General features: G+C 72.3%; 40 protein-coding genes and 1 pseudogene. 7 read left to right on the top strand and 34 right to left on the bottom strand.

The genetic code is table 11. The features are described 5' to 3' along the window. Nucleotides 1-62 precede the first annotated feature (62 nt). From der to aroH, 12 genes are all read right to left on the bottom strand, one after another. Nucleotides 63-1,532 (bottom strand): ribosome biogenesis GTPase Der, encoded by a 1,470-nt coding sequence (der, locus tag ACFWGJ_RS11070; protein WP_387322591.1) that lies wholly within the window; start codon nt 1,530-1,532, stop codon nt 63-65. Between the two features lie 73 nt (nt 1,533-1,605). Then, nucleotides 1,606-2,313 (bottom strand): lysophospholipid acyltransferase family protein, encoded by a 708-nt coding sequence (locus tag ACFWGJ_RS11065; protein WP_387322590.1) that lies wholly within the window; start codon nt 2,311-2,313, stop codon nt 1,606-1,608. Further along, nucleotides 2,271-2,966, bottom strand: coding sequence for a (d)CMP kinase (cmk, locus tag ACFWGJ_RS11060; RefSeq protein ID WP_387322589.1), 696 nt, complete (start codon nt 2,964-2,966; stop codon nt 2,271-2,273). The genes ACFWGJ_RS11065 and cmk overlap by 43 nt, the downstream gene beginning before the upstream one ends. A gap of 65 nt (nt 2,967-3,031) precedes the next feature. Next, nucleotides 3,032-3,166: a hypothetical protein gene (locus ACFWGJ_RS11055; RefSeq protein WP_387322588.1), complete on the bottom strand. Its 135-nt coding sequence runs from the start codon at nt 3,164-3,166 to the stop codon at nt 3,032-3,034. 20 nt (nt 3,167-3,186) lie between these two features. Next, on the bottom strand, nt 3,187-4,458 hold the full coding sequence (locus tag ACFWGJ_RS11050; RefSeq protein ID WP_387322586.1) for a hypothetical protein: 1,272 nt from the start codon (nt 4,456-4,458) through the stop codon (nt 3,187-3,189). A 169-nt stretch (nt 4,459-4,627) separates the two neighbouring features. After that, nucleotides 4,628-5,458, bottom strand: a complete 831-nt coding sequence (locus tag ACFWGJ_RS11045) for a PP2C family serine/threonine-protein phosphatase (RefSeq protein ID WP_387322584.1) — start codon at nt 5,456-5,458, stop codon at nt 4,628-4,630. Nucleotides 5,459-5,525: 67 nt separating this feature from the next. Then, nucleotides 5,526-6,290: a VWA domain-containing protein gene (locus ACFWGJ_RS11040; RefSeq protein WP_387322582.1), complete on the bottom strand. Its 765-nt coding sequence runs from the start codon at nt 6,288-6,290 to the stop codon at nt 5,526-5,528. A gap of 39 nt (nt 6,291-6,329) precedes the next feature. Next, on the bottom strand, nt 6,330-6,818 hold the full coding sequence (locus tag ACFWGJ_RS11035) for a hypothetical protein (protein ID WP_387322581.1): 489 nt from the start codon (nt 6,816-6,818) through the stop codon (nt 6,330-6,332). Nucleotides 6,819-6,972: 154 nt separating this feature from the next. Continuing rightward, entirely contained in the window at nt 6,973-7,431 is a 459-nt protein-coding gene (locus ACFWGJ_RS11030) for a hypothetical protein (protein WP_387322580.1), read from the bottom strand. After that, nucleotides 7,418-8,425, bottom strand: coding sequence for a serine/threonine-protein kinase (locus ACFWGJ_RS11025; protein WP_387322578.1), 1,008 nt, complete (start codon nt 8,423-8,425; stop codon nt 7,418-7,420). Before ACFWGJ_RS11025 ends, ACFWGJ_RS11030 begins: the two co-directional genes overlap by 14 nt. A gap of 152 nt (nt 8,426-8,577) precedes the next feature. After that, entirely contained in the window at nt 8,578-9,663 is a 1,086-nt protein-coding gene (locus ACFWGJ_RS11020) for a prephenate dehydrogenase (protein WP_387322577.1), read from the bottom strand. Continuing rightward, a complete protein-coding gene (gene aroH / locus ACFWGJ_RS11015) occupies nt 9,660-10,022 on the bottom strand; it encodes a chorismate mutase (protein ID WP_387322576.1) in 363 nt (120 codons plus the stop codon). The genes ACFWGJ_RS11020 and aroH overlap by 4 nt, the downstream gene beginning before the upstream one ends. Before the next feature lie 218 nt (nt 10,023-10,240). Here aroH and ACFWGJ_RS11010 point away from each other — a divergent pair, with 218 nt between their 5' ends. The 3 genes from ACFWGJ_RS11010 (at nt 10,241) to ACFWGJ_RS11000 (ending at nt 12,134) form a co-directional block, all read left to right on the top strand. Continuing rightward, the gene (locus tag ACFWGJ_RS11010; RefSeq protein ID WP_387322575.1) at nt 10,241-10,933 is read left to right on the top strand and encodes a hypothetical protein; all 693 of its coding nucleotides are present in this window, start codon (nt 10,241-10,243) and stop codon (nt 10,931-10,933) included. A 158-nt stretch (nt 10,934-11,091) separates the two neighbouring features. Further along, nucleotides 11,092-11,676 (top strand): DUF6529 family protein, encoded by a 585-nt coding sequence (locus ACFWGJ_RS11005; protein ID WP_387322594.1) that lies wholly within the window; start codon nt 11,092-11,094, stop codon nt 11,674-11,676. Beyond that, the gene (locus tag ACFWGJ_RS11000; RefSeq protein ID WP_387322573.1) at nt 11,673-12,134 is read left to right on the top strand and encodes a Rieske (2Fe-2S) protein; all 462 of its coding nucleotides are present in this window, start codon (nt 11,673-11,675) and stop codon (nt 12,132-12,134) included. Before ACFWGJ_RS11005 ends, ACFWGJ_RS11000 begins: the two co-directional genes overlap by 4 nt. 73 nt (nt 12,135-12,207) lie before the next feature. On the opposite strand, the gene ACFWGJ_RS10995 is transcribed toward ACFWGJ_RS11000, so the two are convergent. From ACFWGJ_RS10995 to ACFWGJ_RS10945, 11 genes are all read right to left on the bottom strand, one after another. Then, nucleotides 12,208-13,227 carry an ADP-ribosylglycohydrolase family protein gene (locus tag ACFWGJ_RS10995; protein ID WP_387322572.1) on the bottom strand — a complete coding sequence of 340 codons (1,020 nt, stop codon included), beginning with the start codon at nt 13,225-13,227 and terminating at the stop codon, nt 12,208-12,210. After that, nucleotides 13,224-14,057, bottom strand: a complete 834-nt coding sequence (locus tag ACFWGJ_RS10990) for an NUDIX domain-containing protein (protein WP_387322570.1) — start codon at nt 14,055-14,057, stop codon at nt 13,224-13,226. The genes ACFWGJ_RS10995 and ACFWGJ_RS10990 overlap by 4 nt, the downstream gene beginning before the upstream one ends. A 264-nt stretch (nt 14,058-14,321) precedes the next feature. Continuing rightward, nucleotides 14,322-15,548, bottom strand: a complete 1,227-nt coding sequence (locus tag ACFWGJ_RS10985) for a pseudouridine synthase (RefSeq protein ID WP_387322569.1) — start codon at nt 15,546-15,548, stop codon at nt 14,322-14,324. Then, nucleotides 15,548-16,204, bottom strand: coding sequence for an SMC-Scp complex subunit ScpB (scpB, locus tag ACFWGJ_RS10980; RefSeq protein ID WP_387322567.1), 657 nt, complete (start codon nt 16,202-16,204; stop codon nt 15,548-15,550). The genes ACFWGJ_RS10985 and scpB overlap by 1 nt, the downstream gene beginning before the upstream one ends. A gap of 4 nt (nt 16,205-16,208) precedes the next feature. Then, nucleotides 16,209-17,180 (bottom strand): segregation and condensation protein A, encoded by a 972-nt coding sequence (locus ACFWGJ_RS10975; RefSeq protein ID WP_387322566.1) that lies wholly within the window; start codon nt 17,178-17,180, stop codon nt 16,209-16,211. A gap of 18 nt (nt 17,181-17,198) precedes the next feature. Then, on the bottom strand, nt 17,199-17,774 hold the full coding sequence (locus ACFWGJ_RS10970) for a hypothetical protein (protein WP_387322564.1): 576 nt from the start codon (nt 17,772-17,774) through the stop codon (nt 17,199-17,201). Continuing rightward, the gene (locus ACFWGJ_RS10965; protein ID WP_210883983.1) at nt 17,759-18,886 is read right to left on the bottom strand and encodes a ParA family protein; all 1,128 of its coding nucleotides are present in this window, start codon (nt 18,884-18,886) and stop codon (nt 17,759-17,761) included. The genes ACFWGJ_RS10970 and ACFWGJ_RS10965 overlap by 16 nt, the downstream gene beginning before the upstream one ends. Before the next feature lie 446 nt (nt 18,887-19,332). Continuing rightward, nucleotides 19,333-20,457, bottom strand: a complete 1,125-nt coding sequence (gene ald, locus ACFWGJ_RS10960) for an alanine dehydrogenase (RefSeq protein WP_387322562.1) — start codon at nt 20,455-20,457, stop codon at nt 19,333-19,335. A gap of 166 nt (nt 20,458-20,623) precedes the next feature. Then, entirely contained in the window at nt 20,624-22,705 is a 2,082-nt protein-coding gene (locus ACFWGJ_RS10955) for a tetratricopeptide repeat protein (RefSeq protein WP_387322561.1), read from the bottom strand. A gap of 172 nt (nt 22,706-22,877) precedes the next feature. Continuing rightward, complete coding sequence (locus ACFWGJ_RS10950; protein WP_387322559.1) at nt 22,878-23,504, bottom strand: NUDIX domain-containing protein; 627 nt, start codon at nt 23,502-23,504, stop codon at nt 22,878-22,880. 118 nt (nt 23,505-23,622) lie between these two features. Next, nucleotides 23,623-25,290 (bottom strand): CTP synthase, encoded by a 1,668-nt coding sequence (locus tag ACFWGJ_RS10945; protein WP_387322557.1) that lies wholly within the window; start codon nt 25,288-25,290, stop codon nt 23,623-23,625. A 493-nt stretch (nt 25,291-25,783) separates the two neighbouring features. Here ACFWGJ_RS10945 and ACFWGJ_RS10940 point away from each other — a divergent pair, with 493 nt between their 5' ends. Together ACFWGJ_RS10940 and ACFWGJ_RS10935 are read left to right on the top strand one after the other, a co-directional pair. Continuing rightward, nucleotides 25,784-27,586 (top strand): glycoside hydrolase family 15 protein, encoded by a 1,803-nt coding sequence (locus ACFWGJ_RS10940; protein ID WP_387322555.1) that lies wholly within the window; start codon nt 25,784-25,786, stop codon nt 27,584-27,586. A 62-nt stretch (nt 27,587-27,648) separates the two neighbouring features. Beyond that, nucleotides 27,649-29,325 carry a PucR family transcriptional regulator gene (locus ACFWGJ_RS10935; RefSeq protein ID WP_387322553.1) on the top strand — a complete coding sequence of 559 codons (1,677 nt, stop codon included), beginning with the start codon at nt 27,649-27,651 and terminating at the stop codon, nt 29,323-29,325. Nucleotides 29,326-29,364: 39 nt separating this feature from the next. Here ACFWGJ_RS10935 and ACFWGJ_RS10930 read toward each other — a convergent pair whose 3' ends face one another. The 5 genes and pseudogenes from ACFWGJ_RS10930 to ACFWGJ_RS10910 all read right to left on the bottom strand — a co-directional run. Continuing rightward, on the bottom strand, nt 29,365-30,510 hold the full coding sequence (locus ACFWGJ_RS10930; RefSeq protein WP_387322551.1) for a glycosyltransferase family 4 protein: 1,146 nt from the start codon (nt 30,508-30,510) through the stop codon (nt 29,365-29,367). A gap of 274 nt (nt 30,511-30,784) precedes the next feature. Then, nucleotides 30,785-32,527 carry a DNA repair protein RecN gene (recN, locus tag ACFWGJ_RS10925; RefSeq protein WP_387322550.1) on the bottom strand — a complete coding sequence of 581 codons (1,743 nt, stop codon included), beginning with the start codon at nt 32,525-32,527 and terminating at the stop codon, nt 30,785-30,787. Between the two features lie 167 nt (nt 32,528-32,694). Further along, complete coding sequence (locus tag ACFWGJ_RS10920) at nt 32,695-33,600, bottom strand: NAD kinase (RefSeq protein WP_210883968.1); 906 nt, start codon at nt 33,598-33,600, stop codon at nt 32,695-32,697. Further along, complete coding sequence (locus tag ACFWGJ_RS10915; RefSeq protein ID WP_107021204.1) at nt 33,597-34,412, bottom strand: TlyA family RNA methyltransferase; 816 nt, start codon at nt 34,410-34,412, stop codon at nt 33,597-33,599. The genes ACFWGJ_RS10920 and ACFWGJ_RS10915 overlap by 4 nt, the downstream gene beginning before the upstream one ends. Nucleotides 34,413-34,419: 7 nt before the next feature. Beyond that, a pseudogene (locus ACFWGJ_RS10910) lies at nt 34,420-34,713 on the bottom strand (hypothetical protein); the annotation flags it as partial. A gap of 189 nt (nt 34,714-34,902) precedes the next feature. Between ACFWGJ_RS10910 and ACFWGJ_RS10905 the strand changes: the two are divergent. Beyond that, nucleotides 34,903-35,250 carry a sterol-binding protein gene (locus ACFWGJ_RS10905; RefSeq protein ID WP_387322548.1) on the top strand — a complete coding sequence of 116 codons (348 nt, stop codon included), beginning with the start codon at nt 34,903-34,905 and terminating at the stop codon, nt 35,248-35,250. A 22-nt stretch (nt 35,251-35,272) separates the two neighbouring features. Here ACFWGJ_RS10905 and ACFWGJ_RS10900 read toward each other — a convergent pair whose 3' ends face one another. The 4 genes from ACFWGJ_RS10900 to ACFWGJ_RS10885 form a co-directional block, all read right to left on the bottom strand. After that, the gene (locus ACFWGJ_RS10900) at nt 35,273-36,127 is read right to left on the bottom strand and encodes an ABC transporter ATP-binding protein (RefSeq protein ID WP_387322546.1); all 855 of its coding nucleotides are present in this window, start codon (nt 36,125-36,127) and stop codon (nt 35,273-35,275) included. Further along, on the bottom strand, nt 36,124-37,125 hold the full coding sequence (locus ACFWGJ_RS10895; RefSeq protein ID WP_387322592.1) for a FecCD family ABC transporter permease: 1,002 nt from the start codon (nt 37,123-37,125) through the stop codon (nt 36,124-36,126). The genes ACFWGJ_RS10900 and ACFWGJ_RS10895 overlap by 4 nt, the downstream gene beginning before the upstream one ends. An 83-nt stretch (nt 37,126-37,208) precedes the next feature. Beyond that, nucleotides 37,209-38,252 (bottom strand): FecCD family ABC transporter permease, encoded by a 1,044-nt coding sequence (locus tag ACFWGJ_RS10890; RefSeq protein WP_387322544.1) that lies wholly within the window; start codon nt 38,250-38,252, stop codon nt 37,209-37,211. Nucleotides 38,253-38,333: 81 nt separating this feature from the next. Then, the gene (locus ACFWGJ_RS10885; RefSeq protein ID WP_387322542.1) at nt 38,334-39,362 is read right to left on the bottom strand and encodes an HAD hydrolase-like protein; all 1,029 of its coding nucleotides are present in this window, start codon (nt 39,360-39,362) and stop codon (nt 38,334-38,336) included. Nucleotides 39,363-39,434: 72 nt separating this feature from the next. On the opposite strand from ACFWGJ_RS10885, the gene ACFWGJ_RS10880 reads away from it, so the two are divergent. After that, on the top strand, nt 39,435-40,718 hold the full coding sequence (locus ACFWGJ_RS10880) for a DUF1015 domain-containing protein (RefSeq protein ID WP_387322540.1): 1,284 nt from the start codon (nt 39,435-39,437) through the stop codon (nt 40,716-40,718). 79 nt (nt 40,719-40,797) lie between these two features. Here the strand turns inward: ACFWGJ_RS10880 and ACFWGJ_RS10875 are convergent, their stop codons facing one another. After that, the gene (locus tag ACFWGJ_RS10875; RefSeq protein WP_387322538.1) at nt 40,798-41,628 is read right to left on the bottom strand and encodes a hypothetical protein; all 831 of its coding nucleotides are present in this window, start codon (nt 41,626-41,628) and stop codon (nt 40,798-40,800) included. Then, nucleotides 41,610-42,971: a hypothetical protein gene (locus ACFWGJ_RS10870; protein WP_387322536.1), complete on the bottom strand. Its 1,362-nt coding sequence runs from the start codon at nt 42,969-42,971 to the stop codon at nt 41,610-41,612. Before ACFWGJ_RS10870 ends, ACFWGJ_RS10875 begins: the two co-directional genes overlap by 19 nt. Nucleotides 42,972-43,170 lie beyond the last annotated feature (199 nt).

Raw genomic sequence — 43,170 nt, 5'->3', positions numbered from 1 at the left:
GGCCCCTGCTGCGCGCAGGGGCCCTCTCCCGTGTCCGCACACCGCTCGTACGGCGGCGGCTGCTACTTCTTCTTGCCGCGCTTCTCGCGCACCCGCACCGAGATGTGGATCGGCGTGCCTTCGAAGCCGAACTCCTCGCGCAGACGGCGCTCCACGAACCGGCGGTAGCCGTGCTCGATGAAGCCCGAGGAGAAGAGCACGAACCGCGGCGGCTTGGTGCCCGCCTGCGTGCCGAAGAGGATGCGCGGCTGCTTGCCGCCCCGGATCGGGTGCGGGTGGGCGGCGACCAGCTCGCCCAGGAAGGCGTTCAGACGGCCCGTCGGGACCCGCGCCTCCCAGCCCGCCAGCGCGGCCTCGATCGCCGGGACCAGCTTCTCCATGTGGCGGCCCGTACGCGCCGAGACGTTGACCCGCGGCGCCCAGGCCACCTGGAGCAGCTCGGTCTCGATCTCCCGCTCCAGGTAGTAGCGGCGCTCCTCGTCGAGGGTGTCCCACTTGTTGAAGGCCAGCACGATCGCGCGGCCCGCCTCGACGGCCATCGTCACGATGCGCTGGTCCTGGACGCTGATGTTCTCGCTGGCGTCCAGCAGGATGACCGCGACCTCCGCCTTCTCGACGGCGGCGGCGGTGCGCAGCGAGGCGTAGTAGTCCGCGCCCTGCTGGAGGTGGACCCGCTTGCGGATACCGGCCGTGTCGACGAACTTCCAGGTGACACCGCCCAGCTCGATCAGCTCGTCGACCGGGTCGCGGGTGGTGCCCGCGATCTCGTTGACGACCACGCGGTCCTCGCCGGCCACCTTGTTCAGGAGCGACGACTTGCCGACGTTCGGGCGGCCGATGAGCGCGATGCGGCGGGGGCCGCCCACCGCGACGCCGAAGGTCTGCGCGGGCGCCTCGGGCAGCGCCTCCAGGACGGCGTCCAGCATGTCGCCGGTGCCGCGGCCGTGCAGCGCCGAGACCGGGTGCGGCTCGCCGAGACCGAGCGACCAGAGGTACGAGGCGTCGGCCTCGCCGCTCAGGCCGTCGACCTTGTTGGCGCACAGGACGACGGGCTTGCCGGCCTTGCGCAGCAGCCGGACGACCGCCTCGTCGGTGTCGGTGGCGCCGACCTTGGCGTCGACGACGAAGACGACCGCGTCGGCCGCCTCGATGGCGAACTCGGCCTGCGCGGCGACGGACGCGTCGATGCCGAGGACGTCCTGCTCCCAGCCGCCGGTGTCGACGAGCTTGAAGCGGCGGCCCGCCCACTCGGCGTCGTAGGTGACGCGGTCGCGGGTGACGCCCGGCTTGTCCTCGACGACGGCCTCGCGGCGGCCGATGATGCGGTTCACCAGGGTCGACTTGCCGACGTTCGGCCGGCCGACGACGGCGAGGACCGGGAGCGGGCCGTGGCCCGCAGCCTCGATCGCGCCCTCGATGTCCTCTGCGTCGAAGCCCTCTTCCGCGGCGAGCTCCATGAACTCCGCGTACTCGGCATCGCCAAGCGCCCCGTGCTCGTGCTCCGAGCCGTCGGGCTGGATCTGGTCGTTCATGAAGTCCGTACCTCGTTCATCGTGGTGATCGGTGGAACCGCCCGTATCGGGAGATCCACTACTCAAGTGTCGCTCAGCGTCCCGTGAGACGCCTGGCGTTTTCCAGGTGCGCGGAGAGCTGCTTCTGGATGCGCACGGTCGCCTCGTCGAGCGCCTTGCGCGTACGCCGTCCGCTGCCGTCGCCCGCCTCGAAGGGGTCGCCGAAGACGACGTCGACCCGGCTGCGCAGCGGGGGCAGCTGCTTTATCAGCCGTCCGCGGCGATCGGTGCTGCCGAGGACGGCGACCGGCACGATCGGCGCCCCGCTGCGGACCGCGAAGTAGGAGAGCCCGGCGCGCAGCGAGGCGAAGTCCCCCTCGCCGCGGGTGCCCTCGGGGAAGATCCCGAGGACGCCGCCGTCGTCCAGGACGCCCAGCGCCCGGGTGATCGCGGTGCGGTCGGCGATCGCACGGTCCACCTTCACCTGCCCGATGGCGAGCAGGAAGGGGTCCAGCGGGCCGACGAACGCCTCTTTCTTGATCAGGAAGTGCGTGGGCCGGGGTGCCACGCCCATGACCATCGGGCCGTCGATCATGTGGGAGTGGTTGACGGCGAGGATCGCCGGACCGGTCGCCGGAACCCGCCAGGCTCCCAGGACGCGCGGCTTCCACAGCCCGTACATCAGGCCGACGCCGATACGGCGGCCGACGTCGGCCCGCCGGGCCGTCGGCGCTGTGTCAGCCGTGCTCCGGGCTTCGCTCACTTCGCGGCCCGCTTCTCCTCGACGAGGGTGACGACGCACTCGATGACCTGCTGGAGCGTGAGGTCGGAGGTGTCGACCTCGACCGCGTCGTCCGCCTTCGCGAGCGGGGAGGTCTTGCGGGTGGAGTCGGCGGTGTCCCGCTTGATGAGCGCCTCGCGGGTGGCGGTGACGTCGGCGCCCTTCAGCTCACCGCTGCGGCGGGCGGCGCGGGCCTCCGGCGAGGCGGTGAGGAAGATCTTGAGGTCGGCGTCGGGCAGCACGGTCGTGCCGATGTCCCGGCCCTCGACGACGATGCCCCGGCCGGCCGCCGAGGCGATCGAGCGCTGGAGCTCGGTGATCCGGGCGCGGACCTCGGGGACGGCGCTGACCGCGCTGACCTTCGAGGTGACCTCCTGGGTGCGGATGGGGCCCGCGACGTCCGTGCCGTCGACCGTGATGGCGGGCGCCGCCGGGTCCGTACCGGACACGATGTCGGGCTTGCCGGCCGCGTCCGCGACGGAGGAGGGGTCGGCGATGTCGATGCCGTTGTTCACCATCCACCAGGTGATCGCCCGGTACTGGGCGCCCGTGTCCAGGTAGCTCAGGCCGAGCTGTGCCGCGACGGCCTTCGAGGTGCTCGACTTGCCGGTGCCGGAGGGACCGTCGATGGCGACAATCACGGCCGGGGCGGTCCGGGCGTCGGTGGATTCCACGGGTGCGGACACCTTCCTGGTACGGGGTACTGGCTGGTTCGGGCACGAGCGCGCCCCGAACAAGGTTACTGGCTCCCCGGGCCCCGGCTTACGGGCCCCGCGGCGCCCCGGCCCGCGCCCCCACCGCGGTCCTCCGCCATCGTCTCCGCCATCGACTCCGTCACCGCCTCCATCAGCTTCTCCGTCGCGGCCGTCGTCACCGCCCCTGTCACCGTCCCCGTCATCGTCCCTGCGCCAGGTTCACGACGATCACCAGGACCAGGACCGCCACCAGGATCGTCAGACCCACGGCGAGCGGCCGTGCGGTGTCCGGCAGCCAGGTCGGCGCCTGCTGCGACGGCGGCCCGGTCCGGCCCTTTCGCCGCTTCTGCCGCGCGGGCTGCATCAGCTGCGTCTGTTGCGTCCGCCCCGCCGCGGCGGACGCGGCCGACGGGTCCGCCGCGGGCGGCGGGGTGTCGTTGAACACGTCGTGCCCCGTGACCGCGGCCCGCGCGCACCACGGGCAGGCGGGCAGATGGGAGCCGTGGCTGTGCCGCGGCCGGTCCGGGCAGACCCGGGCCAGACGGCGTTCCGCGTCGAGGGCGCGCAGCCAGTCCTGTGCCGGGGGCCTGGCGGCCGGGTCGGTGACACCGGGGCCGAAGGCGCGGCGGGCGAGGGCGAGCAGTGCGGGCGGCAGGACCGTCGGGTCGACGACACCGCGCGGGACGATCACACAGCCGGGTGCGGCGACGTAGGAGCGGCTGGCCGCGATGTTGTCCTTGACCGTCGTCTCGGACTCGCTGTCCCGCGGCACGCCTCCGAAGGGGTGGTTCCCGGCGGTCAGGAGCTGGTAGATCAGCACGGCGAGGGCGAAGTCGTCGCTCTGCCGGGTCGCGGGGCCGCCCGCCAGCCGTTCCGGGGCGGCGTAGTCGGCGGTCTGCATCAGGCAGGGGAACTCCTCGTGCGTCGCCGGGTCGGTGAAGGCGATGGAGTCGCAGTCGAGGAAGGTGACGAAGCCGTTGGCGTCGACCACCACGTTGTTGCTGGAGAAGTCGCCGACGACCAGACCCTCGTAGTGCATCCGGGCGGTCATGAAGGCGAGGTTCCAGCCGACGCCGAGCATGAACCGCCAGTCGGTGCGCTCCGGGAACAGCCGCAGCCGCTGGGCGCGGGTGAAGAGGCCGACGAGCTGGACGTGTCCCGGCTCGCCGAACCGGCGCATCGCGTAGCCGAGGAACTCCCCCTCGGTGCCCCGGGCCACCGCCGTGGGCCAGGCCAGTTCCGGCGGCTGGCCGGGGCCGATGGGGCGTCCGCCGAGCGGGGTCAGGGTCAGCATGCGTTCCAGGCGGCGTTCCTGCTCCGCGCCGGGCGGTTCGCGGTAGAGCTTGACCACGATCTGCTGGTGGTCGGCGACGGGGTAGACGGCCGCCTGCCCGCCTCCCTTGAGGGGCTGCGGGCCGAGCGTCACCCGCCGTCCGTCGAGGAGGACGCGCTGTCCGGTCGGGGCCGTCATCGGCCGGGTCCCGTCGCACACCGGCCGAGGTCCCGACGGCCGGGTTCCAACAGGCTGACGTCCCGACGATCGACGTCCGGACGGCCGGAGTCCCAACGGCCGGAGTCCGGACGGCCGGAGTCCCGACGGCCGGAGTAAAGACGGCTGGCGTCCCGACCGCCGCCCCGGCTCATGAGCCGCCCGCCCTGCCGGTGCCGCCCGTCCTGCCGGTCCCACCCGTCCTGGCGGTGCCGCCCGTCCTGACCGCCCGGAGCAGGGTCTTGTCGTCGGCGTTGAGGGCGGTCAGCCGGTCGGAGCGCAACAGCGCCGCCAGGTCGTCCTCGTCCCCCTCCGGGTCGTCGCCCGGTGTGTCCAGGGACCGCAGGACGGCCGAGGTGAAGGAGGCGTTCGGCACCGGCGGCCGGCCCCCGAGCGCGGCCTGGGCGAGCCCGTCGGTGGACAGGAGCACCCCGTCGACGCCCTCGTCGAGTACGCAGGCGGTGCTCAGCCGGTCGGCGGCCCCGGGCGAGGTGAGGAAGACGGTCTCGTTGCTGTACTCGCTGACGGCGGCGGGCCGCGGCAGCAGATGGAACTGCCGCTCCCCGTCACCGGTGCGTCCCGCCCGCAGGACGACGAAACCGTCGCCGACGGAGAGGTGGCCGAGCCAGGCGGGGGTGAGGACCACGACCGTGAGCGTGGTGGCGAAGTCGTACGCCGCCTCCCCCGCGCGGTGCAGGAACTCCTCGCAGACCTCGCGGAAGGCCTCCGTCAGCAGGCTGTGGACGGCCTCCCCGGGCGGGCAGCGCCGGGCGGCCCGGCGGGCGAAGTGCCCGGCGGCCAGCTCGACCGCCAGCCGGGCCCCCTCGTCGGACCGGCTGCGGCTGCCCGCCCCGTCCGCGACCGCCAGCACCGTGGCGTCACCCGCGTCGGCATGCCCCCAGGCGTCCTGGCACGGCGCCCCGCTCTGCCGGTGCCGGTACCCCTCGACGCTCAGCCCGTGCACCCGCCACCGCCCGCTCACGCCGCCACCCCGCTCGCGTCGCCCGTCCCCCGCGCGTCTCCCCGGCCGCTCATGCCCCCCATCCCGTTCATGCCTCCCAGGCCGGGCGCTGTGTCCTGAACTGGGCGAAGATCTTCTCGAAGACCTCGTCCCCGGCGCCGCGCTGCTCGGCGTTGGCGCTGGCCGACATCATCTGGAGCAGCTCGCGGAACGGGAAGCCGTGCAGCCGGGCGTTGAAGGCGGGCGCGAGGGCCTTGAGCACCTGCTCGCCCATGTCGGAGATGTCGCCGACCCCGATCGCGTACAAGCGGTACTTCCGGGCCTGCTGGTCGTCCGTGAGCATCGGTACGAGGCGCTGCCAGGCGGTGGTCCAGCGGCCGGTGCCGTCGGTGGGCAGGCCATCCGTGACCAGGCAGATCTGCGGGCGGTAGTACTGCAGTCCGCCCGCGCGCAGCTCGGCCTTGCGGTCGGCGACGATCCGTACGGCCAGTTCGAGGGCCTCGGTGAGCAGGGTGACCCCGGCGGCGGCCAGGACCGGCGCCTGGAACGCGTGCGCCGGCACGAAGGGGCTCACGGGGGCCTGCGGGGGCAGCGGCTGCGCCCCTCTCCAGGCGCACACGCCCTTTCCGCCGAAGGTGACGACGGCGACCTCGACGCTGTAGCTGAGGCTCACGTCGTCGTGGAGTTCACGGGTCCAGGAGTGCAGCGCGTCGTTGAGGGTCCGGATGGGCGGGCCCGTCATGGAGCTGGAGGTGTCGAGGCAGAGCACCAGCGGAAGGCGCTGTGCGTTGTTCTCGAACTCGATGTCCGCGTACGACGCCGGGAGCGTCCGGGGCTGCCGTTCGTTGCGCATGGTCTCTCCGCGGGGCAGTGGGTCGGGCGGTTCGGGCGGTCAGTCGTGCTCGTCCGTGGCCGGCGGCCGGTGGTGGCACGGGAGGGCGAGCAGGACGTCCGCGGGTCCGCAGGCCTCGGGGTCGGCCCGCGCGGGGTCCGTCACGTCGACCGGGGCGCCGGGGGCGGGCGGTGGCGTACCGGAGTCGGTCCACTCGGCGCGGCGCAGGCAGTGGTCCAGCTCGACGTACCCCTGCGGGTGCAGTCCGGTGCGTACGGTGGCCGTCCGGCGCGGCGGGTCGGCCTCGCGGTGCCGGTCCCGGTGCCGGCGCAGGAGCGGCAGGGGGCGGGGCGCGCCGCGGTGGCGGGGGCCCCGGGCGGGGTCGGGTCCGTCCGCGGCGGGGCTCACGCGGGTGCGGTGCACGGCGAGGACGAGCAGGGCGAGCAGCAGGGCGAGGGCGGTGGCCGCGCCGACGGCGAGCCACACCAGTGTGCGTTTCTCCCCGGCCGCGGCGGTCACGGAATGCACGGCGGCCACGTCGGAAGACATCGACAGCATGATTCCGCGACGCATGGCACCCCCGTCCGCCATCCCGTTCTGCACCCGGCTCGGGATCGGGAAAGCACATCGCATATTAGAGGCGAATACCGGCCCGCCGGATAGCCGTCGGGACTTTTCATGTCCGTCCTGGTAACCCCTTTTCCTAGAGGCGGAACACCTCCTGGCACCTGGTGAACATCTGCCGCGCGTGTTCCGCCCAGTCACCGGCCAGCTGCTCGAAGTCGTGCGCGGTCATCCGGCTGGTGAGCGGCAGGACGCAGACTCCGGCGAGGCAGGGGCGGGGGCCGCGGACGTCCCAGACGGAGAGCATGGGGATCAGCTGTTCGGTATTCCACGCATTCGCCGCGGCGGCGGCCGGAGCCAACTGGTCCTCCCGTAGGACATGACCGTCCGTCATGAAGGCGACGAGCAGTTTTCTGGTGGTCATGAAACGAATGGTGACCACGCCGCCCGTTTCGGGGACGGCGAATTCCAGAGTGACGGAAGTGGAATCCGAGACGGCCGGTCCGGCGTTGCTGCGGCCGGCCCAGTTCTCGACCAGCCGCCGCCAGTGGGTGCCCACTTCGGGGAGGGGTCCGAAGGCGCCGTCAGCGGGCGCCACGGCGGGCCGCCTCCCGGACCATGGCGCCGGTCAGCCCGGCGTCGAGCAGTGCCTGCGCGTGCAGCAGCAGGCAGGACGGGACGCTCGGGGTGAGGCCGCGGTCCCGGCCCGGTCCTCCCGGCCCGACACGGGCGGCGAGGTCCTTGACGCGGTCCCGGACGGCCTCGGCGACGGCGGGCGGTGGCCAGTCGGCGGCGTCGCCCACCCCGGTGAGGAACTCGTCCAGCAGCGCGTCCAGGCCGGGCCGCTCCCCGGGCTGCCGGGCGAAGCAGCGGGTGAGGGTGGCGTGCAGTGCGCCGGGTACGCCGTCCAGTTCGGGTGAGCCGTCGACGACCCGGTAGATCACGTCGGCGGCGTCCCCGAAGGGCGGGTGGCCGGTCGCCGCGTAGACGAGCACGCCCGCCAGCGAGAAGACGTCGCTCGGCGGGCCGACCGGCCGGGCCATCAGCTGCTCGGGCGACATGTAGTGCGGGGTGCCCATGGCGATGCCGGGCCGGGTGAGCTTGGGCGCGCCGGACAGCAGGGAGATCCCGAAGTCGATGACGCGGGGTCCGTCGGCGGCCAGCAGGACGTTGGCGGGCTTGAGGTCCCGGTGCACGAGCCGGCCCGCGTGGACGGCCTTCAGCGCCTCGACCAGGCCCGCGCCCAGGACCCGTACCTGGGTCTCGGTGAAGGGGCCCGCGGCGCGGACGGCCTCGGAGAGGGCAGGACCGGGTACGTAGACGGTGGCCAGCCAGGGCGGGTCACCCTCGGGGTCCGCGTCGACGACGGCCGCGGTGAAGGCGCCGCCGACGGCCCGCGCGGCCGTCACCTCCCGCGCGAACCGCTGCCGGAACTCCGGGTCGGCCGCGTACTCCGGCCGCACCACCTTGACGGCGACGGCCCGCCCGCCGGGTGACCGGGCGAGATACACCCACCCCATGCCACCCGATCCGAGCCGCCCCACGATGCGATAGGCCCCCACCCGCAGGGGATCGCTGACCGGCGTCCGCACACGGCCCACCTCATTCGCGCGGAGTTACGCGGAGACTCGCGGAAATTCGCGGAGACCCGCAGAGATACCGAGTCTGCCCCGAACCTCCCCACCGCGAAGCCCCACCGCCCCACATCTACGGCCGAACCACGCACCCGCCCCGGCACGCTCTCCTACTGCCGGACCGTCCAGCCCCGCTCCCGCAGCGCCGCGGTCAGCACCGCCGCCGCCGACGGCTGCACCGACAGCTCGATCAGGCCCACCTGCTGACCGGTGGCGTGCTCGATGCGGACGTCCTCGATGTTGACGCCCGCGCGGTCCGCGTCGGCGAAGATGCGGGCCAGCTGGCCCGGCTGGTCGTCGATGAGGACGACGACGCTCTCGTACGTGGCGGGAGCCGTGCCGTGCTTGCCGGGGACACGGACCTGGCCGGCGTTGCCGCGGCGCAGGACGTCCTGGATGCCGTCGGTGCCGGCGCGGCGCTTGGCCTCGTCGGAGGACTGGAGGGCACGCAGGGCCTGCACGGTCTCGTCCAGGTCGGCGGAGACGTCCGCGAGGAGGTCGGCGACCGGACCCGGGTTCGCGGACAGGATGTCGATCCACATCCGCGGGTCGGACGCGGCGATCCGGGTCACGTCACGGATGCCCTGACCGCACAGGCGTACGGCGGCCTCCTCGGCGTTCTCCAGCCGCGCGGCGACCATGCTGGACACCAGGTGGGGCATGTGGGAGACGAGCGCGACCGCACGGTCGTGGGCGTCCGCGTCCATCACCACCGGGACGGCCCGGCAGAACGAGACGAGCTCCAGCGCGAGGTTGAGCACCTCGGTGTCGGTCTCCCGGGTAGGCGTCAGCACCCAGGGCCGCCCCTCGAAGAGGTCGGCCGTGGCGGCCAGCGGGCCCGACTTCTCCCGGCCCGCCATGGGGTGCGAGCCGATGTACGCGGACAGGTCGAGCCCCAGCGCCTCCAGTTCCCGGCGCGGCCCGCCCTTGACGCTGGCCACGTCGAGGTAGGCGCGCGCGACCCCGCCCCGCATCGCGTCGGCGAGCGCCCCGGCCACATGGGCCGGCGGCGCCGCGATGATCGCGAGGTCGACGGGGCCCGCGGGCTCCTCGTCCGTGCCGGCGCCGAGCGCCGCCGCGGTCCGGGCCTGCCCCGGGTCGTGGTCGGCGAGGTGGACGACGACGCCCCGCCCGGTCAGGGCCAGCGCGGCCGACGTCCCGATGAGGCCGGTGCCGATGACGAGTGCGGTTCTCACTGGGCGATGTCCTTGCGCAGCGCGCCCGCGGAGCCCAGGTAGACATGCGCGATCTCGGCACGCGGCAGGTCGGACTCGATGTGCGCGAGAACCCGTACGACCCGGGGCATCGCGCCTTCGATGTCCAGCTCCTGCGCGCAGATCAGCGGCACGTCGACGATGCCGAGCTTGCGCGCCGCGGCCGCCGGGAAGTCGCAGTGCAGGTCGGGGGTCGCCGTGAACCAGATACTGATCAGCTCGTCGGCGGTCAGCCCGTTCCGCTCCAGGATGGCGGTGAGCAGCTCGCTGACCTGCTCATCCATGTGACCGGCTTCGTCCCGCTCCAGCTGGACGGCGCCCCGGACCGCTCGTACCGCCACGGTGACACTCCTCGTTGATGTACGGATCGGCTCTGCTGCCTGCAGCCTAGTCAGCCCTCGGCGGGCCGACGCGAGGCGCCCGGCTGCCGAGACGGCCGCCCCTGTTTCGCTTCTCGCTCTCCAATCTCCGCCAAGTGGCTCCTGTACGCCTCTGGACGCGGGAGCCACGGTCCGCTTGCATGGTGAGGCTGTCCGCGCCACGCCTCGGGGGAGGCACGATGAAGCGTTCCGGACCACTTTTCACGCTCCTCGCGGGACTGCTGCTCGCCCTGTTCATGCTGTCGCTCAACGCGACGACGGGGACGCGCAGCAAGACGACCGGGAGCGACTCGGCCGCCGACGCCGTGTCGGCGAGCCCGGCACCCGCGGTGACGGCCACGGTCACGCCGGGCAAGCGGTCGCCGTCGCCCGGCCCGTCGAAGCCGAAGCCCAGGTCCACCGCGCCGGACGCCGACTACGCGGGCCGCACGGACGACGACTCCTCCGCGGTCGCGGTGACACTGCGCGACGGCAGGGCGGTCGCGTACTTCTGCGACGGCCGGGACCAGGAGTCGTGGCTGAAGGGTGACGTCGAGGCGGACGGCAGCATGCGCCTCACGAACGAGAAGAACAAGGCCCAGGTCCTCACCGGCAAGCTGGCGGGCAAGCGGATCACCGGCACGGTCGACATGGGCCGGCGGGAGTACGGCTTCACGGCCGACAAGTCCCTGAAGCCCAACGCGCTGTACCGCGCCACCGACACCGTGGCCGACACCGAGATCGACGGCGGCTGGGTCCTGCTGCAGGACGACAGCCAGGTCGGCATCCTGAAGCGGGACGGCAAGGCGAGCCCCGCGCCCCGTATCGACCCGGAGACCGGCACGGTGACGGTCGACGGAGAGCAGCTCACCGCCCGCCCCGTGACCCCTTGAGCCCGTGCCCCTTTGATCCCGTGACTCCCTGAGCCCGTGATCCCTTGACCTCTTGATCCCCGGGCTCCGCCCCTCGCTCTTCGCCCGCCCTCCACTCCTCGTTCCACCCTCCGCTCCGCCCCATGACCGCGAGATCGCGTGACCGCTGGGAGCCGACCATGACAGTGGACCCGAACGCCCCGACCCAGGGTTTCCCCGCACCCGAACCGGCCCGCCGGGGCCCGGGAGCCGCCCGCTATCTCGTACCCGCCCTGGTCGCGGGTGCCGTCGCGGTCGGCCTCGGCGCCTACGGAAACGTGCACGACCCGGAGGGCACCGCCTTCAACCTCGCGGGCTTCAGCAGCACGAGCGCGGTGAAGTCCTGGCTGGCCACGGTCGCGGTGGGCTTCGCGCTCGTCCAGCTCGTCTCGGCACTCATGCTGTACGGGCGGCTGCCGGGCCCGAGCTGGTCGGGAGTACTGCACCGCTGGTCGGGCCGGATCGCTTTCCTGGTCGCGGTGCCGGTGGCGGTGCACTGTCTGTACGCGCTGGGCTATCAGACGTACGAGCCGCGCGTCCTGTGGCACTCGCTCCTGGGCTGCTTCTTCTTCGGTGCCTTCAGCGCCAAGATGCTGCTGCTGCGCACCGAGCGACTGCCCGGCTGGCTGCTGCCCTTCGTCGGCGGGCTCGTCTTCTCCGCCCTCACCGTGATCTGGCTGACCTCCGCCCTCTGGTTCTTCCGCACCTTCGGAGTGACGACATGACCCGTCCCTCGACACGGCGCACGGTCCTCGCGACCGGCGCGGCAAGCACGGCGAGCGCGCTGCTCGTGGGCTGCAGCAAGTACGGCGACGAGAACGGCGGGGGCGACACGGAGGAAGCACCCTCCGCGGCCCCCTCGGGCACCGCCGGCGGCGCGGCGCCCGGCGGTGGCGGCAAGGAACTCACCAAGACCGCCGACGTGCCGGTCGGCGGCGGAAAGATCCTCAAGGACGAGAAGGTGGTCGTCACCCAGCCGGAGAAGGGCGGCTTCAAGGCCTTCTCGGCGGTCTGCACCCACCAGGGCTGCGTCGTCGCCAACGTCTCGGACGGCACGATCAACTGCACCTGCCACGGCAGCAAGTTCCGGATCGCCGACGGCTCGGTGGCCGGCGGCCCGGCTCCGAAGCCGCTTCCCGCGAGGCGGATCACGGTAGAGGGGGACTCGATCAGCCTCGCCTGATCCGCAGCCCGATCCGCAGCCCGATCCACAGGCCCGATCCGCAGCGGCGATCCGCAGGGGCGAGGGAGGCGGCTCAGGCGTCCCAGAGCGCGCCCAGCGCCACCAGGTCACCCTGGTGCTCGATCCTGTCGGCCCACTCCGTGGGCCACGCGTCGGCGCCGAGGTACGCCCCCGCGAAGGCCCCGGCCAGACACGCGATCGAGTCCGAGTCCCCCGAGGTGCAGGCGGCCCGGCGCAGGGCCGTCACCGGCTCGTCCACGAAGAGCAGAAAACTCAGCAGGCCGGTCGCCAGGGCCTCCTCGGCGACCCACCCGGCGCCGGTGGCCAGGCAGGGGTCCGTCTCGGGCGACGGCGACCGCAGGGCCTCCCGAACCCGCTCCAGAGCCTCCAGGCACTCGTCCCAGCCCCGCGCGATGAAGTGGGTGGGCGTCGGATCCTGGGCACGGGTCCACAGGTCACCGAGCCAGCGCTCGTGATAGCGCGTCCGGTTCTCGTACGCGTACGAGCGGAGCAGTCCGACCAGGCCGGTCGGTTCGGCGCCCTGCGCGAGCAGCCGTATCGCGTGCGCGGTGAGGTCGGCGGCGGCCAGCGCCGTCGGATGGCCGTGGGTGAGGGCGGCCTGCAACTGGGCGGCGCCCGCGCGCTGTTCGTCACTGAGGCCGGGGGCGAGGCCGACGGGGGCCACCCGCATGTTGGCACCGCACCCCTTGGACCCCACCTGGCTGGCGTCCTGCCAGGGCCGGCCTTCGCGCTCCAGCAGTTCACAGGCCGTGAGGCAGGTGTTGCCCGGCGCTCGGTTGTTCTCCGGTGACCGGTTCCAGGCGATGAACTCCTTGCGCACCGACTCCGCCAGCTCCCGTGGACCGAGCAGCCCTCTGTCCATCGCGGCACGCAGCGCCCGCGCCACCGCCAGCGTCATCTGCGTGTCATCGGTGATCCACGCGGGATCCGGCAGCTCCAGCTCCCGCCAGGGCCCGTACGCGGCGAGGATCGACGGCACGTCCTTGAACTCGGTCGGGTAGCCGAGCGCGTCCCCGAGGGCGAGCCCCACCAACGCCCCGGTGGCGGCCTGCTTCCTGACGGTCGTGGTCATGAGGACGGTCCTTTCGAAGACGCAGACGAAGACGAGGGGGAGGCCGGAGGAGAAGGCGAAGGGGAGGCCGGAGGAGAGGGCGAAGGGGAGGCCGGCGGAGAGGGGGAAGTGGCCGGCGGGGGCGCCCCGGCCGCAGCCCGCAGCAGCGGCGGATGCAGCGCCGTCGCACCCCCCGCCCGATACAGCGCGGCAGGCTTCCCCCGCCCCCCGGTCAGCCGCGCCGCCCCCGGCACCGGTTCGACGAACCCGGGCGTGGCAAGGACCTTGCGCCGGAAGTTCGGGCGGTCGAGCACAGCCCCCCACACCGTCTCGTAGACCTGCTGCAGCTCCCCCAGCGTGAACTCCGGCGGGCAGAACGCGGTGGCGAGGCAGGTGTACTCCAGCTTCGCGCCGATCCGTTCCCTGGCGTCGGCGAGGATCCTTTCGTGGTCGAAGGCGAGCGGCCCGAGTCCGTCGTACGGCAGCCAGTGCGCGCCGGCCGCGTCGCCGCCGCCGCGTGGCTCGGGAGCGTCCGGCAGCAGCGCTGCGTACGCCACGGAGACCACCCGCATCCGGGGGTCGCGGTCCGGCTCGCTGTACGTGCGCAGTTGTTCCAGGTGCAGCCCGGAGACGTCCGCCAGACCGGTCTCCTCGGCGAGTTCGCGCCGGGCGGCCGTCCCGGCGGACTCCTTCGGCAGCACGAACCCGCCGGGCAGCGCCCGGCATCCCGCGTACGGCTCCTGGCCGCGCTCGATCAGCAGCACCTGGAGCGCGCCCGCCCGGACCGTGAACACCGCGAGATCGACGGTGACGGCGAAGGGCTCGAAGGCGTGCTTGTCGTAGCCCTCCATGCCCCCTCCTCGTGTGGCCTCGGCGGCCGTCTGAGCACCGTGCCGGGCGAGGGCCGGCGGACCGGGACCACCCCCGTGGGCCCTGCTCCACCGGTCGCGCCCGGCACGGGCGTTTCCTTAATGGTCAGCACGACTATAAATTGCGGACCGCGTGCCCACAAGCCCCCGAACGTGGACCGGCCGGCCCCGGGAGGACCCGGAACCGGCCGATGCCGTACGACGAGAGCAGCGAGGAGCTGCGCGGGCGGAGAGGAGCGCAGGTGCCTAGAGGCCGACTTCCTGCATCAGCATCCCGACCTCGGTGTTGGACAGCCGTCGCAGCCAGCCCGACTTCTGGTCGCCGAGGGCGATCGGTCCGAAGGACACCCGTACGAGCTTGTCGACCGGGAAGCCGGCCTCGGCGAGCATGCGCCGCACGATGTGCTTGCGGCCCTCGTGCAGCGTCACCTCGACCATGTAGTTCTTGCCGGTCTGCTCGACGACCCTGAAGTGGTCCGCCTTCGCGTACCCGTCCTCCAGCTGGATGCCGTCCTTGAGCTGCTTGCCCAGGTCGCGCGGGATCGGGCCCACGATGTGCGCGAGGTAGACCTTCTTCACGCCGTACTTGGGGTGGGTCAGGCGGTGCGCCAGCTCACCGTGGTTGGTGAGCAGGATGAGGCCCTCGGTCTCGGTGTCGAGCCGACCCACGTGGAAGAGCCGCGTCTCGCGGTTCGTCACGTAGTCGCCGAGGCACTGCCGGCCCTCGTTGTCCTCCATGGTGGACACGACGCCGGCGGGCTTGTTGAGCACGAAGAACTGGTACGACTGCGTGGCGACCGTCAGCCCGTCGACCTTGATCTCGTCCTTCTCGGGGTCGACGCGCAGGCCCTGCTCAAGGACGATCTCGCCGTTGACCTCGACACGGGCCTGCTCCACCAGCTCCTCGCAGGAGCGGCGCGAGCCGTAGCCGGCGCGCGCGAGCACCTTCTGCAGGCGCTCACCCTCCTGCTCGGCGCCCGGGAAGGTCTTGGGCGTCCTTACCTCGGGCCGGCCGGCGTACCGGTCCCTGTTGCGCTCCTCGGTCCGCGTCTCGTACTCACGCGAGCGCGCGTTCTCCGTACGGCCGCCGCGCTGCTGGCCCTGCTTGGGGCCGCCCTTGGCACCGCCGCGGGCCGCGTTGCCGCGCCCCGACTTGGCGCCGTCACGGGTGGCGCCGGGGCCCACGTCGTAGCGGCGCTCCTCGGGGCGGGGCTTGCTGGGACGCTTCGGCCTGTCGTCCGAGCCTCCCGCGCCACCCTGCTGGGAGCCGCCGCCCGCGGGCCCCCGGGAGCTGAATCCGCTGCCGGAGGTACGGGGGCCACCGCCGCCGGAGCCACGGGAGCCTCCGCCACCGGACCCGCGGGGGCCACCGCCGCCGCCACCGGACCCGCGGGGGTTACCGCTCCCGCCGGTCCCGCGGGGGTTGCCGCGCCCGCCGCTGTTCCTGCCGCTGCCACTGCCACTGCTTCGCATCAAAGTTCCGTCGTCGTCGTGTCGTCTGCATCTGCGTCCGGCGCATCCGGATCGAACGACGGGACCCCTTCCAGCGTCTCTGCTTCGATCGCGTCCGCCTCCGGAAGGAAGGGCGCGAGCTCCGGGAGCTCGTACAGGCCGCGCAGGCCCATTCGCTCCAGGAAGTAGTTCGTCGTCCTGTACAGGATCGCACCTGTTTCGGGTTCCGCGCCCGCCTCCTGGACCAGACCCCTCTGGAGGAGGGTGCGCATCACGCCGTCACAGTTCACTCCGCGGACCGCCGAGACCCTCGATCTGCTGACCGGCTGCCGGTACGCGACCACGGCGAGGGTCTCCAGCGCCGCCTGGGTGAGACGGGCGTGCTGCCCGTCCAGGACGAAGCGCTCGACGGCCGCCGCGTACTGCGGGCGGCTGTAGAACCGCCAGCCGCCGGCGACGATCCGCAGCTCGAAGCCGCGTCGTTGCAGGCTGTACTCGTCGGCCAGCGCGCGCAGCGCGTCCGCGACCTGCCGCCTGGGCCGCTCCAGGATCTTCGCGAGGTGCTCCTCGGTGGCGGGCTCGTCCACGACCATGAGCACGGCCTCCAGCGCGGGCCGGAGGTCGAGATCCGCGACGCCGCGAGCCCCTTCGGGGGCTCCGGTGGTGTCCTCGCTCACACCTTCACACCTTCTTCTCCCTGACCGGATCCGGGACAGGATCCGGTGGCCGGTCGAACTCGTCCGTCACCGTCGGCTGCGCATCCCCCTCCCCGCCCGTCCAGCGCACCACCAGGTCCCCCAGAGCCTCCTCCTGGTCCAGGGAGACCGCCTTCTCCCGATAGAGCTCCAGAAGGGCCAGGAAACGCGCCACGACGGTGAGGGTGTCGTCGACGTCCTCGACGAGCGAGCGGAAACTGGCCTCGCCGAGTTCCCGCAGCCGCGCCACCACGAGCGCTGCCTGCTCCTGCACGCTCACGAGCGGCGCGTGGATGTGGTCGACGTACACCTGGGGCTTGGCCCGGGGCTGCATCGCCTTCACGGCGAGCCTGGCGAATCCTTCCGCCCCGATGCTGATGACCACTTCGGGCAGCAGCTCGGCGTGGTGCGCCTCAAGTCCGACGGTACGGGGGTAGCGGCGCGCCTCCTCGTCGAGGCGGCGGTTGAAGATGTCGGCGATCTGTTTGTACGCCCGGTACTGCAGCAGCCGGGCGAAGAGCAGGTCGCGGGCTTCCAGCAGGGCCAGGTCGCCCTCGTCCTCGACCTCGGCGGAGGGCAGCAGCCGGGCGGCCTTCAGATCGAGCAGGGTCGCCGCGACGACCAGGAACTCGGTGGTCTGGTCGAGGTCCCAGTCCGGCCCCATGGCCCGGATGTGCGCCATGAACTCATCGGTGACCTTGGACAACGCGACTTCGGTGATATCCATCTTGTGCTTGGAGATCAACTGAAGCAGCAGATCGAACGGCCCTTCGAAGTTGACCAGCCGAACCTTGAAGACCCCGTCGTCCGACTCGGGATCGCCCTCGGGCTCGGCCACGGCCGGGCTCTCCGCCGCAGGCGGTTCAGCAGGGGGCGCACCCCCGGGCCCCCGCCCCAGCACGCGCCGCCGCCCGCCGGAGGCGGAGGCAGCGGGAGGAGGGCCGTCGTTCGAGGTCATAGCCGTCGCAGGCTACCGCTACCGTCCACGCAACCGTCGTACGAGAATGCTCGCGTCGCCCCGCGATTCGAGATCCGCGAGGACCACCGCGACGGCCTCCCGCACGATCCGCCCGCGGTCGACCGCGAGCCCGTGCTCCCCGCGGAGCACCAGCCGGGCGTGTTCGAGGTCCATGAGCTCCTCGGCGGACACGTACACGGTGATCTTCTCGTCGTGCCGCTCGCGCCCGCTGGGCCGTCGCCCGGAGCCCCGCCCGCGCTTGCGGGACTGGCCCTGCGGCTGGACCCCGGCAGCACCTTCCGGCGGCGCCGGACGCCGCCCGGAACGGTCCGCCGTGGCGGCGCCCCGGCTCCGGGACTCCCCGTCGGCGGAGTCGGCGTCGGCCGCGACATGTTCGTCGCCCTCGCCGTCACCGCCCCGCACGGGCACCGACTGCGGCCCGTCCTCCCCGGCCGCTGCGTCGCTCTCGCCCGCCGGAGCGGGCACCCGCGCCTCGCCGTTGGCCGGACGGCGCGGGCTGGAGGACTGAAGCGCCATCCCCCCGGTCGTACGGAACAGTTCGTCGGCCCCCGGCAGACTCACTCGGCGTGACACCGGGCGAGCACCTCCCTGGCGAGCTGACGGTAGGCGGCGGCGCCGACGGAGTTCGAGGCGTACGTCGTGATCGGCTCACCGGCGACCGTGGTCTCCGGGAAGCGGACGGTCCGGCCGATCACCGTGTGGTAGACGTGATCGTCGAACGCCTCGACCACGCGCGCGAGCACCTCACGGCTGTGCACCGTCCGCGAGTCGTACATCGTGGCGAGGATGCCGTCGAGCTCCAGCTCGGGGTTGAGCCGCTCCTGGACCTTCTCGATGGTCTCGGTGAGCAGCGCGACCCCGCGCAGCGCGAAGAACTCGCACTCCAGAGGCACTATCACCTTGTGGGCGGCCGTCAGCGCGTTCACGGTGAGCAGGCCCAGCGAGGGCTGACAGTCGATCACGATGTAGTCGTAGTCGGCCATCAGCGGCTTCAGGGCGCGCTGCAGCGTGGACTCGCGGGCGACCTCGCTCACCAGCTGGACCTCGGCGGCGGACAGGTCGATGTTGCTGGGCAGCAGGTCCATGTTCGGGACCGCGGTCTTCAGGAGCACCTCGTCGGCCGCCATGCCCCGCTCCATGAGCAGGTTGTAGACCGTGAGGTCGAGCTCCATCGGGTTGACTCCGAGCCCCACGGACAGCGCGCCCTGCGGGTCGAAGTCGACGAGCAGGACCCGGCGTCCGTACTCCGCGAGGGCGGCACCCAGGTTGATGGTCGACGTCGTCTTGCCCACGCCGCCCTTCTGGTTGCACATCGCGATGATCTTCGCGGGGCCGTGGTCGGTCAGCGGGCCCGGGATCGGGAAGTACGGCAGCGGGCGACCGGTCGGGCCGATGCGCTCGCGCCGCTGGCGCGCCGCGTCGGGCGCGAGCGTGGCCGCGTACTCCGGATCGGGCTCGTACTCGGCGTCGGGGTCGTAGAAATGCCCCTCGGGCAGGTCGTCGTAGTCGGCGAAGTGGGTGCGGTTCTCGCCACTTCCGTTGCCGGCCATGGCGTTCACGTGATGGCCATCCATGCTCTGGTGTGCTGTCTGAGTCGTCTTCGGACTCTGGTGGGCTGCGAAGGTGCGCACCGCAACGGAGCCGACAGCTTCGAGCCCCGTTGGCCTTGAGCCCTGCGCAGGCATTCCTGGTTGACCACCCCCGGGAGTAAATGTCGACTCATTCACAAGTCGTCTTACCTCCTTGGTGACCAGGAAACTTCTCGATAGGTCAGCGTGGCACCATGCCGACGGTTGGCGACTCTATGGCGTGTCACCGCTCCGCAGCAACACAATCCGCCGGACCCGGCCCGATGTGTCGGCAACGGAACATCCCTCTGTCAAGGGCGTAAGGGCGTCGCACGGCAGGTTCCAGGGGTGTGCGAAACGGTTCAAGGGTTACGTTCGAGGCGAGTTGAACGAGTCTCGCAAAGTGACCCGACACACATCCGGCCGGGCCTCGTTGAACAAGGTCCGGCCGTACGTGCGAGGTTGACGACCTCTGTTGACGAATCGCCTTTTGCCGACGGAGAAGTCGGCGTGGAACCGGGACGAACCCGCCCGGAAGGTCAGCCGCGAGGACGGCCGGAGGGTCAGCCGAGCAGGCTCTCCAACTCGGCGTGCTCCAGGCCGTGGGCCTCCGCGACCTCACGGTAGACGACCTTGCCGTCATGCGTGTTGAGGCCCCGGGCGAGCGCGGGATCCCGGCGCAGCGCCTCGACCCAGCCGCGGTTCGCGAGTTCCACGATGTACGGAAGCGTGGCGTTGGTGAGCGCGTACGTCGAGGTGTTGGGCACCGCGCCCGGCATGTTGGCGACGCAGTAGAAGACCGAGTTGTGGACCGGGAAGGTCGGCTCGGCGTGGGTGGTCGGACGCGAGTCCTCGAAGCAGCCGCCCTGGTCGATGGCGATGTCGACAAGGACACTTCCGGGCTTCATCCGGGACACGAGCTCGTTGGTGACCAGCTTCGGGGCCTTCGCGCCGGGGATGAGCACGGCGCCGATGACGAGGTCCGCTTCGAGGCAGGCCTTCTCCAGCTCGAAGGCGTTCGAGACGACGGTCTGGATCTTCGTGCCGAAGATCTTGTCGGCTTCCTTGAGCTTGTTGATGTCGCGGTCGAGCAGGGTCACGTGGAAGCCCATGCCGATGGCGATCTGCGCCGCGTTCCAGCCGGAGACGCCGCCGCCGATGACCACGGCGCGGGCGGCCAGCACGCCCGGGACACCGCCGGGCAGGACGCCTCGGCCGCCGTTGGCGCGCATCAGGTGGTAGGCGCCGACCTGCGGGGCGAGGCGGCCGGCGACCTCGGACATCGGGGCGAGCAGCGGCAGCGCGCGGCTGGGCAGCTCGACCGTTTCGTATGCGATCGCCGTGGTGCCGGACTCCAGGAGCGCGTCCGTGCACTCCTTGGACGCGGCCAGGTGCAGGTAGGTGAAGAGCGTCTGGTCCTTGCGGAGGCGGTGGTACTCCTCGGCGATGGGCTCCTTGACCTTCAGCAGGAGGTCGGCGGCGGCCCAGACCTCGTCGGCGGTGGCGACGATCCGCGCGCCGGCGGCGACGAACTCGTCGTCCGTGATCGAGGAGCCGACACCGGCGTTCCGCTCGATCAGGACCTGGTGGCCGTGGCGCACCAGCTCGTGCACACCGGCGGGGGTGATGGCCACCCGGAACTCGTTGTTCTTGACCTCGCGGGGGATGCCGACCTTCACGTCGATCACGGTTCCTTGGCTCAGAAGGGATGCAGCAGGGATCTGGGCCAGGCAGCGCAAGACATGACGATGCCTGACATACCCGGATGCACGGGAGCACACCGGGGAACACCACGAAAAGACGCGGCGGAGCCAGTCTAATGAAGGGATTCTCTCTGTCTAGCCTTTCAATGCATCAATCTTCTTCGGCTGCGCTACGGATTTCGCAGGCGTTGCGGTCTTGTTCCCTGGTTGATGCGCTCTCCGGGAGCTCATCGCCCAGCATTCGTTCGGCGGCGGTGCGGTGCAGCCGGGCCGCCGTGGGGTCGCCCAGCCGGTCGAGCGTGTCGGCCAGCCGCAGCTGCAGCGCGGCCTGCAGCCGGACGTCGTCGGCGCGGCGCGCCCACTCGACCGCCTCCTGGCAGGTGGCGAGGGATTCCTCGGGCCGGCCCGCGTACTCCTGCACCCGTGCCATCTCGCTCAACGCCCGTGCCTGGCCCGCCACATCGCCGGTCCTGCGGTGTCCGGTGACCGCGGAGCGCCAGTTGCGCAGGGCCTCGCCGTAGCGGCCCGCGTAGGTGTGCACGGTGGCGATCCGGCCGTGCAGTCTGGCCGCGTCGGCGCGCTCGTCGCGGGCGAGGCGCTGGGCGAGCGCGCGCCCGTACCAGTCGGCGGCCCGGTCGTAGTCGCCGAGCTCCTGGTGGGCGCCGCCTACGGATTCCATCGCGCGGCCGGTCGCGTAGGGGTCGTTCGCCTCGCGTCCGGCGTCCAGGGCGGCCCGGTAGCGGGCCAGCGCGTCCGTCGTACGGCCGGTCTGGGCGTCGAGGTCGGCGAGGTTCAGCAGCGCCGCGGCCTTCTCACGGGGCAGGTTCCGGCGTTCGGCGACATCCAGGACGAGCCGGTGGATGCCGTACAGCTCGGGCGCCGCGGCCTGCGTACCGACATGGGCGACCAGCGCTCTGACCAGGGCGGCCATCAGCCGGCGGGCCAGGGTGTCCAGCTCGCCGTCACGGACCGCGAGGCGGGCGGCGGCCAGCAGCGCGGGCTGCCGGATGCGCAGCCAGTCGGCGGCGGCGCGCGGGTTCGGGAAGCGCAGCGCGCGGGGCATTCCGGCGAGCTTCTCGCGGGCCGGCGAGCTGTCGGTCTCGGTGATCGCCCGGCAGGACACCAGGAGCCGTACGGTCCGCTCCAGCATGCGGGCGCGGGCCAGCTGCAGCTCGGCGGCGCGGTCCTCGGTCTCGGTGAGCGAGCGCAGCAGCGGCAGCAGGCAGCCGGGCACCTCGTACTGGGGCAGCGGCGACTCCACGGCCCGTACGAGACCCAGTTCGGTGAAGTCGTCCAGGGTGGTGCGGGCGGCGCCGACCGAGCAGCCGGCGAGCGCGGACGCGGTGTGCGGGTCGACGAGACCGGCGGGGGCGAGCGACAGGAGGCGCAGTATCCGCGCGGCGGCCGACGGCAGGGCCGCGTAGGTGAGCCGGAAGACCCGTTCGAGGACCGGGCCGTCGTCACCGTCGGTGTGCAGCTGTTTGGTGAGATCGGCGACGGCGGACTTGGGCCGGTGGGCGAGCCAGGCCCCGGCGAGGACGAGCGCGGCGGGCTGGGCCGCGCAGATCTCGACGAGCCCTTCGGCGGCGCGCGGGTCCACGGTGATGCGTACGGAGCCGGTGAACCGGTCCAGGAGTTCGAGGGCGGACTTGGTGTCCATACCGCCGAGGGTGCAGGGGCGGACGTCCGAGATCCCGGTCAGGGGCCCGCCGGAGACGGCGACGACGAGGCAGTCGGGGGTCTCCGGCAGGAGCGCGTCGACCTGCTGCGCGTCGGCCGCGTCGTCGAGCAGGAGCACGGTCCTGCGGGTCGCGAGCGCCTCGCGCAGCCGCTCGGAGAGGTCGTCCTCGTCCGCTCCGGCCGGAGCGCGCAGTTCGAGCGCGGTGAGCAGGTCACGGGCGGTTCGTTCGGTCGGTACGGGGGTGCCGTCGGGCTCGGTGAGCCGGGCTCGCAGGACACCGTCCGGGTAACTGTCCGCGACCTGCCGTACGAGTTCCTCGGCGAGCGCGGTGCGGCCGGATCCGGGCCTGCCCGCGATGAGCAGCACGCGCGCGCGGGGCGCCTTTCGGCCGGCGAGGGTGTCGAGCCCCGCGCGGTCGATGTCGGCCCGCAGCTCCTTCAACTCTCTTGTACGGCCGAGGAACTGACTCCCCGTGAGGGCGGACGCGGCAGCCGGGCGCCGCCCCTTCCCCGACACCGTCGTGCCGCCGGAATCCACCGCCTGATCCGTCACGGGCCACACTCCCGTCCCACTGCGCGCGCAAGCCCGCCGGGACTCCGGACGGGGCGTTTTTGAGAGCCTAGTTCACGCTCTGCGACGATCCGTGCGGAGCGCGGCGGGCGGATCCCCCGATCGGATCAGGCGATCGTCACATCGGTGGGCCGATCGCGCGTACCGAAGTGGATCACGCCTCGAACGGGCGTGCGGGCCACGGGGCCTCGGCGGGGCGCAGCGCGTCCAGTCCCTCGCCGGCCCGGGCGGCGGTCAGCGCGAGGACGCCCACGACCAGACAGTTGTTGTGCAGCTCACCGGCGAGGACACCGCGTACCAGCTCGTCGACCGGGACCCGGGAGAGCTCCATGTCGGCCTCCTCGTCCTCGACCTCGAAGCGCCGGCCCTCGGCCTCGGAGAGATCGCGGGCCAGGAAGATCCGGACGGCCTCGTCGCAGCCGCCGGGCGTGGTGTACACGTCGGTGAGCACCCGCCAGTCCTCCGCCTTGACGTGCGCCTCCTCGTACAGCTCGCGCTGCGCGGCGTGCAGGGGGTTCTCGCCCGGGACGTCGAGCAGTCCTGCCGGGATCTCCCAGAGCTTGTGGCGCACGGGGTGCCGGTACTGGCGGATGGCCAGGGCGCGGCCCTCGTCGTCGAGGGCGAGGACGGCCACCGAACCGGGGTGCACCTGGTAGTCGCGCCGGGCGACCGATCCGTCGGGCATGACCACGTCGTCGGTACGCACGGAGGTCTTCTTGCCCGTGAACGGAGTCGCGGTCGCCCTGACCTCCCACTCCTCGGCGATGTCCTTGATGGTCATGGTCGACCTGCCCTCCCACACGCACGAAATCCTGTGCCGCACCAGAGATGTACACACGGCGAAAACCGGGGCACGCGCCCCAAAAGACGCGCACCCCGGCAACCGTACAACCCTCGGCCTACTTGGCCGTCTTGCGCTCCACCGCGGCCTTGACCAGGCCCGCGAACAGCGGGTGCGGCCGGGTCGGACGCGAGCGCAGCTCGGGGTGCGCCTGGGTCGCGACCAGGTAGGGGTGGATCTCGCGCGGGTACTCCAGGAACTCCACCAGCTTGCCGTCCGGGGAGGTGCCGGAGAACTGCAGACCGGCCTTCTTCTCCAGCTCGGCGCGGTAGGAGTTGTTCACCTCGTAGCGGTGGCGGTGCCGCTCCTCGACGTACTCCTTGCCGTCGTACACCTCGCGCACGAGGGAGCCCTCGGCGAGCTTGGCGGGGTACATGCCCAGGCGCATCGTGCCGCCCATGTCGCCGTCGCCCGCGACGATGTCCAGCTGCTCGGCCATGGTGGAGATGACCGGGTGGCCGGTGGCGGAGTCGAACTCGGTGGAGTTGGCGTCCGCGATGCCGGCGAGGTTGCGCGCGGCCTCGATCACGATGCACTGCAGACCCAGGCACAGGCCCAGCAGCGGGATCTTCTTCTCGCGGGCGTACTGAATCGCGCCGACCTTGCCGGCCACACCGCGGTCGCCGAAGCCGCCGGGGATGCAGATCGCGTCGACGTCACCGAGCTGCTTGGCGGCGCCTGCCGGGGTCTTGCAGTCGTCCGAGGCGACCCACTTGATCTTCACGCGGGCCTTGTTGGCGAACCCGCCCGCGCGCAGCGCCTCGGTGACCGAGAGGTAGGCGTCGGGCAGGTCGATGTACTTGCCGACGAGCGCCATGTGGATCTCGTGCAGCGGGTTGTGGACGCGGTCGAGCAGGTCGCCCCAGGTCGACCAGTCCACGTCGCGGAAGGGCAGGTCCAGCTTGCGCACGACGTACGCGTCCAGACCCTCGGTGTGCAGGACCTTCGGGATGTCGTAGATCGAACGGGCGTCGGGACAGGCCACGACGGCCGCCTCGTCGACGTCGCACATCAGCGAGATCTTGCGCTTGATCGCGGTGGGCACCTCGCGGTCGGCGCGCAGGACGATCGCGTCCGGCTGGATACCGATGTTGCGCAGGGCCGCAACCGAGTGCTGGGTCGGCTTCGTCTTCAGCTCCCCGGAGGGGCCGATGTACGGGAGGAGCGAGATGTGCACGACGAACACGTTGTCGCGGCCGACCTCGTGGCGGACCTGACGGACCGTCTCCAGGAAGGGCAGCGACTCGATGTCGCCGACCGTGCCGCCGACCTCCGTGATGACGACGTCGACGTCGTCGGTGGCCATCCGGCGGATGCGGTGCTTGATCTCGTTCGTGATGTGCGGAATGACCTGCACGGTGTCGCCGAGGTACTCGCCGCGCCGCTCCTTGGCGATGACCGTGGAGTAGACCTGCCCGGTCGTGACGTTGGCGGAGCCGTCCAGGTCGACGTCGAGGAAACGCTCGTAGTGCCCGATGTCGAGGTCGGTCTCGGCCCCGTCGTTGGTGACGAACACCTCACCGTGCTGGAACGGGTTCATCGTGCCGGGGTCGACGTTCAGGTACGGGTCGAGCTTCTGCATGGTGACCCGCAGACCCCGAGCCTTGAGCAGCGCGCCCAGGCTGGAGGCGGTCAGGCCCTTGCCGAGGGAGGAGGCGACACCCCCGGTGACGAAGATGTGCTTGGTCGTCGTGGCTGTGCTGCTTCGGAAAGCAGCGGGCGGCATGGCCAAGAGGGGGCTCCCGTGGTCGCGGTTTCGGTTGCGGTACGGCGGCCAGGACCGGAGGTTTCCGGCGGCGCCGTCGCTGCGGTTCGGGGGTCCCTTTTCCTGCTCGGGCGTCCACCGGTCCACGGGCTACCAGGGTATCAGCGACGCGGGGAGGTCGCTTCCGGCCACGCTCCGCGCACGGGCCGACACGCGCCATACTCGTGCTCACTCGTTCGGACCAGGCGGGTTGTCGGGAGGGGCGCGCGGAACATCATCGTGCGTCGTATCCTGCTCGGACACTCGCTGCCGAGCCAGGCCGGCAAACGGCACCACCCCGCCGGTATTCCTGGGCCAAGAGCTCGTCGGTTCGCCTCGCGAAGACAATCGCTGCAACCATTGACATGCGTGACACGCGACAACTGACGTTCCGCAACGACGCTTTACCAATGATCCTCTGACCGCAAGAACACCGCCCCATCGGGGCGACGTGGCCGTTCGACTGGAGTTGCACGTGGCCGGGCGCATCGAAGACTACGCACTTATCGGAGACATGCAGACGGCCGCGCTGGTCTGCAGGGACGGCACGGTGGACTGGCTGTGCCTCCCCCGCTTCGACTCCCACGCCGTCTTCGCCGGACTGCTCGGCACGGAGGAGCACGGCTTCTGGCGGCTGGGCCCCGCGCACGCCGCCGACGCCGAACCGCCGAGAGCGGTCCGCCGCCACTACCGCGGCGACTCGCTGATCCTCGAATCCGAGTGGGACACCTCACGCGGCACGGTCCGGGTGACCGATTTCATGCCCCCGCGTGACGGCGCCCCGCAGCTGATCCGGATCGTCGAGGGCGTCACGGGCCGCGTCCCGATGCGCTCCGCCCTGCGGATGCGTTTCTCCTACGGGCGTGTGGTGCCGTGGGTGCACAAGCACGAGGGGCGCACGGTGGCCGTCGCCGGACCCGACTCCGTGTGGTTCGACACCGAGTGCGAGACCTACGGCAAGGCGCTGACGACGTACTCGGACTTCACCGTCGCGCCGGGTGACCGGATCGCGTTCACCATCTCCTGGGAGCCCTCGCACAAGCAGCCGCCCGCGCTGCCCGAGCCGGAGCAGGCCCTGGAGGCCACCGAGGAGTTCTGGCGCGACTGGGTGGCCCAGTGCACCTACCACGGGCCCTACCGCGAGGCCGTGGTCCGCTCGCTGATCACGCTGAAGGCGCTGACGTACGCGCCGACCGGCGGGATCGTCGCCGCCCCCACGACCTCCCTCCCGGAGGAGATCGGCGGGGTCCGCAACTGGGACTACCGCTACACGTGGCTGCGGGACGCGGCGATCACCCTGTCCTCGCTGCTGCGCACCGGCTACCGCGAGGAGGCGCGCGCCTGGCGCGAGTGGCTGCTGCGCGCGGTGGCGGGCGACCCCGAGAACCTGCAGATCATGTACGGCATCGCGGGCGAGCGGGAACTGGGCGAGGCGGAGCTGGACTGGCTGCCGGGCTACGAGAACTCCGGCCCCGTACGCGTCGGGAACGGCGCCGCCCACCAGCTCCAGCTGGACGTCTACGGCGAGGTGACGGAAGCCCTGCACCTGGCCCACATGACCGGCCTGGCCCGCAACGACTACGCCTCGCTCCTCCAGCTCAAGCTGATCCGCTACCTGGAGGACCACTGGGACGAGCCCGACGAGGGCATCTGGGAGGTCCGCGGGCCGCGCCGCCACTTCGTCCACTCGAAGGTGATGGCCTGGGTCGCCGTGGACCGCACGATCAAGCTGATCGAGTCCGGGGACGCGGACGGCCCGCTGGAGAAGTGGCGCGAGCTGCGCGACGACATCCACCGGGACGTGTGCGAGAAGGGCTACGACAAGGAACGCAACACGTTCACGCAGTCGTACGGCTCCAAGGAGCTGGACGCCTCCCTGCTGCTGATCCCGCAGATGGGCTTCCTGCCCCCGGACGACAAGCGCGTGATCGGCACGATCGAGGCCATCCAGCGCGAGCTGTCCACCTCGGACGGCTTCATCCTGCGCTACCCCACCTCCGGTGAGGACGCGGGCGTGGACGGCCTGGAGGGCGACGAGGGCGCGTTCCTCGCCTGTTCGTTCTGGATGGCGGACGACCTCGCGATGATCGGCCGCGTGGACGAGGCCCGCAAGCTCTTCGAGAAGCTGCTGGCCCTGCGCAACGACCTGGGGCTCCTCGCGGAGGAGTGGGACCCGCGTCTGCAGCGCCAGGTGGGCAACTTCCCGCAGGCGTTCAGCCATGTCCCGCTGATCGACACGGCCCTGCGGCTGACGGCCTCCGGGGCGTACGGCGGCTGAACAGCCTAGGTGAGCCCCGTCCGGCGCGTCACGGCAGGTGGCGGACGGGGTAGCGTCCGGTCATGGACAGCCGCATCGACACGCCCGACAGCCGGCACAGTGGCGGGATCACCGTGCGGCGGGCCCTGGAGCTGCCCGGACTGCGCGGCGGCCTGCCGGAGATCCTGGCGGGCGCCGACCGGCTGGGCCGCACCGTGCGCTGGGTCCACGCGGGCGAGGTACCGAACATCGCCTCGCTCCTCAAGGGCGGCGAACTGCTCCTGACCACCGGTTACGGGCTCGGCACCCGCCCCGCCGACCAGCGGGCGTTCGTCCGCACCCTGGCCGAGCGCGGTATCGCGGCCCTGGTGGTCGAGCTGGGGCCGCGCTTCACGAGACTGCCCGCCGCGCTCGTGGAGACGGCCCGCACGGCCGGCCTCCCCCTGGTGCAGCTGCACCGTGAGGTGCCGTTCGTGACGGTCACGGAGGAGATCCACACCGAGATCGTCAACGGCCACTACGCGCTGCTCCAGCGCGCCGAGGAGGTCCACCGGCGCTGCACCGAGGCCCTGCTCGGCGGTGGCGGCATCCCGCAGGTCCTCGGCATCCTCGCCGACTTCGCCGGCAACCCGGTCTTCCTGGAGACCCCCGACGGCCAGCTCCTGTACGCCGCCGGGGCCGGCCCCGCGAACGCCGACCCGCTCCAGGTGTGGGAGGGGCTGCGCGGCCCGCACAAGGCCGAGCAGCACGGCGCAGGGCAGCACCGGGCGGGGCCGCCCGCCGGCACGGTCCTCGTGGACGTGCCCGGCGGCGGACAGGGCGGCGGCCCGGGGTCACTCCGGGCCCGGCTGGTCCTGCTGCCCGTGAACACCCCGCTCGCGCCCGTGCATCGGATCGCGACGGAGCGGGCGGCGGGCGTCCTCGCCGTGGTCCTGATGCAGGCCCGCCAGGAGGAGGAGCTGGCGGCCCGCGGACGCGGCGACTTCCTCACCGACCTCGCCGAGGGCCGGATCGCTGCCGAGGACGCGCCCGCGCAGGCCCGGGTCCTCGGTTTCAAGCCCGGCACGAGCCCGCTGCTCCCGGTCGTCATGCGCCTCGCCGACGGGCTGTCCCCCGGCGGCGGCTGGGCCGTGCTGGCGCGGGCGGTCGCCGAGGAGCTGGCCTCGGTGGGCGTACCGGTCCTGCTGGGCGTGCGGCCCGTGGAGGGCCGCGTACCGCTCCTTGTGGGGCTGCGCGCTGAGGCCGAGCGGCCCGCGGTCGCCGACCGGGTCGCCGCGGCGCTGCGGGCCGGCGTGGAGCGGGCGGGGACGCAGCGGCCCGGGGCGCAGCCGCCGGTCGTGGTGGTCGGCGTGGCGGGCGGCTGGGCGGCCGCGTCGGCGGGGCTGCGGCACGCGGCCGAGACGGCCACGGCCGCCCAGGGCCTGTCCGACCGGCCCTGGTACGACGCCCGGCGCCTGGACATCGACCTGCTGCTGTGGCGGCTGCGGGACCACAGGGACCTGGCGGCCTTCGTGGACCGCGCGATCGGCCCCCTGCGCGACCACGACCGGCGCTCGAAGCCGCCGCTGCTGCCCACCCTGGAGACGTATCTCGCGCACGCGGGCCGCAAGGCGGAGACCGCGCGCGAGCTGCACCTCAACCGGCAGACGCTCTACAACCGGCTCGCGCGGATCGGGGAGTTGCTGGGGACGGACCTCGACGACCCGCAGACGGTACTGGCTCTGAGCCTGGCGCTGCGGGCCCGCAGGCTCGTCCCGTGAGCCCGGACCGCCGCCCCGCCCGGGCTCCCGAAGAGAGGGCTACGGCAGCGGCAGGGGCCGGGTCAGCTCGTCGTACACGCTGAGGACCTGCGCCACCGTCTCGTCCTCGGTCGGCCAGGTGGCCGCCTGACGCGTGCCCCGGTCCCTGAGTCGCTCGCACCGGCCGGGGTCGGCGAGCAGCGCGGAGACGGCCTCGGTGAGCGCGCGTGCGTCGCCGTGCGGGACGAGTTCGGCCGCGTCGCCGACGAGCTCGGGCATCCCCGCGGTGGCGGCCGCGACCAGGGGCACGCGCGCGTGCAGGGCCTCCTGGGCGAGCAGGGAGCGCGACTCCGGGCAGCCGGGCAGCAGGGCGAGGTCGGCGGCGGCGAGCAACTCCCCGATGTCGTCCCGCCGGCCGATGAGACGTACGGGGAGCCCTTCGTTCTCGATGCGCCGCTGGAGTGCCCCGCGCAGCGGGCCCTCGCCGGCGATCACGAGCAGCGGCACCGGGTCGAGCCGCCGCCACGCGCGCGTGGCGTCCAGCAGGGTGTCGTACGCGCGATGCCGGTCGAGGGAACCGACGGCGATCAGCAACGGCCGGTCGGTCGTGCCGAGTTCCGCGCGGGTCTTGTGCCGCAGTCCGTCGGTCTCCGGGCCCTCGTGCGCGACGCCGGTCCGTCGTCCGGCCGGCAGCGCGACCGCGGCGAGCCGCGCGTCCCGGGCGCCCCTGCTGCGGGCGCGGTCCACCAGGTCGGACGAGGAGCCGAGGACCACCGACGCGGCTTTCGCCACCCGCCGCTCCAGGGCGCGCAGCAGATGCGCCCGCGCGCCCTCGGCGTACGGGCGGGTGTGCCAGGTGACGACGAGCGGGACGCGCCGTCCGCTGAGCGCGAGCGAGGCCCGCAGCGCGGCGTGCAGCCCGTGCGCGTGGACCAGGTCGGCGTCCCCGCAGACCGCCCGCAGCGTGGCCACGGAGGACGGGTCGTTGCGCCTGGGCACATGGACGTGATCGGCGCCGACGCCGGTGAAGCCGTAGGCGTGGTCCGCCTCGGCCGGGGCGCACACGGTCACCCGCACGCCCCTCGCGACGAGTCCCGAGGTCAGCGACCGCACATGGGCACAGCTGCCCGCGCTGCCGCCGCCGAGCACCTGGACGGTACGCAGCGGCGACTGTCCGTGCGGTGAGTGGCTGCTCACGTGGGTCACGTGGCCGTGGCTCCTGGTTCGGCGTCGGGCGGTCACGAAGAAAAGTACCGAAGGAACGGGCGACAGGGGTGTACCGCTCGTCCTGCTCCTAAGGATGCCAGGACGAGGGCGAGTTGCCGACCACCGCGGGTCCGGTGCGGGGCAGGGGGTGCGGCCGGGACGCGGGCGCTCACTCACACGAGTGAGCGCCGGGGGATGTCCGAAGACAGTCAGGGGCGGACATCGTCCCTGACGAGCCCCGGTTCACACCCCCTTCGCGCCCCCGCCCGTGCCCCTATCCGTCGGCCCGGGCCGTCGCCAGCAGTTCCTCCGCGTGGGCCCGTGCCGTCTCCGAGTCCTCCTGGCCGGCCAGCATCCGGGAGAGCTCACGGATGCGCTCCTCACCCTCCAGGACCTTCACGCCGGAGCGGGTCACCGAGCCGTCGTTCGTCTTCTCGACCAGCAGCTGCCGGTCGGCGAACGCGGCCACCTGCGGGAGGTGGGTGACGACGACGACCTGCGCGCTCCTGGCGAGCTTCGCGAGCCGCCTGCCGATCTCGACGGCCGCCTTGCCGCCGACCCCCGCGTCCACCTCGTCGAAGAGATACGTGGGCACCGGATCCGTACCCGCGAAGACGACCTCGACCGCGAGCATGACGCGCGACAGTTCACCGCCGGACGCGCCCTTGGCGATGGGCCGCGGCGGCGCCCCCGGGTGCGGGGCGAGGAGCAGTTCGACCTCGTCGCACCCTGCGGGCCCGTACGAGACGGCACGTCCGCCGACCTCCACGCCCTCCGGGTCCTCGGTCTGGCGGATCTCGAACGACACGCGCGCGTGCGGCATGGCGAGCGAGGCCAGTTCGGCGGTCACGGCGGCGGCGAACCGCTCGGCGGCCTCCGTACGGGCGTCGGTGAGGGCCTGCGCCAGTCCGCCCAGCTCGGCCCGCAGCGCGTCCCGCTCGGCGGTCAGCTCGCCGATCCTGTCGTCGTCGCCGTCCAGTTCCAGCAGCCGCGCGGCGCTCTGCTCGGCCCAGGTCAGCACGGCGCCGACGTCCTCGCCGTACTTGCGGGTCAGCGCGGTGAGCGCGGCACGCCGCTCCTCGACCGCCGCGAGCCGCAGCGGATCCGCGTCGAGGTCGTCGGCGTAGCCCGCCAGCTCCCCCGCCACGTCACCCAGCAGGATCCCGATCTCCCCGATACGGCCCGCGAGGCCGCCGAGGGCCGCGTCGTGGGACCGTACGGCCTCCAGGGCCCGGTGGGCGCCCGCGACGAGGGTCGTGGCGTCGATGCCCTCCGGGTCCTCCGGATTGCCCGCCAGAGCGGCGTGCGCGACCGTGGCGGCCGACGCGAGCGCCTCCGCGTGTCCCAGCCGCTCGGCCTCGGCCGCGAGCTCCACGTCCTCGCCCGCCCTGGGCTCCACCCCGGCGATCTCGTCGAGCCCGAAGCGCAGCATGTCGGCTTCCTGGGCGCGTTCGCGGGCGCGCGTGGTGATCTGGTCCAGCTCGGTGGTGATGGCGCGCAGCCGGCGGTAGGCGCCCGAGTACTTGGCCAGCGGCACGGCGACCGCGTCGCCCGCGTACCGGTCGAGGGCCTGCCGTTGCCGGGACAGCTTGAGCAGTCCCTGCTGATCGGTCTGCCCGTGCACGGCCACCAGGTCGTCGGCGAGTTCGGCGAGCAGGCCCACCGGCACCGAACGCCCGCCGAGGTGCGCGCGCGAGCGGCCCTCGGCGGAAACGGTACGGCTGATGAGCAGCGTGCCGTCGTCGAGTTCCGCGCCGGCCTCCTCGGCCCGTACGACCGCAGAGGCGCCGTCGGGGACGGAGATCCGTCCCTCCACGACCGCGTTCTTGGCCCCGATCCGCACCAGGGCGGCGTCGGCGCGTCCGCCCATCAGCAGGCCCAGGCTGGTGACCACCATCGTCTTGCCCGCGCCGGTCTCACCGGTGACCGCGGTGAAGCCGGGCGACAGCTCGACCACCGCGTCGTCGATGACTCCGAGCGACCGTATCCGCATCTCCTCCAACACGGACATGACCATACGAGGTTTCCCCCACCCGGCGCGACGCCGCCCCATTCCCTGCACAAACGTCCAGGTGTGGGCAAGGGGCAAAAGCCGGGGCGCAGCCCCGCTTTTGAGGGGCGCGGGGAACTGCGCGGCCCGCCCCCACCGGGCCCGCAGCTTCCACCCTCCCGGCAGCGGAGCGCCTAGTGGGGCGCCCCCCGCCACCCCGCGACGGGCAGCGCGAACTTGGCCACCAGCCGGTCCGTGAAGGACGCGTGGTGCAGCCGAGCCAGCCGCACCGGCACCGCCCCGCGCCGGACCTCCACCCGAGCCCCCGGCGGCAGCTCGATCGTCCGCCGCCCGTCACACCACAGCACCCCCGGCGGAATGTGCGGCAGGATCTCCACCGCGAGCACCGAGTTCGGCGAGGTCACCAACGGCTTCGCGAACAGCGCGTGCGCACTGATCGGCACCATGAGCAGCGCCTCCACCTCCGGCCACACCACGGGCCCGCCCGCGGAGAACGCGTACGCCGTGGACCCGGTCGGCGTCGACAGGACGATCCCGTCGCAGCCGAAGCCGGTCACCGGCCGCCCGTCGATCTCCAGGACCACTTCGAGCAGCTTCTCGGCGCCCGCCTTCTGCACGGCGGCCTCGTTGAGCGCCCAGTCCGTGTGCACGACGTCGCCGTTGCTGTGCACGACGACGTCGACGGTCATGCGCTCCTCGACCTCGTACGCCTTGGTCACCACCCGGTCGACGACCTTGTCGAGGTCGTCGCGCTCGGCCTCCGCGAGGAAGCCGACGCGCCCCAGGTTGACGCCGAGCATCGGCACCCCGGACGCGCGGGCGAACTCGGCGCCGCGCAGCAGCGTGCCGTCACCGCCGAGGACGATCAGCAGCTCACATCCGTCGAGGCACTCAGGAGTCGCCTCCTTGACGAGTTCCACGGTCGGCGGCAGCGGCAGATCGGCCGCCTCCGCCTCCAGGACGCGTACGCCGAGACCGGAGCGCAGCAGCCCTTCGACGACGAGCTCGGCACTGCGGATGGCCGCGGGCCGTCCGGTGTGGGCGAGCAGGAAAACGGTACGAGATCGGGTGTCGGTCAACGCGGCCCCTCCGCCACTGCACGGTCAACGTCGGCCGGGTCCAGTGCGGGTGCCCCGGCACGCAGCCACAGAAAGTACTCGACATTCCCCGAGGGTCCGGGCAGCGGACTGGCCGTCACGCCCTTCACCCCGAGCCCCAGTTCCCCCGCCTGGCGGGCCACACCGCGCACGGCGTCCGCCCGCAGTTCGGGGCTGCGGACGACGCCGCCGCTCCCGAGCCGTTCCCTGCCCACCTCGAACTGCGGCTTGACCATCATCACCAGGTCGGCATCGGGTGCCGCGCACCGCACAAGGGCGGGCAGCACCAGGCCGAGCGGGATGAAGGACAAATCACCGACTACAAGATCCACCGGCTCCCCATCGATCGCCTCCAACGTCAACTCGCGTACGTTCGTACGGTCCTTGACGGTGACGCGTTCATCACTTCGGAGAGACCACGCCAACTGCCCGTAGCCGACGTCCACGGCGAGGACGTGCGAGACGCCCGCGCGCAGCAGCACATCGGTGAACCCGCCGGTCGAGGCTCCGGCGTCCAGCGCCCGCCGCCCCTGGACTTCCAGACCCAGCGGTACGAAGGCCTCCAGGGCCCCCGCGAGCTTGTGGCCGCCGCGCGAGACGTAGTCCGGGTCGTCGTCGTCCTGGCTGACCAGGATGGGGGCCGCGGTCTCCACCTGGGTGGCGGGTTTGGTCGCGAGGTTCTTGCCGACGGTGACGCGTCCGGCGGCGATCAGCTGTCCGGCGTGCTCGCGCGAGCGGGCGAGTTTGCGTCGGACCAGCTCGGCGTCGAGGCGGCGTCGTGCCACTCCTGCCACGTTCGGTTCAGCTCCTGTTGCTGTAGCTGTTGCCAGCGCTGTAAGTACTGTTGCCGTTCGGCGCCGGGGGCGCCGGGGGTCCCGGGCGGGCGTCGAGCGCGGTGAGCGCGTCGCGCAGCCCCCGGTGTACATCCTCGTACACCTCCACGTGGCCGTCCGTGTCGAGGTGGTCCGCGTCGGCCAGCCGGTCGAGCAGGGCGTCGACCTCGGCGTCGCCGGTCGGCGTGCGCGGCACGTACAGCGGGGCGGGGGCGGCGGGGTCGTACTCGGGCCGGGCGTCGGGGTCCGGCCGGGCACCGGACTCGGCGTGCGGCTCCGTCTCCGGCTCCGTACCGAAAGGTTCCGTACCCGAAGGATCCGTATCCGAAGGACCCGTACCGAAGGAATCCGTACGGAAGGGATCCGTACCGGGGCTCTCGGTCTCCGGGCCGGTCATGGACTCGCTCATGCCCCGACGCTACCGCGAAGCGCTGAGGTACCGTCGATCACGATGGCGACGATCGAGGAGTGCCGCAGCGCACTCGACAAACTCTCGGACAACATGGCCGGCGCGAACGGTGACGTACAGAGCGCGGTCGCGTTGGACCGCTCCCTGAGCTGCCGTATCACCGACCTGGACATCACCTTCGTGGGCCATCTGCGGGACGGCCGGATCGTGGTGCTCGACACGGTCGAGGGTCCGCCGCCCGAAAAGGCAGAGATCCGGCTCGCGATGACCGGCGACGACCTGGTCGCGATGGTCGACGGCGAGCTCCACTTCGCGAAGGCCTGGGGTTCGGGCCGCGTCAAGCTCGACGCGGGCCTGCGCGACCTGATCCGGCTCAGAAAGCTGCTCTGACCCGCTCCTCCCCCGGCCCGGGTCAGCCCTTGTTGACGCCGACGGGCCCGTCGGCGGATGCGGCGGCCGTACGGGCCTTCCGCGCCGCCGGCACCACGAGCGGCGTGCCCGTCTCCGGGTCGTCGATGACCTGGCAGCGCAGCCCGAAGACCTCCTCGACCAGCTCGGCCGTGACGATGTCCGCCGGAGCGCCCTCCGCGATCACCGCCCCGTCGCGCAGGGCGATCAGATGGGTGGCGTAGCGGGCGGCGTGATTGAGGTCGTGCAGTACGGCCACCAGGGTGCGCCCCTGCTCCTCGTGCAGCTCGGCACAGAGGTCGAGTACGTCGATCTGGTGCTGGATGTCGAGGAAGGTGGTGGGCTCGTCGAGCAGCAGCAGCGGGGTCTGCTGGGCGAGCGCCATGGCGATCCACACGCGCTGGCGCTGTCCTCCGGAGAGCTCGTCGACATACCGGTCGGCCAGTTCGGCGACCCCGGTGGAGGCCATGGACTCGCGTACGATCCGCTCGTCGTCGGTGGACCACTGGCGCAGCAGCCCCTGGTGCGGGTAGCGACCGCGGCCCACGAGGTCGCCGACGGTGATCCCGTCCGGCGCGATCGACGACTGCGGAAGCAGTCCGAGCGTCCTCGCCACCTTCTTCGCGGGCATCGACTGGATGGCGTGGCCGTCGAGCAGGACCCGGCCCTGGCGCGGCTTCAGCATGCGGGACAGCGCGCGCAGCAGGGTGGACTTGCCGCAGGCGTTGGGGCCGACGATCACCGTGAACGAGTTGTCCGGTATCTCGACCGACAACCGCTCGGCGATGACGCGCTGGTCGTAGGCGAGGGTGACGTCCTCGGCGGACAGGCGGTTCACAGTGCTCCTCAGGTTGTTCATATCCGGCCCGCCTTGCGCTCGGTGACCAGGAGCCACAGCAGATAGACGCCGCCGAGGATGCCGGTCACCACGCCGACGGGCAGCTGGTCGGCTCCGAAGACCCGCTGCGAGGCCCAGTCCGCGACGACCAGGAGGGTGGCGCCCATGCACATCGCCGGTACCAGGTTGGGCCCCGGTGAGCGGGTCAGACGCCGGGCGAGCTGCGGCGCGGTGAGCGCGACGAAGCCGACCGGGCCCGCGGCGGCGGTGGCCGACGCGGTGAGCAGCACGGCGGCGAGCAGGAGCAGCAGCCGCGTCCGCTCCACGCGCACACCGAGCGCGTACGCCACGTCGTCGCCCATCTCCAGCATCCGCAGGGCGCGCGCGTTGCCGAGGACCAGCGGGACGAGTACGGCGCACAGGCCGAGCAGGGGCCAGACCTGCTCCCAGTCGCGGCCGTTGAGGGAGCCGGTCATCCAGACGACCGCGCGGGTCGCGTCGACGAGGTCGGCCTTGGTGATCAGATAGCCGTTGACGGCCGTGACGATCGCGGAGACACCGATACCGACGAGAACCAGCCGGTATCCGTGCACGCCCCGCTTCCAGGCGAGCAGATAGATGGCGAGTCCGGTCACCAGACCGCCGATCAGCGCCCCGAGGGTGACCTGCCTGGCGGTCCCGGAGAACAGCACGATCATCACGAGCGCGCCGGCCGTCGAACCCTGCCCGAGGCCCAGCACGTCCGGACTGCCCAGCGGATTGCGGGAGATGGCCTGGAAGAGCGCGCCGCCCAGTCCGAGCGAGGCACCCACCAGGAGCCCCACCAGAACACGCGGCAGCCGCAGTTCGTTGACGATGAACTCCTGGCCCGCGTCTCCGTCGCCGAGCAGCGTCCGGACGACGTCACCGGCCGATATCGGGAAGTCGCCGGTGCCGATGAGTACGACGCTCGCGGTGAGCGCCGCCACCAGCAGCAGGACGACGGCCGTGAACGCGCGGACGTCGACCCGGACCGACAGCCCGCCGACGGTACGGACCGTACGGCCGCGGGAGACCCGGGCGGGCGCCGCCTGCGCGGTCTCGGCCTGGTTGCGTGGGGCCTTCACAGCTGTGCCGTCCTCCGCCGTCGTACGAGAAAGATGAAGACCGGGCCGCCGAGGATCGCGGTGACGATGCCGACCTGGAGTTCCGCGGGCCGCGCCACGATCCGGCCGATCACGTCGGCGCCGAGCAGCAGCACCGGCGACAGCACGGTGGCGTAGGGCAGGATCCAGCGCAGATCGGGCCCGGTGAAGGACCGTACGACGTGCGGGACCATCAGCCCCACGAAGACGATCGGCCCGCAGGCGGCGGTGGCGGCCCCGCACAGCACGGTGGCGGCGGCCATCGACAGCGCGCGGGTGCGGTTCAGGTGCGCGCCCAGCGCACGAGCGGTGTCGTCGCCCATCGCCATGGCGTTCAGCGGCCGGGCGAGGGCCAGCGCCAGGACCGTACCGGCCGCGAGGAACGGCAGCACCTGCCAGATGATGTCGTCGGTCGCCGAGGCCAGCGAACCGACCGTCCAGAAGCGCATCTTGCCGAGCGCCGCCTCGTCCGTGATCATCACGGCCTGGAGATAGCCGTAGAGCGCGGCGCTGATCGCGGTGCCGGCCAGGGCGAGCCGCACCGGCGTGGCGCCCCGGCTGCCGCCGAGGAAGAACACGAGCACGCCGACCACGGCCGCGCCCGCGAAGGCGAACCACACATAGCCGTTCAGCGAGGTCACACCGAAGAACGTGATCGCCGTGACGACCGCGGCGGACGCGCCCGCGTTGATGCCGAGCAGCCCCGGATCGGCGAGCGGGTTGCGGGTGAGTGCCTGGAGCACGGCCCCGGCGAGGCCGAGCGCGGCGCCGACGAGCAGCCCGAGGACCGTACGCGACAGCCGCTCCCCCACCACGACGTCGCCGTACGTACCGGAGTCCTCGAACAGGCCGTGCCAGACCTGCTCCAGGGACAGCTCTTTCGCGCCGATGGCGATGCTCGCCACGGCGACGAGCACCAGCACGGCGACGGACACCAGGAGCCCTGCGGCCCGGACCGCCCGGCGCCTGGGGGGCGCGGGGGCGGTCTCCGCGCTCTGTTCGGGGGGACTGTCGACCAACACGGCAGTTAGGTTAGCCTAACTTGCCCGGTGCTTCGATCGGCGTACCCCGTGACCAGGCCCCGTGAGGACCTTGAGCCGCCCTCAGAGCCCCAGCCGGGCCAGCGCCTTGCCTCCGTCCAGCTCGCAGGCCGCGTCGCCGCCCGCCGTCCAGGCGGCGGCACACAGCGCCCGCAGCCCGTCCATGGGCTCGCCGTCACCGTCCAGTTCCAGCCTCTCGCTGCCGGCCGTCGCCGTGTAACCCCCGCACCGGAAGCCGTCACCCTCCTCGGCCACCTCGGGCTGCCCGGTCAGCATCCCCCGCAGATCGGCGTCGACATAGGTCGGCCGGTGCTGCGGCGGCGCGGCGAGGAGCTGCGCGCCGTCGGTCACTCCGGTGAGCACGAGCAACGAGTCCACCTCTCCGTTGAACGCGCCCTCGATGTCCGTGTCCAGCCGGTCCCCGACGACCAGCGGCCGCTTGGCCCCGGTCCGCAGGATCGTCTCGCGGTGCATCGGCGGCAGCGGTTTGCCCGCCACCTGCGGCTCGGCGCCCGTGGCGATCCGTACGACCTCCACGGCCGCCCCGTTGCCCGGAGCGATGCCGCGCGCGCCGGGGATCGTCAGGTCGGTGTTGGACGCGAACCACGGCACGCCGCGCGAGATGGCGTAACAGGCCTCCGCGAAGCGTCCCCACGGCAGGTCGGGGCCGCCGAACCCCTGCACGACGGCCGCCGGGTCGTCGTCGGCCGACTCGACCGGCTCCAGACCGCGCTCGCGCAGCGCGACCCGCAGTCCCTCCCCGCCGATCACCAGCACGCGCGCGCCCTGGGGCAGCTGCTCGCTGATCAGCCGGGCCACGGCCTGCGCCGAGGTGATGACGTCCGACGCCTCGGTCGCTATGCCCAGCTCCGTGAGGTGCTCCGCGACGTGGTCGGGCGTGCGCAGCGCGTTGTTCGTGACGTACGCGAGGTGCATCCCGCCCGTGCGGGCCGTGCCGAGCGACTCGACCGCGTGCGCGATCGCGTTGCCACCCGCGTACACCACGCCGTCCAGGTCGAGCAGCGCCGTGTCGTACGCCTCGCTCAGGGCCCTGTCACTGCCCTCGGGCCGCGTCCTCGCGGTCTGGCTCATTACGCATCGCTCCTCGTTCGGTCTCTTTCCCCCGATCATCGCTCATGGCACTGACACACTTACGATGCATCAATGAACACGGCAGGTACCGCGGACGTACCGGCACGCATGGGCCTTGACCTCACCCCGTTCCGGGGCCTGCGCTACGACCCCGACCGGGTCGGCAGCCTGTCCGCCGTCACATCCCCGCCGTACGACGTGGTCGTACGGCCCGACGGCCTGCACCACCTGGAGTCGGCGGACCCGCACAACATCGTCCGTCTGATCCTCCCGCAGGCCCCCACGCCCGGCATCCGCAACGAACAGGCGGCCGACACCCTGCACCGATGGGTGTCCGAGGGCGTCCTGAGAACCGACGCACGGCCGGGTCTGTACGTCTACGAACAGCGGGACGACGAGGGCATGTTCCAGCGGGGCGTCATCGGCGCGCTGCGGCTGTCGGAGCCGTCGGAGGGCGTGGTGCTACCGCACGAGGACGTCATGCCGCACGTCGTCGCGGACCGCGCGGCCCTCATGCGGGCCACCTCCGCAAACCTCGAACCCCTGTTGCTGACCTACCGGGGCGACGGCGCGTCCGGTACGACGGCGGTCATCGAACGCACCGCGAAGCACCCGCCCCTGCTGTCCACCACCACGGAGGACGGCTTCAGCCATCGTCTGTGGGCCGTCACCGACCCGGCCGACCTCGCCGAGATCCACACGGACCTGGCCCAGCGCCAGGCGCTCATCGCGGACGGCCACCACCGCTGGGCGACCTATCTGCGGGTTCGCGGGGAGCACCCCTCCCCCAGCCCCTGGGACTACGGCCTGGTGCTCCTGGTGGACACCGTGCGCCATCCCCTGCGTGTCCGCGCGATCCACCGTCTCCTGCACCGCCTCCCGGTGCCGGAAGCCCTCGCGGCCCTGGACGGCTCCTTCCGCGTACGCCAGGTCGACGGCCCCCTCTCCGAAGCACTGTCCGCCCTCTCCGTAGCGGCCGCCGAGGGAAATGCCTTCCTCCTTGCGGGCGACGGCACCTTCCACCTGGTCGACGACCCCTCCCCCGACCTCCTCGCCCGTACGGTTCCGGCCGACCGGCCGCAGGCCTGGCGCGCCCTCGACGCGACGGTCCTGCACGCCACGCTCCTCGACCATGTCTGGCGGATCCCGGACGTCCCGGAGCACATCGCGTACATCCACGACACGGCCGCCACGGTCGCCAAGGCGGAGCGCGACGGCGGCACGGCCGTCCTGATGCATCCGGTCCGCGAGGAGGTCGTACGCGATCTGGCGAGCCAGGGCGTCACGATGCCCCGCAAGTCGACGTCCTTCGGCCCGAAGCCGGCGTCGGGCCTGGTCCTGCGCGCACTTCTCTGACACGACTCCGGCCTCGGAAACACGAACGGGCGGGGCTCCTTGAGGGAGTCCCGCCCGTTCGTGCCACTACCCGTCGACCTCAGTCGGTCTGGTCGCCCTTGGCCTTGTCGGCCGCCGGCGCCTCGGAGGTCACACCCTCGACATCGCCCTCGTCATCGATGTCGTCATCGGTGGCGCTGTCCGCGTCGATGTCGATGTCACCGTCGCTGGCGTCGGCGCTGTCGAGCTCCTGCGCCGTCTCGTCCTCGGCTGCGACCTCGGTGTCGTTCTCGTCGTCGACGAGGGCGTCCACGAACTCGACGCCGTCGAGTTCCGCGAGACGGTCCGAGGCGTCCGTGCTGCCGTCCTTGTCGGACTCGACGGCCTTGGCGAACCACTCACGGGCCTCACCCTCACGCCCGGCGGCGAGGAGCGCGTCGGCGTACGCGTACCGCAGCCGCGCGGTCCAGGGCTGGACGGAGTTGGAGGCAAGCTCGGGGCTCTGCAGCGTGACGATGGCCGCTTCGAGCTGGTCCATGTCCCGTCGCGCACCGGCCGCCACGAGCCGCATCTCGACCTGGCCGGCCTTGTCGAGCTTCTGCACCTCGGGGGCTCCGGCCATGTCGAGCGCCTTCTCGGGGCGACCGAGACCGCGCTCGCAGTCCGCCATGACGGGCCACAGGTCGACGGTGCCGGTCATGCGCCGTGCGGCCCTGAACTCGGCGAGCGCCTCGCTGTACTTCTGGTTCGCGTACGCGGCGAAACCGGCCGCCTCCCGCACGGCGGCGACGCGTGAGGCGAGCCGCAGGGCGACCCTGGAGTAGCCGTACGCGCCCTCGGGGTCCTCGTCGATGAGCCGGGCCACCATGACCAGGTTCCGGGAGACGTCCTCGGCAAGGCCCTTCGGCAGGCTCATGAGCTCCTGGCGCACGTCCTTGTCGATCTCGTCACCCGTGACGTCGTCCGGGATCGGCAGCCGCTTGATCGGCTCGCGGTCGCGGTCCCGCTCGTCGCGGAAACGGCCACCGCCGCCGCGGTCGTCGCGCCCACGGAAGCCTCCGCCACTGGGGCGGCCACGGCTGTCGTCTCGGCGGGGACCGCCACGGCCCCGGTCGTCGCGCCCGCCGCGGTCGTCACGTCCGCGGAATCCGCCGCGGTCGCCACCGCTACGGTTGTCTTCGCGGTTGAAACCGCCACCGCGGTTGTCATCGCGGCGAAAGCCGCCCCGGTCACCGCCACCACGGTTGTCATCACGGCGGTCGTCGCGACGGAAGGCAGGCCGGTCGTTGTCACGACGCGGGGCGCCACGCTCGTCATCACGACGGAAGGACGGACGGTCACCGCCACGGTTGTCGTCGCGGCGGAACCCGCCACGGTCGCCACCGCCACCACGGTTGTCATCACGCCGGTCGTCGCGACGGAACGGCGGACGGTCGTTGTCACGACGCGGGGCACCACGGTCACGGTCGTCACGACGGTCGTCGCGCCCACGGAAGCCACCGCGGTCATCGTCGCGACGGAAGGACGGGCGGTCTCCACCGCGGTTGTCGTCACGACGGTCGTCGCGACGGAAGGCAGGCCGGTCGTTGTCACGACGCGGGGCACCGCGGTCGTCGTCACGACGGAACGCGGGACGGTCGCCGCGACCACGGTTGTCGTCACGCCCACGGAATCCGCCGCGGTCGCCGCCGCCGCGGTTGTCGTCGCGGTTGAAACCGCCACCACGGTTGTCATCGCGACGGAAGCCGCCCCGGTCACCGCCACCGCGGTTGTCGTCACGGCGGTCGTCGCGACGGAACGGCGGACGGTCGTTGTCACGACGCGGGGCACCACGCTCGTCATCACGACGGAAGGACGGACGGTCACCACCGCCACGGTTGTCGTCACGGCGGAACCCGCCGCGGTCGCCACCGCCACGGTTGTCGTCGCGCCGGTCGTCGCGCCGGTCGTCTCGACGGAAGGACGGACGGTCACCGTCACGACGCGGGGCACCACGGTCACGGTCGTCACGGCTCGGCCCGCTGGGCCGGTCGTCGCGACGGAACGGGGGACGGCCCCCGCCGCTGCGGTTGTCGTCACGCCCACGGAATCCGCCACGGTCGCCACCGCCACGGTTGTCATCGCGGCGGAAACCGCCCCGGTCACCGCCACCGCGGTTGTCGTCACGGCGGTCGTCGCGCCGGAACGGCGGACGGTCGTTGTCACGACGCGGAGCGCCACGCTCGTCATCACGACGGAAAGGCGGACGTGCGCCACCACCGCGGTTGTCGTCACGCCTGCCGGCCCCACCACGATCGTTGTCGCGGCTCGGGCCTCCGCGGTAGCCGCCGCGGTCACCACTGTCCCGGCGTCGCTGATCGCGCTCCGGTCGCTCGTCGGGAGAGTTGGTGGACATGGGTGACTCCTGTCATCGGTACCGCAAGTCATTCTCGCGCAGCCGGGTACCCGGCGCGCTTCGGGAAAACAAAAAAGG

The organism is Streptomyces sp. NPDC060205, from assembly GCF_042728395.1.
Lineage (GTDB): Bacteria > Actinomycetota > Actinomycetes > Streptomycetales > Streptomycetaceae > Streptomyces.
Note: the sequence above shows the minus strand (reverse complement) of the source record. Positions and strands in the feature narration are given on the sequence as shown.

Coding starts and splice junctions, on each gene's coding strand:
- der (WP_387322591.1), bottom strand. CDS start 1,532: ATGAACGACCAGATCCAGCCCGACGGCTCGGAGCACGAGCACGGGGCG.
- ACFWGJ_RS10975 (WP_387322566.1), bottom strand. CDS start 17,180: ATGACCTCGAACGACGGCCCTCCTCCCGCTGCCTCCGCCTCCGGCGGG.
- ACFWGJ_RS11000 (WP_387322573.1), top strand. CDS start 11,673: ATGACCCGTCCCTCGACACGGCGCACGGTCCTCGCGACCGGCGCGGCA.
- ACFWGJ_RS10965 (WP_210883983.1), bottom strand. CDS start 18,886: ATGCCTGCGCAGGGCTCAAGGCCAACGGGGCTCGAAGCTGTCGGCTCC.
- ACFWGJ_RS11050 (WP_387322586.1), bottom strand. CDS start 4,458: ATGACGGCCCCGACCGGACAGCGCGTCCTCCTCGACGGACGGCGGGTG.
- ACFWGJ_RS11005 (WP_387322594.1), top strand. CDS start 11,092: ATGACAGTGGACCCGAACGCCCCGACCCAGGGTTTCCCCGCACCCGAA.
- ACFWGJ_RS10880 (WP_387322540.1), top strand. CDS start 39,435: ATGAACACGGCAGGTACCGCGGACGTACCGGCACGCATGGGCCTTGAC.
- ACFWGJ_RS10990 (WP_387322570.1), bottom strand. CDS start 14,057: ATGGAGGGCTACGACAAGCACGCCTTCGAGCCCTTCGCCGTCACCGTC.
- ACFWGJ_RS10950 (WP_387322559.1), bottom strand. CDS start 23,504: ATGACCATCAAGGACATCGCCGAGGAGTGGGAGGTCAGGGCGACCGCG.
- ACFWGJ_RS10995 (WP_387322572.1), bottom strand. CDS start 13,227: ATGACCACGACCGTCAGGAAGCAGGCCGCCACCGGGGCGTTGGTGGGG.
- ACFWGJ_RS10945 (WP_387322557.1), bottom strand. CDS start 25,290: ATGCCGCCCGCTGCTTTCCGAAGCAGCACAGCCACGACGACCAAGCAC.
- ACFWGJ_RS10900 (WP_387322546.1), bottom strand. CDS start 36,127: ATGAACAACCTGAGGAGCACTGTGAACCGCCTGTCCGCCGAGGACGTC.
- recN (WP_387322550.1), bottom strand. CDS start 32,527: ATGGTCATGTCCGTGTTGGAGGAGATGCGGATACGGTCGCTCGGAGTC.
- ACFWGJ_RS11040 (WP_387322582.1), bottom strand. CDS start 6,290: ATGCGCAACGAACGGCAGCCCCGGACGCTCCCGGCGTCGTACGCGGAC.
- ACFWGJ_RS11010 (WP_387322575.1), top strand. CDS start 10,241: ATGAAGCGTTCCGGACCACTTTTCACGCTCCTCGCGGGACTGCTGCTC.
- ACFWGJ_RS11035 (WP_387322581.1), bottom strand. CDS start 6,818: ATGTCTTCCGACGTGGCCGCCGTGCATTCCGTGACCGCCGCGGCCGGG.
- ACFWGJ_RS10885 (WP_387322542.1), bottom strand. CDS start 39,362: ATGAGCCAGACCGCGAGGACGCGGCCCGAGGGCAGTGACAGGGCCCTG.
- ACFWGJ_RS10985 (WP_387322569.1), bottom strand. CDS start 15,548: ATGCGAAGCAGTGGCAGTGGCAGCGGCAGGAACAGCGGCGGGCGCGGC.
- ACFWGJ_RS10905 (WP_387322548.1), top strand. CDS start 34,903: ATGGCGACGATCGAGGAGTGCCGCAGCGCACTCGACAAACTCTCGGAC.
- ACFWGJ_RS10935 (WP_387322553.1), top strand. CDS start 27,649: ATGGACAGCCGCATCGACACGCCCGACAGCCGGCACAGTGGCGGGATC.